Genomic DNA, 57671 nt, shown 5'->3' on the forward strand with positions numbered 1-57671 from the left:
GCCACCAGCCGGTTCCGTGAGGTGACGGCACTCGAGCACGAGGTGGCCGATCTGTCCGGCCGGCTCGAGGCGCGCAAGCTGGTCGAACGCGCGAAAGGCGTTCTCATGGAACGCCAGGCGATGACCGAGCCCGAGGCGTTCCGCTGGATCCAGCGCGCGGCGATGGACCGCCGGTCGACGATGAAGGCCGTCGCCGAGATCGTGATCGAGACTCTGGCGGACCCGCCCGGCGAGTGAGCGCGCGCAACCGCCGCGGCAGGCAATTGCTAAGGCCGCGTTAACAATCGCGCCCGTCAGGTCACAGTACCGTCACGACGCCCTTCTGAGAAGTCGCGACGGCGTATATAGCGCTACCGTTCTCTCCCACAGTGGAAGTCGGTGGTCAGGGGAGCCCGTGACGGTTTCCTTCGCCTCCCGGCCTTCGCACCCGTCGAACAAGGAGAGTTGGATGGCAAGAAGGTCCCTCGTGCGCGGTGCCGCGGTCCTCGCCGCCGCATCGCTCGCGCTCGCAGGCTGCAGTTCCGACGACAGCGACGATGCCGCGGCCCCGGGTGGTGGCGACTCGTCGGCCGCCGCCGAGAGCACGGTCGACACCGACTGCACGCCCGAAGAGGCGACCGCGGGCGCCACGCCCGTCACCACGCCGCTCAAGATCGGCACGCTGCTGCCCGAGACCGGAAGCCTCGCCTTCCTCGGCCCGCCGGAGATCGCGGCGGTGCGACTGGCAGCGGAGGACGTCAACAGCGCGGGGGGTGTGCTCGGCCAGCCGATCGAGATCGTGCCCGGCGACTCGGGCGACACCACCACCGACACCGCCAACGCCACCGTCGACCGCGAACTCGCGGCAGGAGTCCAGGCGATCGTCGGCGCCGCGTCGTCGTCGGTGTCGCTCAAGGTCATCGACAAGATCACCAGCGCGGGCGTCGTGATGTTCTCGCCGGCCAACACCTCCGACCAGTTCATCTGCTATCCCGACAAGGGGCAGTACTTCCGGACGGCGCCCACCGACGTGCTGCAGGCGCAGGCGCTCGCGCAACTCATCTCGAACGACGGTGGCCAGCGCGTGTCGATCCTGGCGATGAACGACCCCTACGGCACGGGCCTCGCGCAGAACCTGCAGAACAATCTCGTCGACGCGGGTCTCGCGGAAGACCAGGTGCAGAAGATCGTGTACGACCCCAACGCGCAGTCGTACAACGCCGAGATCGATCAGGTGAAGAACTTCGGCCCGGACGCCGTCGCCGTCATCGGCTTCGACGAGTCGTCGCGCATCATCACCCGCATGCACGAGGTCGGCATCGGCCCGTCCGACGGCACCGCCGTGTACGGCGTCGACGGCAACATGGGCAACGCGCTCGGCGACGCCGTCGCTCCCGGCCTGCTCGACGGCATGCAGGGCACCACGCCACTCACCGACGTCGGCCCCGAGTTCCAGGCCCGGGTCAAGGCGGTCGACCCCAATCTCGTCGACTTCAACTACTCGGGCGAGTCCTACGATGCGACGGTCGTGCTCGCGCTTGCTGCCGAACAGGCGAAATCGACTGCGGGCGTGGACATCGCGGCGAACATCAACAGTGTCACGAAGGACGGGACGACGTGCACGTCCTATGCCGAGTGCCTTCCGCTCGTGCAGGCAGGCACCGACATCGACTACGACGGCATCACCGGCAAACTCGACTTCGCAGACGCGGGGGAGCCGTCGATCGGGTCCTACGGGCATCTGAAGTTCGACGCGCAGAACACGCTGGGCACCGAGGACTACATCGTCGTCGGCGAGTGAGCGCGCACCGAGAATGCGGGGCGCCCCGGCTGGTGCCGGGGCGCCCCGCCTCCTGTGGAGCCGCTTCTCGCGGCTACTTCTTCTCGCGGCTGCCGGCGAGCGTGCCGAGGTAGAGTTCGATCACCTTGGGGTCGTTCATGAGCCGTGGTCCGGTGTCGGTGTAGGCATTGCGGCCCTGGTCGAGGACGTAGCCGCGATCGCAGATCTGCAGGCAGCGTCGCGCATTCTGCTCGACCATGATGACCGAGACGCCTGCCGCGTTGATCGCCTTGCAGCGGATGAACACCTCGTCCTGGAACATCGGCGAGAGCCCGGCCGACGGCTCGTCGAGCAGCAGCACCGACGGATCCATCATCAGCGCGCGGCCCATCGCGACCATCTGCCGTTCGCCACCAGAGAGTGATCCCGCTTTGACCTTGCGGCGTTCGGCGAGCAGGGGGAACAGCTCGCTCACGAAGGCGAATCGTTCGGCGAACTTTTTGGGCCGCAGATAGATTCCCATCTCGAGGTTCTCCTCGATGGTGAGCGCAGGGAACACGTTGTTCGTCTGCGGCACGTAGCCGAGGCCCTTCTGCACGAGCACGTGCGCGGGCTTGGACGTGATGTCGTCGCCGCGGAGGGTGACCGTGCCCGAGCGCACCGGGATGAGCCCGAACAGTGTCTTGAGCAGGGTGGACTTGCCGGCACCGTTGGGCCCGATGATGCCGACGATCTCGCCGTCGCGCAGAAAGAAGTTGCAGTCCTCCAGGATGTTCACGCCCGGCAGGTAGCCCGCGACGAGATCGTCGGCCCGCACCAAGGCGTCCTCGGCGAGTTCCCGGTGCGCATCGCGGGTGGCGGCGCGCTCGGCAGGCGTCGGGCCCGGCCCCGCGGAGTCGGCGGGCGTGGAATCGGCGGGTGTCGCTTCGGAGTCGGTCATGACTTCCTGCTCTCCTCGTCGGACTCGGGCGGCGTACGGCCGAGTGCGGAATCGACGGTGACCTCGGGCTCGGCGAGGTCGCCACCGGCTTCGAGGGTGGCGATCTCGGCCTGCTCCAACCGTTCCGCGAGCACGGCCGTCGCGCCCACCGGATTGCCCTGCTCGTCGAACTCGAGTGCCTGATCGTGGTGGCTGCCCAGGTAGGCGTCGACGACGGCCTGGTTGTCGCCGAGTGCCTCGGGCGGAGATTCGGCGATGACCGTGCCCTGCGCCATGACGACGACCCAGTCGCTGATGTCGCGGATGACGTCCATGTCGTGCTCGACGAACACGACGGTCATGCCGTCGTCGCGCAGCGACTTGATGTGCTCGAGCAGATTCTGGGTGAGCGCCGGGTTGACGCCTGCCATCGGCTCGTCGAGCATCACGACGGTCGGTTCGGTCATCAGCGCACGCGCCATCTCGAGCAGCTTGCGCTGACCGCCCGACAGCGACCCGGCGAGGTCGTCGGCCTTGGCGTCGAGCTGGAACCGTGCCAGCACTTCCCGTGCGCGCGCCGTGATCTCGCGCTCCTGAGCGCGCCACGTCCACGGCATGAGCGCGCGTGCCATGTGCTCGCCGCGCTGCGCACGGGCACCGAGGCGCACGTTGTCGAGGACGGTGAGCTTCGAGAGCGCCCGCGTCAACTGGAAGGTGCGCACGACGCCGCGCCGTGCCACCTGGTGCGGATACAGCTTGCCCAGCGCTGTGCCGTCCATCGACCATGTGCCGCTGTCCGGGCGGTCGAAGCCGGTGAGCAGGTTGAACAGCGTGGTCTTGCCCGCGCCGTTCGGGCCGATGAGGCCGGTGATGCCGCCGCGCTGGATCTCGAGGTGTGCGACGTCGACGGCCGTCAGGCCGCCGAATGTGCGCGTCAGGTTCGACGCGACCAGCACCGGATCGGGTTTGGCGGCGCCGGGTTCGGGTGGGACCGTCGCGAACAGTTCGGCGCGTTCGTGTGCGCTCAGGGTCACGCGTCCGCCGCTCGACGCGGGCCCGGTATCGGTGTGGGACTCAGGCATTGAGTTGCACCTCCCGCTTGTTGCCGAGTATGCCCTGTGGGCGGAAGACCATGAGGACCGCGATGAGGATGCCGAGGAGTACGTAGCGCACGGCACCCACCTGCTGCTCGGTGAGATTCAGCAGCGGATCGGGGCCGGCGATGGCCTGGCGCAGCAATGCGTCCGGGATCGCGAGCAGGAACCAGAACAGCATCGCACCGACGACCGGACCGAACACCGTTGCGGCGCCGCCCAGAATGAGAGCGCCGAACGCGAAGAAGGTCTGGGCCGTCGAATAGAAGTCGGGGTTGATCGACTTCGTCTGCAGCGCGTTGAACACGCCGCCGAGGCCGCCGATCATGCCGCCCAGCACGAGCGCCTGCAGCTTGTAGACGAAGACGTTCTTGCCGAGCGACCGCGCCGCGTCCTCGTCCTCGCGTACCGCTTTGAGTACCCGGCCCCACGGACTGCGGCTGAGCAGGTACACGAACCCGCACAACACCAGCACGAGCGTCCATCCCACGACCATCGACCACAGGTCGTCGCCGTAGAACTTCACGCCGAGGAAGGAGTACTGCTTGCCCGAGTCGAACGGGCTGAGGTCGGTGAACGGGCCCGCGAAACCGAACAGGCCGTTCGTCGAGCCGGTCACCGAGTCCGACGCGGTGGACCGGAAGATCAACCGCAGGATCTCCGACGCGGCGATCGTGGCGATCGCCAGATAGTCGGCGCGCAACCGCAGAGTCGGTATGCCGAGCACGACGGCGAGCAGGCCGGACGCCGCGAGCCCGACGAGGATGCCGAGCCACAGCGGCTGCTGATAGGTGACGGTCATGATGCCGACCCCGTAGCCGCCGAGCAGCGCGAAGCCGATCTGGCCGAAGTTGAGCAGACCCGCGTACCCGAAGTGCAGGTTCAGTCCGATCGCGAGCAGCGCGTAGAACACGGCGGACGGGCCGATCAACTGTGCGAACGACACCTGGAGTGCCGAAACGATGTCCATGGCCGATCACCCGATCCTTTGCCGCGAGCCGAGGATGCCCTGTGGGCGGACGATGAGGATGAGGATCAAGATCAGCAGGCCTCCGATGTACTTGAGGTCCGGGTCGAGGACGAGCGTCGACAGCTGCACGACGACACCGACGATGACGCAGCCCAGCAGGGCGCCGTACGCGGTGCCCAGGCCGCCGAGGGTGATGCCGGCGAACATCAGCAGCAGCAGCTTGAAGCCCATCTCCCACTGCACGCGCCCCCCGAGTTCGGACAACCCGAACAGCACCCCGCCGAGTGCCGCCAGGCCGCCACCGAGCCCCCACACCACGAGAATGACCCGCTCGACGTCGATTCCCGAGGATGCGGCGAGATCCCGGTTGTCCGCGACCGCACGCATCGCCTTGCCGATGCGCGTCTTCTGCAGCAGCAGTGCGACGCCCACCAGGACGACGATGCTCACGACGATCGTCGCGATGTTGACGTTCGTGATCGCGAACGGGCCCCATTCGTGCTGCACCTGCGCCTGGTAGTCGTCGAAGGGCTCCGAGCGGTCCGAGAAGAAGATCAGGATGAGGTAGCGGACGGCGATCGCGAGGCCGATCGAGACGACCAGCTGCGGTATCAGCCCGGTTTTGCGTCTTCGCAACGGTTTCCAGATACCGAGGTTCGCGATCAGGCCGATCGCGATGCCGGTGAGTACGGCGAGGACCGTTGCCGGGATCAGTTGGATGCCGACGGTGACGTTGAAGACCCATGCTGCGACGGCGCCGAGCGTGACGAGCTCACCGTGCGCGAAGTTGGTGAGCCCGGTGGTGCCGAAGATCAGGCTCAGCCCCACGCCGGCGATCGCGATCACGAGACCGAACCGGAGGCCGTCGACGAGGAGCCGGATCACCTTCTCCCACATCGGAACAGCGTTGCCGGTGCGCGCCTCGCCGAAGGAGAACACCACCGCGTTGATCTTGCCCGCAGCGACAGTGCGTTCGACGGCGCCCTGCACGCTGACGCCGTCGGGCAGGGTGTCCTCGGCGACCTCGAAGGTGTAACTGCCGGGAGGAACGGACAGCTCCCACTTGCCGGCTGCCACCGATTCGGTGGACGCGATCTCCGTGCCGGTGTCGTCGAGCGCCCGCACCGTGACACCTTCGAGCCGCTCGCCGCCGTTGTTGAGGCTGCCGCTCACCGGCACGCCGCCTTCGGTGGGCGAGGGCGGAGCCGATGGCGGTGGCTCGATCGGCTGTGCCGATGCTGTGGGAGGCCCCGAACCCGGCACGGTCGAACCGAGCAGCACCGGCGCCGACACGAGTGCGGCGAGGATGCCGAGCAGAGCGATGACGAATGCCGCGCCGATGCGGCGGGTGTGCGGTTCCGTGCGGGTCCGCTCCGGTGGTGACGCCACGCAGGTCCTCCGGGATAGGGGTTCAGTTGTGACACGTGACGAGCGGCACCACCGCCGTGCACGAGGTGAACGGACTCTAAACCGATCGCGACGACTTTTCGCGCTGGACGGAATGCCTGAAATGTTGCGGTTGCGTATCCGTCCACGTCGGCGCGCGGAAGAGTGCACGCATCCATGGGTGTGTGTCGTGTCGCCGTGCGTCCCTAGACTGTGGGTGTGAGCCCTGCATCCCGATCCGCCGTGTCCGCGCCCGCTCCGTCGACCTCGGGTGAGGTGACCAGCGAGGACGAGCAGCAACCCACCCTGATGCTGCTCGACGGGCACTCGCTCGCGTTCCGTGCGTTCTACGCGTTGCCCGCCGAGAACTTCAAGACGCACAGCGGCCAGACCACCAATGCGGTCTACGGGTTCACCTCGATGCTGATCAACCTGCTGCGTGACGAGAAGCCGTCCCACGTCGCGGCGGCGTTCGACGTGTCGCGCAAGACCTTCCGGGCCGAGATGTACGCAGGCTACAAGGCCAACCGCAGCGCCGCGCCGGACGAATTCAAGGGGCAGGTCGAGGTCACGAAGGAAGTGCTGGGGGCGCTCGGCATTCCGGTCATGGCCGAAGAGGGCTACGAGGCCGACGACATCATCGCGACCCTCGCGACCCAGGCGAAAGCGAGTGGCTTCCGCATTCTCGTCGTCACGGGCGATCGCGACTCGCTCCAGCTCGTCAGCGACGACCTCACGGTGTTGTACCCGCGCAAGGGCGTGTCCGAACTCACCCGCTTCACACCCGAGGCCGTCGAGGAGAAGTACGGTCTCACGCCGGAGCAGTACCCCGACTACGCGGCGCTGCGCGGCGACCCGAGCGACAATCTGCCGGGCATCCCGGGCGTCGGCGAGAAGACCGCAAGCAAGTGGATCCGCGAGTACGGATCGCTGTCGGCTCTGGTCGACAACGTCGACAAGGTCAAGGGCAAGGTGGGCGACGCGCTGCGCGAGAACCTCTCGAGTGTGCTGCTCAACCGCGAGCTCACCGAGATGGTGCGCGACGTCGCGCTGCCGTACACCCCCGACCAGCTCGTGCTGGGACAGTGGGATCGCGAACGCATCCACACCTTGTTCGACGACCTCGAGTTCAAGGTGCTGCGCGATCGGCTGTTCGACACGCTCGCGCCGCAGGAGCCCGAAGCGGAGGAGGGTTTCGAGGTCCGCGGTGGCAGGCTCGAGCCCGGCGCGGTCGCGGCCTGGCTCGAGGCACACGTGTCGTCCGGCGAGCGGGCAGGCGTCTCGGTCGTCGGATCGCGCACGCCGTACGGCGGCGACACCACGGCGCTCGCGCTCGCCGCGTCCGACGGCGAGGGCGCCTACGTCGTCACCGCCGACCTGACGCCGGACGACGAGGCCGCGCTCGGTGCGTGGCTCGCCGATGCGTCGAAGCCGAAGGCTCTGCACGAGGCGAAGTGGGCGATCCACGCGCTGCGCGGCCGTGGCTGGACGCTGCGTGGTCTGTCGAGTGACACCGCACTCGCGGCGTACCTCGTGCGGCCGGGCCAGCGCACGTTCACACTCGACGACCTGTCGTTGCGCTACCTGCACCGGGAGCTGCGCATCGAAGACGACGGCGACACGCAACTGTCCCTGCTCGACGAGGACGACAGCGACGTCAAGGCGGCGCAGACCCAGATCCTCGCGTCGCGCGCGGTCCTCGATCTCGCGGCGGCGCTGGACGCCGAACTCGAGGCCATCGAGTCGCTGTCCCTGCTCGACGACATGGAACTTCCGCTCCTCGCCGTGCTCGCCGACATGGAGGCGACGGGCATCGCGGTCGGCTCCGAGCACCTGCACGACCTGCAGAGCACGTTCGCGGGCCTGGTCAACGACGCGGCCCAAGCCGCATACGCCGTGATCGACAAGCAGATCAATCTCGGCTCGCCCAAACAGCTTCAAGTCGTCCTGTTCGACGAACTGGGCATGCCGAAGACGAAGAAGACCAAGACCGGGTACACCACCGACGCCGACGCGCTGCAGGGGTTGTTCGACAAGACCGGGCACCCGTTCCTCGAACACCTCCTCGCGCACCGCGACGCGTCGCGGCTCAAGGTCACGGTCGACGGCCTGCTCAAGACGGTGGCCGACGACGGCCGCATCCACACGACGTTCAACCAGACGATCGCGGCGACCGGCCGCCTGTCGTCCACCGAACCGAACCTGCAGAACATCCCGGTCCGCACCGACGCGGGCAGGCAGATCCGGGACGGTTTCGTCGTCGGCGAGGGCTTCGAGACGCTCCTCACCGCCGACTACAGCCAGATCGAGATGCGCATCATGGCGCACGTGTCCGGCGACGAGGGGCTGATCGAAGCGTTCAACACGGGGGAGGACCTGCACAGTTTCGTCGGCTCGCGCGCGTTCGGTGTGCCGATCGAGGAGGTCACACCCGAGTTGCGCCGCCGCGTCAAGGCGATGTCGTACGGCCTCGCGTACGGGCTCAGCGCATACGGTCTCGCGGCACAACTCAAGATCTCCACCGAGGAAGCCCGCGAGCAGATGGACGCCTACTTCGCGCGGTTCGGCGGCGTCCGCGACTACCTGCGCGAGGTGGTCGAGCAGGCGCGACGCGACGGTTACACGTCCACGTTGTACGGGCGCAGGCGTTACCTTCCCGACCTCAACAGCGACAATCGCATGCGCCGCGAGAACGCCGAACGTGCGGCGCTCAACGCGCCGATCCAGGGCACTGCTGCCGACATCATCAAGGTCGCGATGATCGACGTGCACCGCTCACTGCAGGATGCGGGCCTCCGTTCGCGCATTCTGCTCCAAGTACACGACGAGCTGGTCCTCGAGGTGGCTCCGGGCGAGTGCGGCGACGTCGAAGCGCTCGTGCGACGTGAGATGGCCGGTGCGATCGACCTCTCGGTCCCCCTCGAGGTGTCCGTCGGCACCGGGCGCAGTTGGGATGCCGCCGCCCATTAGGCCTCTGCGCACCGTGCGCACTGTGCGAGTCCGGGCACTCGCTTTTCGCGCACGGCGCCGACGCACAGTTCAGGCTACTCCCTCGGGTAGACGGCAGCCCGTATCGACGCTGATCACGGTGTTGCCCCCGTCGCCGAGCGTGGGCGACGTCGATCGGCTGTCACAGCTGGTCCCGCCGCCCGAGCGGGTCCTGCTGAATCCGGTCCCAGGCCTCCTCCTCCTGGTCGATCGCGTGGTGCTCGGGGCCCGGTTCGCGGCGGCCGCGGCTATCGGTGAAGGTCGAGAGCTGCGAGACGCGGGCGTCTTGCAGTACGTCGCGCATCGCGGCCTCGACGCGAGGCTCCTTGTCGCGCAGAGCGATTCGGTACGCCTCGAGGACAGTCTCCGGCTTGACGGATGCCGGCCCGTCGATCGAAATAATCGTGTTGTCGGCGCTCACCTGCACAGTGACACCGTCCACGGTGCCCACGCCGCGGATCTGCTCCACCGCCAGTTGCGCACGCCGGACCTTCGCGCCCAGTTCTTCATGATTGCCGTGTGTCACGACGTCGGAGGCGGTGGGGGCGCCGAGTTGGCAACGGCTTCGGGCAGGCGGCAGCCGGTGTCGATGCCGATGAGCGTGTTGCCCATGTCGCCGAAACGGATTGCGGTGCCTTCTTTGCTGTAGAAGCGCACGTCTCTGTTGCCTGGTTCGTTGTGGAAGGTTTCGACTTCGGTGGCGCCCAGTTCGGAGGCAAGCTCGCGGGCGCGCTGCAGCGCTTGTGGCCATATGCTGTCGGGGATGGACCCCTTTGCGACGTAGTTCGGTATCGCCACCAGCTTGCCGTCGGTCTGGTCGTAGGGCCGGTGACATCCGGATTGGCTTCTGCTGTCCATCCATTCCCACTGCAAGTGGGGGGCAAGGCTGGTGATGTAGGCGCCGAGTTCTTCGGCGACGCGCTGTGCGTGGGCTTCGGTGGCTTCGAGGGTGGGGAGTTCGGTGAGGCGTTGTGCGGCTGCCGCGGTGTCTTGTTCGCCGGTGGCTTCGTAGGGGTTCTTGGTCACGTCTCCACATCCTGTCAACGCTGCGGCAACTGCGAGGCCTGCCGCGACGGCGCGGATCGGTACGTGGACAGGTCGCCGCCGTCTCCGTCGGGCACCGGACCCGTATTGGATGCTGGTCACGGCGTCGGGGGCGGTGGCGTCGAGTTGGCATCGGCTTCGGGCAGGCGGCAGCCGGTATTCATGCCGATCACAGTGTTGGTGCCACTGAGCAGTGTGAGCGCGGTGCCTTCTTTGCTGTAGAAGCGAATATCTCGATTTCCGGGCTCATCGTGGAACGTTTCGACTTCGGTGGCGCCCAGCTCTGCGGAAAGTTCGCGGGCGCGCTGCAGCGCCTGAGGCCACACGTGATCTGGAATGAGGCCAGGTGCCATGAAATTCTGCAGCTTGACCTCTTTGCCGTTCGTCTGGTCGTACGGACTGGTGCAACTGGATTGGCTGCGAGTGCGCGTCCGCTCCCACTGCAGTTCAGGGGCGAGGCTGGTGATGTAGGCGCCGAGTTCTTCGGCGACGCGGTGTGCGTGGGCTTCGGTGGCTTCGAGGGTGGGGAGTTCGGTGAGGCGTTGTGCGGCTGCCGCGGTGTCTTGTTCGCCGGTGGCTGCGTAGGGGTTCTTGGTCACGTCTCCACATCCTGTCAACGCTGCGGCAACTACGAGACCTGCCGCGACGGCCCGGATCGGTACGTGGACAGGTCGCGGCTTCGGGCGTCGGAGTGGTCTGGCGAGCTCGCAATTGATGTGTGTCATGGCGTCGGAGGCGGTAAGGGGGTTCTGTTGGCAACGGCCTCGGGTAGACGGCATCCGGTATCGGCGCTGATTACCGCATTATCCAGGTTGAGGAACCGGACTGCTGTCCCTTCTCGGCTGTAGTACCGCAGATCTCGATTTCCCGGTTCGTCGTGGAAAGTCTCGAGCTCGGTGGCGCCCAGGGTTTCGGCGAGTGCGCGCGCTCGCTCCACAACTCGAGGCCACACACTTTCTGGTATCGGATCCTGGGCCACATAGGCTGGCAGCGCAACCAACTTGCCCTCGGTTTGGTCGTATGGCCGGTGGCAACCTGACTGAGTGCGACTGCGCTTCCATTCCCACTGCAAGTGAGGCGCGAGGGTCGTTATGTAGGCGCCGAGCTCTTCCGCAATGCGCTGTGCGTGGGATTCGGTGGCTTCGAGGGTGGGGAGTTCGGTGAGGCGTTGCGCGGCTGCCGCGGTGTCTTGTTCGCCGGTGGCTTCGTAGGGGTTCTTGGTCACGTCTCCACATCCTGTCAACGCTGCGGCAACTGCGAGGCCTGCCGCGACGGCGCGGGGCAGGGAGTACTTCATGCTGGGGCCAGTCCTTTCACGAGGTCGAGGAACCCGGTGGCAGGACCTGCCGATCCCACGACCGCCTTATCCGGCATGCCGCCCACGATCATCGCCGTGTTGTAGCCCGTCGTGCGGAGTTGGCCGTTGTCGCCGAGCCGCGGGTACTCGCTGTGCCCTGTGGCTCCCTCTCGAACGTCACCGCCTGGCAGTGTGATGGACTCGGTCTCGAGGTTGGTGAACCCGGGAATGTACCCGGGGCTGAGGCCGAAGCGGTTCAGGTGCGCTACCGGGTCGTCGTGCGCCGTCATCACGTATGCGTGGCCGGGTTCGACATTCAGTTTGCCGACGGCATCGTTGAATGGGCTGTGGCCGGTGTCCAGCCCCGGCGATCCGTACACCACCATGTCGTCGACGACGCCGGGCTCGGTCTGCTGGAGTGCCATGCCGGTGACCACGGAGCCGTACGAATGGCCCAGCGCGGTGAGATGAGGATCCTCGGCGTTCGAGACGTCGAGGCCCTTGTAGAAGCTGGACAGAGCCGGGGCACCGGCTTTCGCGTTCCCCTCGGTAGCCACCTGCAGCGCGCCGGCGGCCTTGTCGTCGAGATCGCCGCTCAACTGCGGCGCGTCGTACCCGATCCAGGCCACAGAGGCAACCGACTCGGATGCGCGGCCATCCTTGTCGAGTCGCAACTCCGCTTCGTCCTTGAGCCTCGACGCCTCGCCCACCATCGAATCCAACGAACCACCGACAGTGGTGTTCAGCCCCGGTGCCGCGACCGAGACGTGGTCGGATTCGTCGGGATTGCCGACGGCCACGGCGGCATGGGTCTGGGCGCCGCTCTCGGTGTCCAGAACCAACAGCATCCGGTTCGAGTCTTCGTCGAGCGTCTGTTTGATCGCATTCAGATCGTCGAGCTTGCCTGCCTTGTCGCCGCCGTGCGCGGCGCGTGCGAGTTCGTCGTCGAGCTTCATCTGGTTGTAGTGGTCGCGGTCGATCGCAGGCAGCCCGTCACGATTTCCGATGTACTGATCGTGCTCGTACAGCGCATCCTTCTCGGCAGGTGACAGCGTCTCCCACAGGTCGTGAAGCTGCTGCGGATCGGTGGGCAACTCGGCGTTCCCGTCCAGAATGCGCTGTACCGGACCACTGATCGTCCCCTCGGGACTGCTCTCGAGATCGGTCAGGTCGGTCCGCGCGTCCTGGATCGCTCGGGCTGCCTCGTTCTCGGCGGCGGCGAAGTCGGCCAGTTGCTGTTTGATGCGACTTTCGAGCCCCGCAGCCTGATCGTTGAGCTGCTGCTGCGTCATCGCCGCCAGGATCGAGACGTCGCTGCCCGGCATCGTGGGCGCCGTCACCGAGCCGTCGTCGGTCACCGACATGCCCGCGGCAGCCGCCTCGAGGTCCACGATCGCGAGCAGGGCGGTCCGGATGTCGCCGAGGCGGGCGCCGAAACTCGAGTACTGTTCGGCGAGCGCAACGACGGCGGTGTCGATATGTGTGCCGGCCAACTTCTCCGACAGCGCCCGCGCCGACGCAGCCGCCGCGGCGTCACCCTGCCAACCGCTCGCGACGCCGTCAACGGCGCGTTCCATCCGGCCCACCTGGTCGGCGAAGTCCGAATTCTTCGCGAGCAACTCTCGGCCGAACGAGACCATGGTGTCGGGCCTGCAGCCGCGCACATGCGCGATCCCGGGCATCAGAGTCCGCTCTCGTAGCTGTGCAACTGACCGGCGAAGGCGCTGTCCACCGACTCGTAGCTGCTCGCCGTCGCGTCGCACGCCGTCGACATCTGCCGGATACTCGCCCCGATATGCCGGTACGCATCCAGCACCGCGGTGGTGGACTGTTCGGTGGCGGGCGCGATCGGTGAGCCAGGCATCGTGACCGTCGCGGTGACCGCGATGCCCTCGATCGTGTCCGAAACGCCCGACAGTGTCCCTGCGAGTGTGCGAAGCGCATCCGCGTCGGCTTTCAGAAGATCCCCCACCGTGCCCCCCATTCGAGTCCCCGGGTGCCCCCACTCGGGTGTCGCCCAGGCAGACTACCAGGGCATCCGCCACGTCGGCGCCCGAAAAGGGGCCGAGCTCGGTGAGCTCGGCCCCTGTGGTGCCGGAACGCCGGGGCGTCAGAACGCAGGCGTCACTCGGCGCCGCTGCTCTGCTCCGCGATCTGCTTGCGCACCTCGTCCATGTCGAGCGCCTTGACCTGCGTGACGAGGTCCTCGAGCGCGGCGGGCGGAAGGGCGCCCGCCTGGTTGAACACGAGAACGCCCTCGCGGAAGGCCATGATCGTGGGGATCGAGCGGATGTTCGCGGCCTGCGCGATGCCCTGCTCGGCCTCCGTGTCGACCTTGCCGTGCACGACGTCGGGATGCTCCTCCGACGACGCCTCGTAGGTCGGGGCGAAGGAGCGGCACGGGCCGCACCACGACGCCCAGAAGTCGACGAGCACGACGTCGTTGCCGGTCACGATGTCGTCGAAGTTCTGCTGCGTGAGTGTCTGGGTTGCCACGGGGTTCCTTTCGTCGTGCGGACATCTCCGCGTCAGGTCGGTGGCGGACACGGCTCGGAGGTGGCACACCTCATGCCGTACGCCTGCCTCTCGACCGACTCAACACCGTCTGCGGCGTGATTGTTCCGATTGTCCCCGACACGGCGGTGCCGTGCCGGAAGACCACGAACGTCGGCTCAGGCCGGCTGCTCGAGCTCGCTCGCGCGGAAGGTGCGACGGTAGGCCTGCGGGCTGGTGTGTCGCAACCGGGCGAAGTGCTGGCGGAGCACCGCGGCGCCGCCGAAGCCGACTCGATCGGCGATGGTCTCGACGGGCAGATCGGTGTTCTCCAGGAGGTCCTGTGCCGCGTACACGCGCTGGTCTGCGATCCATCGAGCGGGAGTGGTCCCCGTCTCGGCCTGGAAGCGACGAGCGAACGTCCGCGGCGACATCGCCGCCTTGGCGGCGAGAGCGGCAACGCTCGTGGTGGTGGCGAGATTCGCCGTGATCCAGTCCAGCAGCGGCGACAACGAATCGTCGGAGCATTCGGGCAACGGCATCGCGACGTACTGTGCCTGGCCGCCGTCGCGGTGCGGCGGCACGACCATGCGCCGCGCGATGGTGTTCGCCACCCGCGCACCGTCCTCCTTGCGGACGATGTGGAGCAGCAGGTCGATGCCTGCCGCGGTGCCCGCGCTGGTGAGCACCGGATCGTCGTCGACGTAGAGGACGTCGGGGTCGACATGTGCGGACGGGAATCTGGCAGCGAGTGCGGCCGCGTGCATCCAGTGCGTGGTGCACCGCCTACCGTCCAGCAGGCCCGCCGCGCCGAGGACGAAGGCACCGGTACACAGGCTCGCAACGCGGGCGCCGCGGTCCACGGCCTCACGCAATTTCGCGTGCAGCGGTGCGAGGCACGAGTCCGGTGCGTGGTCGCTCGGCGCACAGATCATGGTCCCTCCCGGGTCGATCTCCTCGCCGCCTGCGGGGACGACGACCAGATCGGCCTCGTCGAGGAGATCGAGATCGTGTGGGACGTCGATCGCGTACCCGTAACGCGTGCGGACGGGCTCCGGGGACGCCGCGACGAGAGAGAAGTCGTAGACGGGAAGGCCCTGATCGGACCGGTCGAAGCCGAACACCTCGCACACGACGCCGAGTTCGAACATCTCGACGCGCGGAGGCAGGGGTACCACGACCTTCTGCACCATGTACCCGAGTATGGCGGAACACCGGCATCTGTGGCAGGAAAACGACGGGGAATGTCGTTTGTGCCACTTTCCGGCGCGTGCCGCCGAGTCGAAGCTGGGGGCATGATCATTCTCGCGCTGGTCACAGCACTTTTCGTGGCCCTCGACCTCGCGGTTCTGCTCGACGGGCGGGGCCGCCGAGGCGTACTTCCCGACACCCACCTCGACTCGTCACCGCACGGCGATCTCCGGTTCTGACCGGTCCGTCACGGCGGCGGTGTGAGCAGCCACTCGCGTTTCGCGTCGCCGTCCCACCGGCGCAGTGCCACGCCGTGGCCGTCGAGGTCGTCGCCGCCGACGGTCGTGACCACCTCGCCGAGCCGATCCGCCCGCACGCGCCGCGACAGCGTCACATGCGGTGTCCAGTGCCCCGGTGCGATGTGCGGCGGTATCCGCGGCTTTTCTCCCGTGCCGACGGCGACGTCGAACACACTGCGCTGCAAGGACAACAAGCTCGCGGTCGGGACCACCTGGCGCGCGACCGTGACGTGCCTGCTGCCGAAACAGATCAGGCCGCCGAGACGGATGGGCAGCGACTGCGGCGAGAACGCTCGCCGCAGCGCTTCTTCGGCCTCGTCGGGAATCGCGTGCGCCACGAACAGCGTGACGTGCGGCCGGTTCGACTCGGCCTGCACCCGATGCAGGCTCGCGATGCCGCGGTCCCACAACGCAGCCCACTGCGCGCGCACGGCCGCGTCCGTATCGGGATCGAGGAGTAGTTCCACCGACTGAACCATGGTGCGTAATCATGGCTCCCATGACGCGCGAGGTGGGAGTGAATCGCAGCAGCGGCGGCAACGACATCGGAGGCGGCGAGAAGGCGACCCGGGTACGCATCGGCCGCATCGACGGCGACGGCATCGGGCACGAGGTCGTGCCCGCCGCGGTGGCAGTCGTCGAATCCGCGGCCGCGGCGATCGGTGGCGTCGAGATCGACTGGGTGCCACTCGTGATCGGACACGACGCGATCGAGCGGTTCGACACGCCGCTGCCGGACGCGACGCTCGACGCGCTGACCGAGCTCGACGCGTGGATCCTCGGCCCCCACGACAACGTGTCCTATCCCGAGCGCTTCCGGGACACTCCGGCGCCCGGAGGCGCCATCCGGAAACGGTTCGGGCTGTACGCGAATGTGCGGCCGGCGCGCGCGTTCGAGCACGTGCGGGCGACGGTCCCCGGCATGGACCTCGTGATCGTCCGGGAGAACAGCGAAGGCCTCTATGCCGACCGGAACATGGCGCGCGGCAGCGGTGAGTTCATGCCGACCGCCGACGTCGCGCTCGCGGTCGGTGTCGTCACGAGGGCCGCGACCGAGCGCATCGCGCGTGTCGCGTTCGCACTCGCGCGGAAAAGGCGCAGACGCGTCACGATCGTCCACAAGGCGAACGTCCTGGCGATGACCACGGGGCTGTTCCTGCACGTGTGCCGTGAGGTCGCCGCCGACTATCCCGACGTGCAGGTCGACGACGAGCACGTCGACGCGATGGCCGCACTGCTCGTGCGCCGTGGCGGCGATTTCGACGTCGTGGTCACCGAAAACCTGTTCGGCGACATCCTGTCGGATCTCGCGGGGGAGTTGTCGGGCTCGCTCGGCACCGCGCCGTCGATCAACGCGTCCGGCACGCAGGTGATGGCGCAGGCGGCGCACGGCGCGGCGCCGGATATCGCAGGACACAATCGGGCCAATCCCACCGCGATCATGCTGTCCGCGGCGATGATGCTCGACCACCTCGCACTCGCGCGCGGCGACCGACGGCTCGCGGAGGTCGCCGCGCGCGTCGAGCGTGCGGTGCGCGAGACGATCTCGTCCGGTGTCGCCACCGCGGACCTCGGTGGCGGCGCGTCGACCGGCGAGTTCACCGAGACCGTGTGTGCACGCGCCCGCCGGTGGTGAACTGGACACGGTGACCATCCCGGTGCGGGCGGCCCGACGCTGCTGGTTTCCGCCGTCCCCGGACGGGCCGATACGATCTGCGAGTCGTCAGGAGGAAAGTTCAGTGATCCGCATGTCTTCGTCGCGTCCACACGCACGTCGTGCGTGGGCCGCGCTCGTGGGCATCGCGATCCTCGCGACGGCCGCGTGCGTCGACAACACCGCCGCCGAGATGCCGGGCGTCGACGCGGCGCCCGTCGAGGTCGAGGCGGTTCCGGACATCGCGTCCCGGCTGCCGGCGCCGGTGGCATCGTCGGGAGTCCTGCGGGTGGGCGTCAACGTCCCGTATGCGCCCAACGAGTTCAAGGACCCCAACGGCGAGATCGTGGGCTTCGACGTCGACCTCATGAATGCGCTTGCGTCCGTCCTCGGTCTCACCGCGCAGTTCAACGAGGCGGACTTCGACCGCATCATCCCCGCGGTCGAGGCCGGTACTTACGACCTCGGGATGTCGTCGTTCACCGACACGAAGGAACGCGAGGAGACCGTAGACTTCGTGACCTACTACCACGCGGGCAGTCAGTGGGTACAGCCCCCGGGCGGCGACGTCGACCCGGAGAACGCGTGCGGTCTGCGGGTCGCGGTGCAGACGGCGACGAGCCAGGATCTCGAAGAGCTGCCCGCACGCAACCAGGAGTGCCTCGACGCGGGGCGGCCCGCCATCGACATCCTCAAGTACGACAGCCAGGACGACGCCGCGCAGGCGGTCGCGCTCGGACGTGTCGATGCGATGTCGGCCGATTCGCCGGTCGCCGCGTACGCGGTCGAGCGTGGCGACGGACAGCTCGAACTGACCGGCGGTGTCTTCGACGCCGCCCCGTACGGGTGGGCGGTGGCGAAAGGGTCGCCGCTCGCACCGGTGCTGCGCGACGCGATGCAGCACCTGATCGACGACGGCGCCTATCGCACGATCGCGGAGAACTGGGGAGTCGAGAACGGGCTCGTCGAAACCTCCGTCGTCAACGGCGCCACCAGCTGACCCCCGACCGTGAGTGACGTGCCGTGACTGAATCCTCCCGACCAGACAACTCCGCCGGTGCAGTGCCCGCTTCGGCGACCATCGAAGCGGTGCCGCTGCGGCGCCCCGGCAGGTGGGTCGCGGCCGTCGTCGTGGTGGCGCTGCTCGCGCTGTTCGTCTACGGGGCCGCCACCAACCCTGCCTACCGGTGGGACACCTACGCGCAGTACCTGTTCGACGCGCGGGTGTCCGAGGCCGCGCTCGTCACGATCGAGCTGACCGTCCTCGCGATGGTGATCGCGGTCGTCCTCGGCGTGATCATCGCGGTCATGCGGCTGTCGCCGAACCCCGTGCTGCGCGGCGCCGCGTGGGGCTATCTGTGGGTCTTCCGCGGTACGCCGGTGTACGTCCAACTCGTGTTCTGGGGCCTGTTCCCGTCGATCTACAAGCAGATCGACCTCGGCGTGCCGTTCGGGCCGACCTTCGCGAGCTTCGACATCCAGTCGCTCAACCAGGCGTTCCTGTTCGCGGTGATCGGCCTCGGTCTCAACGAGGCCGCGTACATGGCCGAGATCGTCCGCGCGGGTATCAACTCGGTGCCGGAGGGACAGACCGAGGCGTCCGTGGCGCTCGGCATGTCGTGGCCCCAGACGATGCGCCGCACGGTCCTGCCGCAGGCGATGCGGGTGATCATCCCGCCGACGGGCAACGAGCTGATCGGCATGCTCAAGACGACATCCCTGGTCGCGGCCATCCCGTTCACGCTCGACCTCTACGGCCGCGTGCGCGACATCTCGGGCGCGAACTTCCAGCCGATTCCGCTGCTCCTCGTCGCCGCGACGTGGTATCTCGCGATCACGAGCGTGCTGATGGTCGGCCAGCACTATCTCGAGCGGTACTACTCGAAGGGCATGTCGCGTCAGTTGACGGCACGCCAGCAGCGGGCGGCAGACAACCTCCGCGCCAAGCCCATGGGAGACGAGCCGAAGTGAGCCAGACGAACCCGAACGAGGCATCCCCGAACCCGGCGCGGCCGATGGTGCGAGCCGAAGGCGTCCGGAAGAACTTCGGCACCCTCGAGGTGCTCAAGGGCATCTCGCTCGAGGTGCAGCGCGGCCAGGTGCTGTGCATCATCGGGCCGTCCGGTTCCGGCAAGTCGACCTTCCTGCGCTGCATCAACCACCTCGAGAAGATCAACGCGGGCCGCCTGTACGTCGACGGCGAACTCGTCGGCTACCGCGAGAAGAACGACAAGCTCTACGAGTTGCACCCGCGGGAGGCCGCGCGCCAGCGCCGCGACATCGGGATGGTCTTCCAGCACTTCAATCTGTTTCCGCATCGCACCGTGCTCGAGAACGTGATCGAAGCGCCGATCCAGGTGAAGAAGGTCGCCAAGCGCGACGCCGAGGCCACGGCGCAGGATCTGCTCGCGCGGGTCGGGTTGAGCGACAAGGCGGGCGTGTACCCGGCGCAACTGTCCGGTGGACAACAGCAGCGTGTCGCGATCGCGCGCGCCCTCGCGATGGATCCCAAGCTGATGCTGTTCGACGAGCCGACCTCGGCGCTCGACCCCGAACTGGTCGGCGAGGTGCTGGGTGCGATGAAGCGGCTCGCGTCGGACGGCATGACGATGGTCGTCGTCACGCACGAGATGGGCTTCGCCCGCGAGGTCGCCGACCAACTCGTGTTCATGGACGGGGGAGTGGTCGTGGAAGCGGGCCCGCCACGCGAGGTGCTCGAGAACCCGCAGCACGAGCGCACGAAGACCTTCCTGTCGCGGCTGCTCTGACCGTCCCGGTCGCGTGTGCTCTGACCCGCCCCGGTCGCGTGTGCTCGAGGTCCCCCGGTGTGTCAGGCAGGTTTGCGGCAGCTGAAGATCGCGGTGCCGGGGAACAGCTGACCGCGCAGCGGGCTCCACTGGCCCCACTCGCGATCGAGCCACTCGGGCCATTCCGGCTCCACGATGTCGCGGAGCTCGAGCCCGGCCGCGACGATCTCCCGCACCCGATCGCCGATCGTGCGGTGGTGCTCGACGTACACCGGGACGCCCGCGTCGTCGACCTCGACGTACGGCGACCGGTCGAAGTAGGGGAGTGCCGCGGTCAGACCCGCCGGACCGGGGTCGTCGGGGAAGATCCACCGGATCGGGTGGTTGACGGAGAACACCCACAGTCCGCCAGGTCGCAGGACCCGCACGACCTCCCTCATCAGTGCAGAAGAATCCGCGACGAACGGAACTGCACCAAAAGCCGAACATGCCAGATCGAAACTCTCGTCCGCGAACGGGAGGACTTCCGCGTTCGCCTGCACGAGCGGCACCGACGGGCCGCCGCGCCGCATCGCCTCGACGCCGCGCGCGAGCATGCCCATCGACAGATCGAGGCCGACGGGGCGCGCACCCTGACGCGCGAGCCACCGCGAACACGGCGCCGAGCCGCAGCCGACCTCGAGCACGTCGCGCCCCTCGACGTCGCCGAGCAGGTGGTAGTCGCCTTCGTGCGTGCCCTCCGGGCACCACACGAACTCGCCGCCGGGCGAATCGACGCCGAGGAACTCGCCGTGCGTCGCGTGGTAGTCGGCTGCGTCGGCGTCCCACCACGCGCGGCTCGCGTGTGCGCTGGCCGCCGAGTCGGCGTCGACGCGTCGCACATGGGTTTCGCCGAGCAGCTCGGCCGCGCCGGCGTGGCGGTCGCCGGGCCGTGTGGATGCGTCGGTGAGGGAGTCCGCGGCGGAGGAGTCGGGCCGCGGGCTGGAAGAATCGGCCACGCGGCCAGCCTATCGGCGCGTGCTGTGGGGTGGTTTGCCCTGCTCCGTGCGCGCCGCGTAGTCTGTTGAACGCGAGTGTCGGCAGTCCTGCATCGCGTGCGGTGCGGTCCGGTGCATTCGCTGCATTCTCGATTCGGTGGGAATCAATTCGTCGCCCGATCGGTTTGCCTTGCCTGTGGTGCGGATCCCGTCCGTACTGCGGGTTCGTCCGACAGAACTCCATCAACCGACCTCAACCCGTCCGGAGCAACTCAACACATGCCCTCCACCACCGTGACCTCGCCGCAGGTAGCCGTCAACGACATCGGCTCCGCCGAGGACTTCCTCGCCGCCATCGACGCCACGATCAAGTACTTCAACGACGGCGACATCGTCGAAGGAACCATCGTCAAGGTCGATCGCGACGAGGTTCTGCTCGACATCGGTTACAAGACCGAAGGCGTCATCCCTTCCCGTGAGCTCTCGATCAAGCACGACGTCGACCCCAACGAGGTCGTTGCCGTGGGCGACGAGGTCGAAGCTCTGGTCCTCACCAAGGAGGACAAGGAAGGCCGCCTGATCCTGTCGAAGAAGCGTGCTCAGTACGAGCGCGCCTGGGGCACGATCGAGGAGCTCAAGGAGCGGGACGAGGCCGTCAAGGGCACCGTCATCGAGGTCGTCAAGGGCGGCCTCATCCTCGACATCGGCCTGCGTGGCTTCCTCCCTGCCTCGCTCGTCGAGATGCGTCGTGTCCGCGACCTCCAGCCGTACGTCGGCAAGGAGATCGAGGCCAAGATCATCGAGCTCGACAAGAACCGCAACAACGTGGTCCTGTCGCGTCGCGCATGGCTCGAGCAGACCCAGTCCGAGGTCCGCAGCGAGTTCCTGCACCAGCTGCAGAAGGGCCAGGTCCGCAAGGGCGTCGTGTCCTCCATCGTCAACTTCGGCGCGTTCGTCGATCTCGGCGGTGTCGACGGCCTGGTGCACGTCTCCGAGCTGTCCTGGAAGCACATCGACCACCCGTCCGAGGTCGTCGAGGTCGGCAACGAGGTCACCGTCGAGGTTCTCGACGTCGACCTGGACCGCGAGCGCGTCTCCCTGTCGCTCAAGGCCACCCAGGAAGACCCGTGGCGTCAGTTCGCCCGCACGCACGCTATCGGCCAGATCGTGCCGGGCAAGGTCACCAAGCTCGTCCCGTTCGGCGCGTTCGTCCGCGTCGAAGAGGGCATCGAGGGCCTGGTGCACATCTCCGAGCTCGCCGAGCGCCACGTCGAGGTGCCGGACCAGGTCGTTTCGGTCGGCGACGACGCGCTCGTCAAGGTCATCGACATCGACCTCGAGCGTCGCCGCATCTCGCTGTCGCTCAAGCAGGCCAACGAGGACTACAGCGCCGAGTTCGATCCGTCGAAGTACGGCATGGCCGACAGCTACGACGAGCAGGGCAACTACATCTTCCCCGAGGGCTTCGATCCCGAGACCAACGAATGGCTCGAGGGCTTCGACAAGCAGCGCGAGGAGTGGGAGAACCGCTACGCCGAGGCGGAGCGTCGTCACCGCATGCACACCGCGCAGATCGAGAAGATGGCTGCCGACGAGGCTGCCGAGGCTGCCAACGCGGCTGCCGGCTACTCCTCGGAGTCCGGCGCGAGCGAGCGTGCGTCGTCGACGTCGAGCGAGTCGACGACGGGTGGTTCGCTGGCCAGCGACGCGCAGCTTGCAGCGCTGCGCGAGAAGCTGTCGGGCAACGCCTGATCCTGCTCGACCACACACGCCGAAGGCCCCGATCCGAATGGATCGGGGCCTTCGGGCGTCGGAGGGGTGACTGTGCAGCGGTTGCGGGTGCGCGCCCGCGGCACCTCATGCAGCGGTCGCGGGCGTCCAGACCGGAGTGGCGGCAGGCGTGGCGGCCGTGGTGCGACTGGAGGCGAGGCTGTGCCGTCCGGAGGTGAACAGGCGCACGAACCACGGGCTGCGGTCGGAGAGGACACGCGCCACGAAGGGAAAGTTCCGGCAGGGGATGCTGCCGGGCAGGCCGAGCCGGTGGCGGCCCGGCGGAACGGGGGAGCGTGCCATCGTGGTCCTTCCGTCGTGTGCGGATCGGGCTCGAAGATAGCCGCTACCCACCCGGCCGCAGGGCATTCGTGCACGCGCGTCGCGTCACGGTCCGATATCGGAGTACAGGCGTCTCGGAGTACGGGGCTCGGTGCAGGTGCGCCGCTACGGCCGCGGGTGCGGGATGCCACACTGGGCGGGTGTTGAGAATCGGCCTCACGGGAGGCATCGGAGCCGGTAAGTCCACAGTGTCCGCGGCACTCGAAGCGAAGGGCGCGGTGCTCGTCGACGCGGACCGTGTCGCTCGTGAAGTCGTCGAGCCCGGCACCCCGGGGCTCGCGGCGCTCGTCGAGCGTTTCGGCGACGGGATTCTTCGTGCCGACGGCGCGCTGGACCGTCCGGCTCTCGCCGCGGTCGCCTTCGCGAACGACGAATCGCGTGCCGCTCTCAACGCGATCACCCATCCGCTCGTCGGTGCCCGCACCCAGGAGATCGTCGACGCGGCACCGTCGGATGCGATCGTCGTGCAGGACATTCCCCTGTTGGTGGAGGGCGCGATGGCGCCGCTCTTCCACGTGGTGGTGGTGGTGTTCACCGACGAGGCCGAACGGGTGCGCCGACTCGTCGAACTGCGCGGCATGCCCGAGGCGGACGCGCGCGCGAGGATCGCGGCGCAGGCCACGGACGAACAGCGTCGCGCGGTTGCCGACGTATGGCTCGACAACAGCGGCGCGCCCGGAGCACTCGACGACACGATCTCCGCGTTGTGGGCCGAGCGGCTCGTGCCGTTCGCCGAGAACGTCCGGGACGGGGTCGTCGTGCGTCCACGCGTGGAACTCGTCGGCGCCGATCCGTCGTGGCCCGCGCAGGCCGAGCGGCTGATCGCGCGGCTGCGCGTGCTGAGCGGAGCGGCCGCCCTGCGTATCGATCACATCGGGTCGACCGCGGTACCCGGCCTGGATGCGAAAGACGTGCTCGACATCCAGATCACCGTGGCCGATCTCGATGCGGCCGACGCGCTCGCCGCACCGCTCGCCGCCGGAGGTTTCCCGCGCGTCGATACAGTGAATGCGGACGATCCCAAGCCCGCCTACCAGGGCGGCGAGACCGATCCTGCGCTGTGGGCGAAGCGGTTGCACGGCAACGCCGACCCGGGGCGCCCCGCGAACGTCCACATCCGGGTGGACGGCTGGCCGGCGCAGCAGTTCGCTCTCGTCATGCGCGACTGGCTCCGCAGCGACGACGCCGCGCGCGACGAGTACCTACAGGTCAAGAGACGGGCCGCGGCCGCGGCCGCCGAGTACGGCTCGTACGACGCGGCGATTGCCGCCTATCTCGACGTGAAGGAACCGTGGTTCGATCGGGCTTTCCACCGGGCACACGAGTGGGCGCGCGAGACCGGGTGGACGGCTACCTCCAGCTGAGCGGCATGCCGAGCGAGCCGAGCCATGCGTCGAGATCGTGATCGTGGGCCGCGATGCCGTCGATCGCGGCGGCGGCCACGGTGATCGCCTCCTCGGCGGTCGCGGCGTCGACGAGATTCTCGGCCGTGGCCTGCAGCAGTTCGTCGACGTCGAGCAGTCGTGTGTCGCGACCGGTGCGCACGACGAGGTCGAGGTACAGGTCGCGTGACGTCCACCTGGAGGGTCCCGGGTCGAACTGCCCGATGTCGACGTAGCGGTCCTGGTCGCGCTCGTGCCCCGGCGTGAAGTGGAAGATCGTGGCGCGGATGCCCATCGACGGCACCAGCCACGATTCGAGGTAGTGGAACTGGGGATGGTCGGCGGGCCGCGCCATGTACAGCCCCCACGGCTCGACGCGGTACGTGTCGACCGGACGGTGGAAACCCTTGGGGTCGGTGTTCACCGATGCTGCGAGATCGAACGTCTCGACCTTCGGCGGGTGCATCGCGGGCGCTCGTGACATCAGCACAACGTACCGAGCGTCGGCGCCGCCCGCCGAGCGAAACCCGGCAGGCTCGGCCGGGAGTTCGCGTTCGTGCAGGATGTCGGTGCACGCGCCTACCCTGGACGTATGGCTTTCGCATCCGAACACCCGGTGGTCGCGCACTCCGAGTTCCGTCCGGTCGGCGAGATCGAGCGCACCGACGCCGCGTTCGAGGTGGTCAGCGAGCACAAGCCGGCGGGCGATCAACCCACCGCGATCGACGAGCTCGAACGGCGCATCACCGCGGGCGAGAAGGACATCGTCCTGATGGGTGCCACCGGCACCGGCAAGTCGGCCACCACGGCATGGATGATCGAACGGGTCCAGCGGCCCACGCTCGTGATGGCTCCCAACAAGACCCTCGCCGCCCAGTTGGCCAACGAGCTGCGCGAGATGCTGCCGCACAACGCGGTCGAGTACTTCGTGTCGTACTACGACTACTACCAGCCCGAGGCGTACATCGCGCAGACGGACACCTACATCGAGAAGGACTCCTCGATCAACGACGACGTCGAGAGGCTTCGACACTCGGCTACGTCGGCGTTGCTGTCGAGGCGCGACGTCGTGGTGGTCGCGTCGGTGTCGTGCATCTACGGCCTCGGCACGCCCCAGTCGTACCTCGACCGCTCGGTGCACCTCGAGGTCGGTGTCGAGGTGCCGCGCGATGCTTTGCTGCGGCTGCTGGTCGACGTGCAGTACACGCGCAACGACATGGCGTTCACCCGCGGCTCGTTCCGCGTGCGCGGCGACACGGTCGAGATCATCCCTTCCTACGAGGAGCTCGCGGTGCGCATCGAGTTCTTCGGCGACGAGATCGAGGCGTTGTACTACCTGCACCCGCTCACCGGCGATGTCGTCCGGCAGGTCGATTCGCTGCGCATCTTCCCGGCGACGCACTATGTCGCGGGTCCCGAACGCATGGAACGCGCGGTGCGCGACATCGAGTCGGAACTCGAGGAACGGCTCTCGAATCTCGAGAACCAGGGCAAGCTGCTCGAGGCGCAGCGCCTGCGCATGCGCACCCAGTACGACCTCGAGATGATCAAGCAGGTCGGCTTCTGTTCGGGCATCGAGAACTACTCGCGGCACATCGACGGCCGCCCGGCGGGCTCGGCACCCGCCACCCTCATCGACTATTTCCCCGAGGACTTCCTGCTCGTCATCGACGAGTCGCACGTCACCGTGCCGCAGATCGGAGCGATGTACGAGGGCGACATGTCCCGCAAGCGCAATCTCGTCGAGTTCGGTTTCCGGCTCCCCTCTGCGACCGACAACCGGCCGCTCACATGGGAGGAATTCGCGGGACGCATCGGCCAGACGGTCTACCTGTCCGCGACTCCTGGCAAATACGAACTCGGCCGCACCGGCGGCGAATTCGTCGAACAGGTCATCCGGCCCACCGGTCTGGTCGATCCCAAGGTCGTCGTCAAACCCACCAAGGGGCAGATCGACGATCTCGTGCACGAGATCCGCGAGCGCTCGGAACGCGACGAGCGCGTGCTCGTCACCACGCTCACCAAGAAGATGGCCGAGGATCTCACGGACTATCTGCTCGAGCTCGGTATCCGGGTGCGGTATCTGCATTCCGACATCGACACCCTGCGCCGCGTCGAGTTGCTGCGGCAGCTGCGGCTGGGCGAGTACGACGTCCTCATCGGTATCAACCTGCTGCGCGAGGGTCTGGACCTGCCCGAGGTGTCGCTGGTGGCGATCCTCGACGCAGACAAGGAAGGGTTCCTGCGCAGCTCGACGAGCCTCATCCAGACGATCGGGCGCGCGGCGCGCAACGTATCCGGCGAGGTGCACATGTACGCCGACACGATCACCGACTCGATGCAGCTCGCGATCGAGGAGACCGAACGCCGGCGCGAGAAGCAGATCGCCTACAACGAGGAGATGGGGGTCGACCCGCAGCCGTTGCGCAAGAAGATCGCCGACATCCTCGACCAGGTGTACCAGGAGGCGGACGACACCGAATCCGTCGGCGTCGGCGGGTCCGGACGCAACGCGTCGCGTGGCCGCCGCGCACAGGGCGAGCCGGGCCGGGCCGTCAGCGCAGGCATCTACGAGGGCCGCGATACCAAGTCGATGCCACGCGCCGAGCTGGCCGACCTCGTCCAGGATCTCACCGATCAGATGATGGCAGCGGCGCGCGACCTGCAGTTCGAGCTCGCCGGTCGGCTACGCGACGAGATCGCCGATCTGAAGAAGGAGCTGCGCGGTATGGATGCGGCGGGCCTGAAGTAGCGTCTGCAGGCATGAACCCCGAGGATTCCGGTCTGATCGCGCGCCGACTCGAGCCGCTGCACTCGTTCACGTATTTCGCACCCGAAGTCGACGCCGCGCTCGTCGATGCGGGGCTCGAGGGCGGCCCCATGACGTACTTCGCGGGGCGCGCGGCGCCGCTCGGGGCGGTCGGTCCGGCGATCGTCACGTCCACCTTCTTCAACTTCGCTCCCGTCGCGGCCGAGGCGTCGATCCCGCGGGCATGGTCGCTCGCGTCGCCCGCCGCAGTCGTCGCGGCCCGGGTGCGCGGTGTCGACGCCGCGTACCGCCGGGTGCTCGGTGACGACGCTCTGCGCTCGCCCGAGTTCGCCGAGGCCGCCGAACTGGCGTCGATTGCGGCGCACGCGATTCCCGGTACCGAAGGGCGTCCGCTGGCCGCCGCCTATCGCGCGCTGGACTGGCCGGAGCAGCCGCATCTCGTGCTGTGGCACGCGCTCACCCTGCTGCGCGAGTACCGCGGCGACGGACACATCAGTGCGCTGGTCACGGCAGGACTGTCGGGGCTCGACGCACTCGTCACGCACACCGCGTCGGGTTACGGGTTCAGCGAGAAGTTCGCTCGACGCAGCCGGGGTTGGACCGAACAGCAGTGGGCGGCAGGGGTGTCCGCGCTCCGCGACCGCGAGCTGCTCGACGACGCAGGCGCGCTCACCGAGATGGGACGTGAGATCCGCACCGTGGTCGAGGATCTCACCGACGACCTCGCGACGGCGCCGTGGAGTGCGCTCGGTGAGGACGGCGCGCGCAGGCTCGGCGAACTCGCGCAACCCTGGATCGACGAGGTGCGTGCCGCGAAGATCTTCCCGCCGGGCACGTTCGGGCCGCGGCACGGCAGCGCGCGGTAGATTCGCGCGTCGGAAAGCGCACTGTGACACGTCACGGAAACCGGTGTGTCACCTCACCGACAAGGCTGTGCGCAACACGGGTAGCCGGGCAAAAGGTTCTCCGCGCGAGCGGATACCGCTAGGGTCAGCCCGAACGGCCGTCGCGTGCGGCGGTCGCACGACGAACGCACGCTCCGTCAGCATGCCGGGGGAGCATCAGTAGCTATGGAGGAATGAATGACGTCGTATCAGACCGTCGTCGTCGGCACCGACGGCTCGGAGTCGTCCTACCGGGCCGTCGAGAAGGCTGCACGCCTCGCATCCGACGCCGGGGCGAAGCTCGTTCTCGCGTGCGCCTACTATCCCGCCGATCCGAAGGAGACCCAGCAGGCGGCGGACATCCTGCGCGACGAGGCATACCAGGTCACCGGATCGACGCCCACGTACGAGATCCTGCGCACCGCCCGGGAGCGAGCGGTGGACGCGGGCGCCACCGACATCACGGAGCGGGCCGTCGTCGGTGCGCCGGTGGAGTCGCTGCTCGCGCTCGTCGACGAGGTGAGCGCTGATCTGCTCGTGATCGGCAACCGTGGGCTCAACACGATCACCGGGCGTCTGCTCGGGTCCGTGCCGTCGGACGCCGCACGCAAGTCGACGTGCGACGTGCTGATCGTGCACACCGTGCGCTGACCGGTCGATCCGGTCCCGTCGGCTCCGCGCCCACGCCGGTCGCCGTCAGCAGTACACGTCGCCCGCCGCGTCCACGTACACCGTGCGAATCGCGGCGGGCGACAGTGCGCTTCCGTCCGACCCCCACTCGCCCCACGAGCCGAGTGCATCCGCGACCGCCGCGGGATCGGCTCCGTCCGCCAGCTGGGCGCAGATGCCCGCGGCCATCGCCGTGAGGGTGCCGTCCGGTGGCGCCGATCCGACACCCGCCTGTTCGAGCGCGTGGCGGTAGTCGGCGAGTCGGGGATCGGCCGGTGCCTGCGCAGCCGACGTGACCGGCGGAGTGGATGCCGCGGCACCGGCGTCCGACGGCAGCTCGTCGCCGCACCCGGCGACTCCCGCCGCCGCGAACGCCGCGACCGCCACCCCGAGTACGACGCGTCCGCTGGCCTGCACTTCCCTCCCTCTCCTTCGTCGATCGCTGTGCGGGTCGACGCGAAAGCTACCCGCCGGACGTCACGAGCGCATCACTGCCGTGCGTCCCCTTGTGCGCGCGGCGCGAGTGCGCCCAGCACCTCCGGGAGTTCGGAGGTGTGCAACACACCGAGACGCTGGGTGGCGCGCGTGAGCGCGACGTAGAGGTCGTTCAGTCCCCGCGGCGAATCGCTCACGATGATGCCCGGTTCGACGACGAACACCGCGTCGAATTCGAGTCCCTTCGCGTCGTGCACCGTGAGTACGCCGACGTCGTCGGTCGCGAGATCGGAGAACTCGTCCACCAGCGCGGCGGGGACGAGGACGGCGACCGTGCCGGGACCGGTCTCGTCGGCGACCGCGGCCGCGGTCGCCGCGTGCAATCCGGCGGGTTCGACGCGCATCGACCACGGTGGGAATCCGGACTCGCGCACCGAGCGTGGCAACGCCTGCGACGAATCGATCGCGGCGAGGACATCGTGTGCGACGGCCATGATCTCGGACGGCGTTCGGTAGTTGACGGTCAGCTCGGTGCGTTTCCAACGCTGCGCGACGTACGGCTCGAGGATCTCGCTCCACGACGTCGTGCCCGCGGGATCGCCGGTCTGTGCCGTGTCGCCGACGAGAGTCATCCACCGATTCGGGATGCGTCGCATCAGCATCCGCCACGCCATCGCGGACAGTTCCTGCGCTTCGTCGACGATCACGTGCCCGTAGGTCCAGGTACGGTCGCCCGCGGCGCGCTCGGCGGTCGTGAGTGCGCGGCCGACGTTCTGCCGCTCGGCGAGCTGCTCGGCGTCGATGACGTCGTACGCGGCCAGGATCTCGGAGTCGAGCTCGTCCTCGAATTCCTGTGACGCCGAGCCGGTCAGGATGTCGAGCGCGCCTCGTGCGTCCTCGATCTGCTGGTGCCAGCGCCGTCGGCGCGCCTCTTCCTCCGCCGAGTCGTCGATGCCCAGCAACTCGGCGAGTTCGTCGAGCAGCGGGGCGTCGGCCGGGCCGAAGCCCTGGCCGTCCCGGCCCAGCGCCGCACGCTGCTCGTCGGTGAGGTCGGGTGCTGCCGACGCGAGCCGTTCGGGACTCGACCACAGGTCGGCGAGTACTTGCTGCGGCGTCAGCTCGGGCCACAACTCCTCGGTCGCGCGGATGATCTCGGGGTCCTCGCGCATCTCGTCGCGGATATCGGCGATGTCCTGGCGGCTCAACAGGTTTCCCTCGCCGACCACGTTGGCGCCGATGATGCCCGCGAGTTGGTCGGCGAGCGCGTCGACCACGGCGGTCACGAAGATCGGCCGCGCGAGATTGTGTGGGCGGCGCGACGACCGGGCACGCCCGCGGGCCTTCGACACGGTCTTGCGGTCGAGCGTGAGGTCGTACGTGTCGAAGGTGAGAGTGACGGGCTCGGACGGCAGTTCCTGGCGGTCGCGGACGGCCTTCTTCACGACGTCGAGCATCGAGAGTGAGCCTTTGAGCTCCCCGCCCTCGAGCGAATCCGTGCGGGTAGCACGCACCCCCGGGTACAGGTCGCCGATGGTGGACAGCAGCACGCCGGTCTCGCCGAGCGAGGGCAGCACCTGACCGATGTAGTCGAGGAAGGTCGAATTCGGGCCGATGATGAGCACGCCTGCGCGGTCGAGCTGCTTGCGGTAGGTGTACAGCAGGTACGCGGCACGGTGCAGCGCGACGGCCGTCTTGCCGGTGCCCGGCCCGCCCTGCACCACGAGGACGCTCTTGTGTTCGGAACGGATGATCGCGTCCTGTTCGGACTGGATCGTCTCGACGATGTCGTTCATGTGTCCGGTGCGCGCAGCGTTGAGTGCCGACAGCAATGCGCTCTCGCCTGCCACACCGTCGGAGGCGGCGACGACGCCCGCGGCCTCGGCGGCGGCGAGATCCAGGTACTCGTCGTTGACCGCGGTGACGGTGCGTGAACGGCTGCGGATGTGCCGCCTGCGCGTGACCCCGTCGGGCTGTGCCGTCGTCGCGAGGTAGAACGGGCGAGCGAGGGGAGCGCGCCAGTCGAGCAGCAGCGTCTCGTAGTCGCCGGTCTCGTCGAGGATGCCGATGCGCCCGATGTGACGTGTCGCGTCCGCGTCCGTCTCGGTCGATCCGTCGGACTCGTCCGGTGCGACGTCGATGCGGCCGAAGCACAGGCCGTTCTCGGCGGCGTCGTACTTCGTGAGATCGTCGCTGTAGAGCTGGCTGAACGACTCGCGCTCGCTGCGCGCCTGAGGGGTGCCGCCGGATTCGAGAAGTACGCGCCGCAGACGGTCGGCCGCGTACGCGCGGAGTTCGTCGAGGCGGCCGTAGAGCATCGTCACGTACTCCTGCTCGGCCTCGAGGTCGGCATTCGAGGTTGCAGGACGCGACGAGTCCGCTGAGGGCACGGGTACTCCTAGTTGCAGGTGCGGGAAAAGTGCCCGACGAGTCTAGTCCGTAGAAAGGCCCGCGGCAGACGCGCTGGTGACGCGTGTGCCGCGGGCCTCGGGGTGCCCCGCCGCGTGCTCAGCGACGCAACTCGGCGCGTGACTTCTCCGCCTTCTTCGCGTTCTTGCGGGCCTTCTTCTCGAGCTCCTCACGCTGCGCGGCGGCGCGTGCGGCGAAATCGGCGGTGCGGCCGCGCACCGTGTCCGCGAGCTCGGGGGCCCGGTCCTTCGCGACGTCGCTCAGTTCGCTGCCTCGCTCGCGGGCGAGCTCGCCCCATTCGGCACCACGGTCGCGGGCGAGCTCGCCCCATTCGGCACCACGGTCGCGGGCGACTTCGCCGAGTTCGGCACCACGCTCGCGCGCGAGTTCCGCGATCTCGGCACCCCGGCCACGGGCGGTCTTCGCGAGTTCGGTGCCTCGCTCGCGGGCGACCTCCAGGAAGGCGCCACCCTTGTCCGATGCAACCTCGCCGAGCGCCTGTGCGCGCTCGGCGGCTGCGTCGAGGGTCGCGCTCTGGCCCGACTTCTGCCCTGACGACGGCAGCGCCGACGTCACGGCTTCCTGTGCGCGCCGTGCGGCACGGCGCCCACGCCAGCCGAGGGACGGCTTGCCCTCGGTGTCGACGGCGGCCAAGAGCAGTCCGCCGAGCAACCCGAGGTTCTTGAGGAATTGCGTGCGCTGCATCGACCGCTCGGCCGGATCGTCCTTCGCCCAGAAGTCGTGTGCTGCGAGCGTCGTCGGCACGAGGCTGCCGGCGAGCACCGTCGACGACAGGCGCGGGAACTTGCCGAGCGACAGCATGACGCCACCGGCGACCTGGACCGCGCCGTTGACGCGCACGAGAGTCTCCGCGTCGGTCGGCACCGGGTCGGTCACGGAATCGGGGAGCGCGCCCGTCGTCTTGTCGATCCAGGGCGATGCGACCGATGCGCGCCCTGCCGGATCACGGAGTGCGTCGACACCGCTGAACACGAAGATCGAGCCGAGTAGGGGACGGGCGATACGTCGTACGAGCATGAAGCCTCCCAAGGTGTTCGGTGCGTGATCTCAGCCTATCCAGACTCGCCGCCGTCTTGGGTTGGATGGAATCACCAGCCGCGTGCGCGCCATTCGCCGAGATGCGGACGCTCCGCGCCGAGTGTGGTGTCGTCGCCGTGGCCGGGGTAGACGACGGTGTCGTCGCCGTAGCGGTCGAAGAGTTTGCGCTCGACGTCGCCCAGCAATGACGTGAACTCGGCCGGACCTGCGGTCTTGCCGACGCCGCCCGGGAACAGCGAATCGCCTGTGAAGAGGTGTGTGCGCCCCGCCGGGTCGGTGAGCGCGAGTGCGATCGAGCCAGGCGTGTGGCCGCTGAGATGGATGACCTCGAACCGCAGGTCGCCGATCTCGAGGACGTCGCCGTCCTCGAGGAGGCTGTCGGGCCGGACCGGAAGGGCGGGCGCGTCCAGCGGATGTGCCGACGTGCGCACGCCGGTGGCCGACGTCACGGCGTCGAGTGCGAGCCAGTGGTCCCCGTGCTGATGCGTCGTGACGACCCGGTCGAGTTCGGGGACGTGCTCGTCGACGAGGGCCAGGATCCGTTCGGCATCGTTCGCGGCGTCGATCAGGACCGACTTGCCGGTCGCGGAACACACGACCACGTACACGTTGTTGTCCATGGGGCCGACCGACATCTTCACGATGCTCGCGTCGTCGAGGGTGCGGCGCGTTGCGTCGCCGCCCGAGGTCACGTGGCCGGTGTAGGAGTCGTCGATCACGACGGGCTGCTGGGTCATGGTGCGCAGGTTACCGCCGGTTTCCGGTCATGTCGCTCGTCACTCTCGAGCCGAGCATGTCGGTGCGGCGGAATAGCATGGACTGTGAGTGCGCCGGCTGCTGGACGGTCCGGGTGCTCGAGTCCGGGCATCCCCGTGGCCGAAGCCGGGGGCACGAGAACACGGCCCGGGGACAGAGAACATGAAGGGACACGGAGTGGCCGATCGTCTGATCGTGCGAGGTGCTCGCGAGCACAACCTGCGAGGGGTCGACGTCGATCTGCCCCGCGACAGCCTGATCGTCTTCACGGGGCTGTCCGGTTCGGGCAAGTCGAGCCTCGCGTTCGACACGATCTTCGCCGAAGGGCAACGTCGTTACGTCGAATCGCTGTCGGCGTACGCGCGTCAGTTCCTGGGCCAGATGGACAAGCCCGACGTCGACTTCATCGAAGGTCTGTCTCCCGCGGTGTCGATCGACCAGAAGTCCACCAACCGCAATCCGCGCTCCACGGTGGGCACGATCACCGAGGTGTACGACTACCTGCGTCTGCTGTTCGCACGCGCGGGCACCCCGCACTGTCCGGTGTGCGGCGAGAAGATCGCCCGGCAGACACCGCAGCAGATCGTCGACCAGGTGCTCGAGATGGAAGAGCGCACGCGTTTCCAGGTGCTCGCGCCCGTGGTCCGCACTCGCAAGGGCGAATTCGTCGACCTGTTCGAACAGCTCAACACCCAGGGCTACTCGCGTGTGCGTGTCGACGGCGTCGTGTATCCGCTCACCGAACCGCCGACGCTCAAGAAGCAGGAGAAGCACGACATCGAGGTGGTCGTCGACCGCCTCACCGTCAAGGCCGGAGCGAAGCAACGGCTCACCGATTCGATCGAAACGGCGCTGCGCCTCGCGGAAGGCATCGTCGTGCTCGATTTCGTCGATCGCGACGAGAACGCGCCCGACCGCGAGCGCCGCTTCTCCGAGCGTCTCGCATGTCCCAACGGGCACCCGTTGTCCGTGGACGAGCTCGAGCCGCGCTCGTTCTCGTTCAACTCGCCCTACGGCGCATGCCCCGAGTGCGCGGGCCTGGGTATCCGCAAGGAGGTCGACCCCGATCTCGTCGTCCCCGATCCCGACAAGACACTCGCCGAAGGAGCCATCGCACCGTGGTCGATGGGGCAGAGCTCCGAGTACTTCGGCCGCCTGCTGTCCGGCCTCGGCGACATCCTCGGCTTCGACATGGACACGCCGTTCGCGAAGCTCCCGGCGAAGGCGCGCAAGGCGATCTTGAACGGCAGCACCGACCAGGTCCACGTGCGCTACAAGAATCGGTACGGCCGTACCCGCTCGTACTACGCCGACTTCGAAGGCGTCATGCCGTTTCTCCACCGGCGGCTCGAACAGACCGAGTCCGACCAGATGAAGGACCGGTACGAGGGGTACATGCGCGACGTCCCGTGCCCGGCATGCGGCGGTGCCCGGTTGCGCCCCGAGATCCTCGCCGTCACGGTCGACAGCACCGGGATGGGTGCCAAGTCGATCGCCGAGGTCGCCGACCTCTCGATCGCCGAATGTGCCGACTTCCTGGGCACGCTCGTGCTCGGCTCGCGCGAGCAGGCCATCGCGGGGCAGGTGCTCAAGGAGGTGCAGGCACGGCTCGGGTTCCTGCTCGACGGGGGCTTGGACTACCTGTCGCTCGCGCGTGCCGCGGGCACGCTCTCCGGCGGTGAGGCGCAGCGCATCCGACTCGCGACGCAGATCGGGTCGGGTCTGGTCGGCGTCCTGTACGTGCTCGACGAGCCGTCGATCGGTCTGCATCAGCGCGACAACCGTCGGCTCATCGAAACCCTCACGCGGCTCAGGGATCTCGGCAACACACTCATCGTCGTCGAACACGACGAGGACACCATCCGGGCTGCCGACTGGATCGTCGACATCGGCCCGTTCGCCGGCGAGCACGGCGGCAAGGTCGTGCACAGCGGCTCGTACGACGGGCTGTTGGCGAACGAAGAGTCGCTCACCGGTGCGTACCTCGCGGGTCGATCGGTCATCGAGACACCGATGGTGCGTCGCCCGAACGATCCCAAGCGCCAGGTCACCGTGGTGGGTGCGCGCGAGAACAATCTGCGCGGCATCGACGTGAGCTTCCCGCTCGGCGTCCTCACCGCGGTCACCGGCGTTTCCGGCTCGGGCAAGTCGACCCTCGTCAACGAGATCCTCGCGACCGTCATGGCCAACAAGCTCAACGGCGCCCGGCAGGTGCCGGGCCGGCACACACGCGTCAACGGTCTCGACCAGCTCGACAAGCTTGTGCAGGTCGACCAGTCGCCCATCGGTCGCACGCCGCGCTCGAATCCGGCGACGTACACGGGCGTGTTCGACAAGATCCGCACGCTGTTCGCGGCCACCACCGAAGCGAAGGTGCGTGGCTACCAGCCGGGCAGGTTCTCGTTCAACGTCAAGGGCGGTCGATGCGAGGCGTGCTCGGGCGACGGCACGCTCAAGATCGAGATGAACTTTCTCCCCGACGTGTACGTGCCGTGCGAGGTCTGTCAGGGCGCGCGCTACAACCGCGAAACGCTCGAGGTGCACTACAAGGGCAAAACCATTGCCGAGGTGCTCGACATGCCGATCGACGAGGCCGCAGAGTTCTTCGAGCCGGTGCAGTCGATCCACCGCTACCTCAAGACCCTCGTGGAGGTCGGTCTCGGCTACGTGCGCCTGGGGCAGCCGGCCACCACGCTGTCGGGGGGCGAGGCGCAGCGCGTCAAGCTGGCCGCCGAACTGCAGAAGCGCACCAACGGGCGCTCGGTCTACATCCTCGACGAGCCCACGACGGGCCTGCACTTCGAGGACATCCGCAAGCTGCTCGGGGTTCTCAACGGACTCGTCGACAAGGGCAACACGGTCATCGTGATCGAGCACAACCTCGACGTCGTCAAGACCGCCGACTGGATCGTCGACATGGGGCCCGAAGGTGGCGCGGGCGGCGGCACCGTAGTCGCGCAGGGCACCCCGGAGGACGTCGCGGCAGTGCCGGAAAGCTACACCGGCAAGTTCCTACGGGAGATCCTCGCGTCCGACGCGACACCGGCGAAGACGTCCACGGCGGCGTCCGGCTCGACCCGCCCACGGGCTACCGCGAAGAAGACGGCAGCCGGCGCCAAGACTGCAGCGGGCACCAAGACCGCAGCGGGCGCAAAGACCGCAGCGGGCGCAAAGACCGCAGCGGGCGCAAAGGCAACCGCGGCGAAGAAGGCCGCCGCCAAGAAGGCGTCGCGCAAGGCAGCCGCACTGAAATAGCCGGGGCTTCCCTGGGGAGGGGCCGGCCACGGCTGCGGCCGTGCTCCGGCCCGTCGGCCCCGGAATTATCATGACTCGATGCGCGCGGGCACCGGGCGTCCGCGCCGATCGTCACACACGGAGATCGGGAGTAATGAGCACGAAGGTCGAACACCGCGAATTCCAGGCCGAGACGCGTCAGCTTCTGGACCTGATGATCCACTCGATCTACTCGAACAAGGACACGTTCCTGCGCGAGCTCGTGTCGAATGCGTCCGACGCGCTCGACAAACTCAAGCTCGAGGCGTTCCGCGACAAGGATCTCGACGTCGACACGTCGGACCTGCACATCGAACTCGACACCGATGCCGACGCCCGCACGCTCACCGTGCGCGACAACGGCATCGGCATGACCCGCGACGAAGTCGTCGACCTGATCGGCACGCTCGCGAAGTCGGGCACTGCGCAGCTGCGCGGTGCGCTCAGTGCCGCGCAGAACGCCGAGAGTGCCGCTGCCGCAGAGGAACTGATCGGACAGTTCGGTATCGGCTTCTACTCGAGTTTCATGGTCGCGGACACCGTCACCCTGCTCACTCGCAAGGCAGGGGAGAAGACGGCCACCCGCTGGGAGTCGAGCGGCGAGGACACGTACACCATCGAGGAGGTCGACGACGCTCCGCAGGGGACGTCCGTCACCCTGCATCTGAAGCCGAACGACGAGGACGATCACGTCCGCGACTACACGTCCGAGTGGACGCTCGAGGACATCGTCAAGAAGTATTCGGACTTCATCGCGTGGCCCATCCGTATGCAGGTCGAGCGCACCACCACGGTCGGTGAGGGCGAGGACGCGAAGGACGAGACGACCGTCGAGGTCAAGACGCTCAACTCGATGAAGGCGCTGTGGACCCGTCCGCGGGACGAGGTGTCCGACGACGAGTACCACGAGTTCTACAAGCATGTCGCGCACGCGTGGGACGAGCCGCTCGAGATCATTCCGATGAAGGCCGAGGGCACGTTCGAGTACCAGGCGCTGCTGTTCCTGCCGTCGGTCGCGCCGTTCGACCTGTTCATGCGGGACGCGAAGGTGGGCGTCCAGCTGTACGTGCGCCGCGTGTTCATCATGGACGACTGCGAAGAGCTGATCCCGCCGTACCTGCGGTTCGTCAAGGGCGTCGTGGATGCGCAGGACCTGTCGCTCAATGTGTCCCGCGAGATCCTCCAGCAGGACCGTCAGATCCGCGCGATCCGGCGTCGTCTCACCAAGAAGGTTCTCGCGACGATCAAGGACCTGCGCACCGAGCAGCCGGAGAAGTACCGGACGTTGTGGACGCAGTTCGGCCGGGCGCTCAAGGAGGGCCTGCTGTCGGACACCGACAATCGCGATCTGATCCTGTCGATCTCGGCTTTCGAGTCGACTGCGACTGATCGAGGCGACGACGCCGACGAGTCGGCACGGTGGACGAGTCTTGCCGAGTACGTCGAGCGTATGAAGCCGGGGCAGGATGTCGTCTACTACATGACCGGCGAGTCGCGTCAGCAGATCGAGAACTCGCCGCACATGGAGGCGTTCGCGGCCAAGGGGCTCGAGGTGCTGCTGCTCACCGACCCGGTCGACGAGATGTGGGTCGACGCGGTGCCGGAGTTCGAGGGCAAGCGGCTGCAGTCGATCGCGAAGGGCGAGTTCGACCTCGACGACTCGGAGGACGAGGACTCGGAGGCGAAGCGCGACGAGCGCGAGAAGCAGTTCGCGGACCTGCTCGCGTGGCTCGGGGATGCTCTCGGCGATCACGTGCGGGACGTGAAGATCTCGTCGCGGCTCACCACGTCGCCCGCCGTGCTCGTCGGCGACGCGTTCAGCATGTCGCCCACCCTCGAGCGCCTCTACCGGGCGTCGGGGCAGCCGGTGCCGGTCACCAAACGCACGCTCGAGCTCAACCCCGACCACGAACTGGTCAAGGCGCTCGAATCGGCGCACAGCGCGTCGACCGACGATGCGGAGCTGCGCGACACCGCCGAACTCCTGTACGGAATGGCCCTCATCGCGGAGGGCGGTGAGCTCGACGACCCCGCGGCGTTCACGCGCAAGCTCGCGCAGCAACTCACGCGTTCGCTCGGCTGACGCCCGGGCGGCGGGTCGGCAGGCAACGAGCCCGGCCGGCCCGCCGCCCGCGGTCGATCAGTAGACCGGGCCGGTGTACTTCTCGCCAGGGCCTTGCCCGGGTTCGTCCGGGTACGCCGAGGACTCGCGAAATGCTCGCTGCAAGGCCTGCAGGCCTTCGCGGATCGGGCCGGCGTGCGGGCCGAGGTACTCGACCGACGCGGTGACCAGGCCCGCGAGGGCGGTGATGAGGCGTCGCGCCTCGTCGAGGTCGAAGTGCGGGCTCGCGAGCGGATCGTCCGCGGCGAGTCCGAGCTTCTCGGCTGCCGAACTCATCAGCATGACGGCGGACCGGCTGATGACCTCGATCGCCGGGATCTCGGAAAGCTCGCGCACGTCGACCTCGCCGGGGAGAGTGCCCTGCGGTTGCTCGTCGGAGCCGTGCGCGTGCTCGCCGGGTACGGCGTCCTGCTTGTCTGTCATGGTCTCCAGAATGGCATCCCCACCTGGGGGCGTGGCGCCCGGTGGCCGTGCCGCGGGCACTCGGCGGCCTCGATTGGCAGCAACTCCGAATCCGGTGGTATCGTCGTGTCACGACCGTCTTCGTGGTCGCTGTGTTGTGTCCACCCTGTGTGGACGCGATGTGATCTGCGAAGGCAGCAAGTGGAGTCCGACTCCCACCCCTCGTCGCGCCGGACATTCCGTTCCCCTGGAGCGGAACAACAGTCCTCAGTGACGTGGTGGTCCGGTCGCCCGGCTCGACAGGGCCGGGTTCTTCCCCGAGGGAGTCCTCGGGGAGGGCGTGAGTTTCCGGCATTCGTTCCGGTGTCACGCCGACCGGTCGGCAATCGGGCCCCGTGGGTGAGTTCCTCGCCACGGGGCTTTCTTGTCGGGAACCGGGCAGTGCGGGCTGCAGGCGGTCACCATGCACCGCTCTACCGAGGAGGCCCCATCAGCACTGAGACTCGCATCAACGAGCGCATCCGCGTCCCCGAGGTCCGCCTGGTGGGCCCCGGAGGCGAACAGGTTGGCATCGTGCGTGTTGAGGATGCTCTCCGCTTGGCCAACGAGGCCGATCTCGACCTGGTCGAGGTCGCGCCCGACGCCCGTCCGCCGGTCGCCAAGATCATGGACTACGGCAAGTTCAAGTACGAGGCAGCGCAGAAGGCGCGCGAATCGCGCCGCAACCAGCAGCAGACCGTCATCAAGGAGCAGAAGCTCCGGCCGAAGATCGACGACCACGACTACGAGACCAAGAAGCGCAATGTCGTGCGTTTCCTCGAGGCCGGGTCGAAGGTCAAGGTGACGATCATGTTCCGTGGCCGTGAGCAGTCACGCCCCGAGTTGGGCTTCCGGCTGCTGCAGCGTCTCGGCGCGGACGTCGCCGACCTCGGCTTCATCGAGACCGCTCCCAAGCAGGACGGCCGCAACATGACCATGGTCCTGGCGCCGCACAAGGGTGCCAAGACCCGTGCGAAGGCTCAGGAGGGTGCTGCCGCGGCAGCATCTGCACGGCGCCCGTCGCCGACGGCGCAGCAGCCGGCGTCCGGCGAGGCACCGACCCGCTGACGCCCGACCGAATGCACAACCCGGACCCAGTCCGGTACGACAGAGAACCGAGGATTCATGCCCAAGTCGAAGACCCACAGCGGCACCGCGAAGCGATTCAAGGTGTCCGGTAGCGGAAAGATCCTGCGCCAGAAGGCCGGTCGCCGCCACCTGCTCGAGCACAAGCCCACCAAGGTCACGCGTCGTCTCGACGGCAAGACCGAGGTCGCGAAGGCGGACGTTCCCCGCATCAAGCGCCTGCTCGACATCTGACGACCGTTCCCCGACCATCGACCGGGTCGTGGCCCACGCGCACGAGCGTTCGGCCCCCCGATCACAGAGACTGACAGGATTTACCAGTGGCACGCGTAAAGAGGGCGGTCAACGCCCAGAAGAAGCGCCGTTCGACTCTCGAGGCATCGAAGGGCTACCGCGGACAGCGGTCGCGCCTGTACCGCAAGGCGAAGGAGCAGCAGCTCCACTCGCTCACCTACGCCTACCGCGACCGCCGCGCGCGCAAGGGTGACTTCCGCAAGCTGTGGATCACGCGCATCAACGCCGCCGCGCGGGCGAACGACATCACGTACAACCGCCTCGTCCAGGGCCTCAAGCTCGCGGGCGTCGAGGTCGACCGCAAGAACCTCGCAGAGCTCGCGGTCAACGACGCCGCGGCGTTCGCCGGTCTCGTCGCAGTCGCGAAGGCAGCTCTGCCTGCCGACGTGAACGCTCCGGCCGGAGAAGCGGCCTGAGTTCGTCGTCGCCCCGGCGATCGACAGCCGATCCCGAACTCGTGGATCCCGAACGGCCCGTGGAGGCGCTCACCGAGCGCACTCCACGGGTCGTTTCCGCTGTCAAGCTCCATCGCGGGGCCGAGCGCCGCAAGACCGGCCGCTTCCTCGTCGAGGGGGAGAACGCCGTCGCCGAGGCGTTGCACGATGCCCGCGTCCACGACGTGTTCGTCACCGCCGACGCGGCGCAGCGATATGCCGCCGTCGTCGCCGCGGCCCGGAAGCGTGGCGTGCGGGTGTCGACGGTCACCGACAAGGCCGCGCGGGCGCTCAGTGACACGGTCACACCCCCCGGGGTCGTCGCAGTCGCCGACGTCGTCGACGTCCCCGTCGAGGATGCGCTCACGCGCGGCGCCCGGCTCGTCGCGGTCCCCGTCGGGGTCGGCGAGCCCGGCAACGCCGGCACCCTCGTCCGCGTCTCCGACGCGGTCGGAGCTGATGGGATCGTCTTCGCGGGCGACAGTGTCGACCCTCACAACGGCAAGGCCGTGCGCTCGTCCGCGGGCAGCCTGTTCCACCTTCCGGTGGTGCGCGAACGCGACGTCGACGCCGTGCTCGACGCTCTGCACGGATCAGGGTTCACCGTGCTGGCGACGACCGTCGACGGCGAGATCGAACTCGACGACGCGGACGAATTGCTCGCGCAGCCGACCGCGTGGCTGTTCGGCAGCGAAGCGCACGGATTGCCGCCCGACCTCGCCGCACGTGCCGACCACCGCGTGCGCATCCCCATCCGCGGCCGCGCCGAGAGCCTGAACCTCGCGACCGCCGCGTCGATCTGCCTGTACTCGAGTGCGCGCGTGCAGGCCCGCGCCGCCCGCGCGGAAAACGGGTCCTGACTGCCGATAACATGGACCTTCGGGGCGCCGACCTCACCGGCCCGTGCGGCCGGCACACGAAGAACGTGAAGGAGTGGCACGGCACGTGGCTGACAGCAACACGGCAGCGGACCACGCTGGCAACACGGCAGCGGACCACGCTGGCAACACGGCAGCGCAGAGCGCCGACGACACCGCAGGCGGCGCCGAGGCGCTCACCGATGCGGCACTGACGGCGGCCGCCGAGTCGGCCGAGAAGGCATTCGACGGCGCCGCCGACCTCGACGCGCTCGCGCAGGCCAAGATCGCCCACATCGGCGACAAGTCGCCCATCGCCCTGGCCCGCCGCGCGCTCGGCACGCTCCCGAAGTCGGAGAAGGCGGACGCGGGCAAGCGGGTCAACGTCGCGCGCACCCGCGTCGCCGACGCATACGACGCGCGTCGCGCGGTGCTCACCGCCGAACGCGACGCCGCAGTCCTCGTGTCCGAGGCGATCGACGTCACACTGCCCGCGCAGCGTCAGCCCGTCGGCGCGCGGCACCCGATCACGATCATCGCGGAACAGGTGTCCGACGTGTTCGTCTCGATGGGCTGGGAGGTCGCCGAAGGCCCCGAGGTCGAGACCGAGCACTTCAACTTCGACGCACTGAACTTCCTGCCCGATCATCCGGCGCGCACGATGCAGGACACCTTCCACATCGCGCCCGAGGATTCGCGTCAGGTGCTGCGCACCCACACCTCGCCGGTGCAGGTCCGCACGATGCTCGAGCGCAAGCCCCCGATCTACATCGTGTGCCCCGGGCGCACCTTCCGCACGGACGAACTCGACGCGACCCACACGCCGGTGTTCTCGCAGGTCGAGGGGCTCGCCGTCGACAAGGGCCTCACCATGGCCCACCTGCGCGGCACGCTCGACGCGTTCGCGCGGGCGTTGTTCGGGCCCGAGACACGCACCCGCATGCGCCCGAACTACTTCCCGTTCACCGAACCGTCGGCGGAGGTCGACGTCTGGTTCCCGCGCAAGAAGGGTGGCGCGGGGTGGGTCGAATGGGGTGGTTGCGGCATGGTCAACCCCAAGGTCCTCGTCGCGTGCGGCGTCGACCCCGACGAGTACTCGGGCTTCGCATTCGGCATGGGCCTCGAACGCACCCTCCAGTTCCGCAACGGCATCCCGGACATGCGCGACATCGTCGAGGGCGATGTGCGTTTCACCCTGCCGTTCGGCGTGCAGGGCTGACCCGCGCCGTCACCGACACCACGCATCCGGACGAGACGAAAGAGCTGAACAGACGTGCGAGTAGCGCAATCCTGGCTGACCGAAGTCCTGCAGCGGGCCAATCCCGACTGGGAGACCACCGCGGCCGAACTGGACGAGGGTTTCGTCCGGGTGGGGCTCGAGGTCGAAGAGGTCGATCCGCTCCCCGCCGTCGACGGGCCGCTCGTGATCGGCAAGGTCGTCTCGATCGAGGAGCTCACCGGCTTCAAGAAGCCCATCCGCTTCTGTCAGGTCGACGTCGGCAATCCGGAACCGCAGGAAATCGTCTGCGGCGCACGTAACTTCGCGGAGGGCGATCTGGTCGTCGTCGCCCTGCCGGGTACGACGCTGCCGGGCGGCTTCGAGATCGCCGAACGCAAGACCTACGGCAAGTACTCCCGCGGCATGATCTGCTCGGTGTCGGAACTCGGTCTCGGCTCCGATCACTCCGGGATCCTCGTGCTCGCACCGGGTTCGAGCCTGCCCGGCGCCGACGCGCGCGAGTTCCTCGGCCTCGACGACACGGTGATCGAGCTCAACATCACGCCCGACCGCGGGTACTGCTTCTCGGTGCGCGGGCTCACGCGCGAACTCGCCAACGGTTTCGACCTCGAGTTCGCCGACCCCGCATTCGTACCCGCACTGCCCGCCGAGGGCGACGCGTGGCCGGTGCGGGTCGAGCCGGAGTCGGGTGCGACGCGCTTCGCGATGAGACGAGTGACCGGTATCGACCCGGCGGCCACGACGCCGTGGTGGATGCAGCGCCGCCTGCTGTTGTCGGGGGTGCGGCCCATCTCGCCCGCTGTCGACGTCACCAACTACGTGCTGCTCGAACTGGGGCAGCCGCTGCACGCGTTCGACGCGGCCAAGGTGTCCGGGGAACTCGTCATCCGCCGCGCACAGCGGGGGGAGACCCTCGTCACTCTCGACGACACCGAACGCACCCTCGATCCCGAGGACGTCGTGATCGCCGACGACACGGGAGCCGTGTCGCTCGCCGGTGTGATGGGCGGTGCGAGTACCGAGGTCGCGACCGACACCACCGACGTCCTGCTCGAGGCCGCCGCGTGGAGCCCGCTCGCGGTGTTCCGTACCGCGCGCAGACACAAGCTCGGCAGCGAGGCGAGCAAGCGGTTCGAGCGCACGGTCGATCCCGCGCTCGCCGCACACGCGCTCGACCGCGCCGCGTCGCTGCTCGTCGACATCGCGGGCGGCCGTGTCGAGCCTCTGCTCACCGACGTCGGCGACGTACCCGCGCGGCCCGCCGTCCACATGGACATCGATCTTCCCGACCGGGTCGCGGGCGTCGAGTACCCGAACGGCACGGCGGCGCGCAGACTCACCCAGATCGGGTGCGCCGTCGAGGTCGGCGTCAGCGCCTCCGGGCACGGCGAGATCGTCGCGACGCCGCCGTCGTGGCGCCCCGATCTCGAGCAGCCGGCCGACCTCGTCGAGGAGGTGCTACGGCTCGAGGGGCTCGAGCGCATCCCGTCGGTGCTGCCACCCGCCCCGCCCGGGCGGGGGCTCACTCCCCGGCAGAAGCGCACCCGCGCGGTGGGTCGCGCGCTCGCCTACAGCGGATACGTCGAGGTGCTGCCGCCGGAGTTCCTGCCCGCCGACGTGTTCGACGTGTGGGGACTGCCGGCAGACGATCCACGCCGGAACACCACCAAGGTGCTCAACCCGCTCGAAGCGGACCGTCCGGACCTGCCGACCACGCTGCTGCCCGGCATGCTGGAGATCCTGCAGCGCAATGTGTCCCGCGGCCAGCGCGACCTGTCGCTGTTCGGCATCGCGCAGGTCGTTCTGCCCGGTCCCGACACCAAGCCGGTTCCCGCGCTTCCGGTCGACCGCAGGCCCACCGACGAACAGATCGCGCAACTCGAGGCGTCGCTGCCCGCACAGCCGCAACGCGTCGCGGGTGTGCTCACGGGGCTGCGTGAGCCGAGTGGACCGTGGGGCCCCGGCCGCGACGCGGACGCGACCGACGCATTCGCCGCCGTCCGCACCGTTGCCGACGCGGCGGGAGTTGGCGTCGCACTGCGCGCGGTCGATCATCTGCCGTTCCATCCGGGCCGCGGTGCGGAGGTTCTGCAGGGAGATCGGGTCGTCGGCTACGCGGGTGAACTGCATCCCGCGGTGCTCGAGCGGGCCGGACTGCCTCCGCGCACGTGCGCGTTCGAGATCGACCTCACCGCACTGCCGCTCGTCGAGAACTATCCGGCGCCGCAGGTGTCGCCTTTCCCGGCGGTGCTGCAGGACGTCGCTGTCGTGGTGGCACGCGAGGTTGCGGCCGAGACGGTGCGCGATGCGCTCGTGTCGGGCGGTGGCGCACTGCTCGAGGACGTCCGATTGTTCGACGTCTTCGAAGGCGATCAGGTGGGCGAGGGCAACAAGTCGCTCGCTTTCGCGCTCCGCTTCCGTGCCAGCGACCGTACGCTCACCGAGGACGAGGCGAGCGCCGCGCGCGACGCCGCCGTCGACGCGGCGGCGCGTGCCGTGGGAGCCCGCCTGCGCGCGTGACGGCGCGTCAGTCCTCCTCGGGTGATGCCGGGTCCGGCTCGGACACTACCGCCGGGTCCGGCGGTATACCCTGATCGGTCCACACGTCGGGGACGACCGTCTCCACACGTCGGCCGTGTTCGTCGAGCACGGTGCCGAACAACTTGTGCAGGCGCAGGTTGATCGCACGGTCGACGATCGTGAGGCCCGGCACGTCGGCGGCCAGTCGAGCTTCGACGCCCGGCAGTTCGCCCGGACTGTGCAGCCACACCTGCACCACCAGGTTCGCGCTCGCGACGACCGCGAAAGCGTTGCGCACCTCCGGCATCCGCGCCGCCGCACGACCCGCGTCGTCCAGTCGGGCGGGCGGCACCGAGCACCACAGTGTGGCGAGGACGTTGAATCCCGCTGCGGGGCGCGCGAACTCGCATCGAAAACCGACCAGCCGGGCGCTCAGGAGACGGTCGAGGCGACGCTTGGTGGCTTGCGGCCCGGTGCCGGCGATGCGGGCGAGATCGCGCATCGGGGTGCGGCCGTCGGCGGCGAGCGCTGCGAGTACGCGTCGATCGTCCGGGGTGATCCGGGTGGGGGTGAGGGGGCGACCCGAGCGGGGGTGCGGCGCGGAGGCGTCCGGTTCCTCGCCGGGGGCCAGTGCGTCCAGCCGCCACGCGCCGCCCTGCGCGAACCATCGCGTGACGACATGGGTGCGGATCGCCTCGACGCCGGGTAGCCGCGTGAGTGTGTCGCGGACGAGTTCGACGCTGCGAGAGAAGGAGTCGGTGCCGGTCGTGACGAGTAGGCTGGCCGGCTCGGAGATCTCCTCGATCGTCGCGGCGTGGGGCAGCGCGGCCAACGCGCGCACGGTGTCGGCGGTGCGGTGCGGCGCGCATGTGAGTTCGACGAGCGTCGTACTCACCTCCTCCAGCACGCGCGCCCCCGGTGTCAGAGTGACCCAGGCGAGGTTCGCGTCGGTGAGCCTCGTCCACCGGCGTGCGAGCGTCGCGGCGTCGAGGCCGAGCGAGTCCGACAGGGCGAGCCATGTGGAGCGCGGCGACCATTGCAGGGCATTGATTATCCTCAGGTCGATTTCGTCTATCCCGCGGAACTTCTCCGGCGCGTGCGCACTCATGGCGCAATTATCCTGCATTTGCGGGGCCCGATTCGTGCTTCCTGCGACGCTGACGTTCATGCAGGAAAACACGCGGGAACGATACGCGCTCATCGGTGCCGGGCCGTCCGGACTCGCGGGTGCCCGGAACCTCGACCGGTACGGAGTGCCGTTCGACGGGTTCGAATCCCACAGCGACGTCGGGGGGCTGTGGGACATCGACAACCCGCGCAGCACGGTGTACCGCTCGGCGCACCTGATCTCGTCGAAGACGACGACCCAGTTCACCGAGTTCCCGATGGCCGAGTCGGTGCCGGACTATCCGGGGCACGCCGCGCTTGCCGACTACTTCCGTGCGTACGCGGACGAGTTCGGCCTGCGTGAGCGCTTCCGGTTCGGCACCGACGTCGTGCGCGCCGAGCCGGCCGACGACGGGTGGGTGGTCACGACGCGCGACCACGCGGGCACCGAGACCACGTCGCTGTACGCCGGCGTGATCGCGGCGAACGGCACGCTCGCAACACCGCACGTGCCGGACTTCGCGGGCGAGTTCACGGGCGAATTCCTGCACACCGCGCGGTACAAGGACCCGACTCTCTTCGCGGGCAAACGGGTCCTCGTGATCGGTGCGGGGAACTCGGGTTGCGACATCGCCGTCGACGCCGTGCATCACGCGGCATCGGTCGACCTCAGCGTGCGCCGCGGCTACCACTTCGTGCCCAAATACATGTTCGGGCGTCCCGCGGACACCCTGACACGGGGACGACCGCTGCCGCCGCGCATCAAACAGCGGGTCGACGCGCTGCTGCTCGCGCAGTTCACCGGCGATCCGACTCGTTTCGGTCTGCCCGCGCCCGACCACCGGTTGTACGAGTCCCATCCCGTCGTCAACTCGCTGATCCTGCACCATCTCGGGCACGGCGATGTCCGGGTGCGTGCCGACATCGAGCGGTTCGAAGGGGCCGAGGTCCGCTTCGTCGACGGCGCGGTCGCCGAGTACGACATCGTCGTGAGCGCGACGGGTTACCGCCTCGACTATCCCTTCCTCGACCGCGCGCATCTGTCGTGGACCGGCGACGCGCCTCCGTTGTTCCTCAACCTCGCGAGCCCACGCCACCGGAATCTGTTCGTTCTGGGGATGGTCGAGGCGTCCGGACTCGGCTGGCAGGGGAGATTCGAGCAGGCCGAGCTCGTTGCGAAGGTGATCGCCGCGCAGACCCGTGCTCCCGGTGCGGCGAAGGAATTCGCTCGTGCCGCAGCGGGTCCGCCGCCCGATCTGTCCGGCGGCTACCGGTACGTGACGCTGCGGCGCATGGCGTACTACGTCGAGAAGAATGCCTACCGGCGCGCGGTGCGTGCGTGGTCCGAGCGCATCCCGGTGGGGCCCGCGTGAGCGGCGACGTCGACTCGGTCACGCTGAACTTCTCGCCGGGTTCGCTGATCGCACTCGACATCGTGCTCGCGGCGATCATGCTCGGCATCGCGCTCGACACGTCGGTCGCCGACTTCCGTCGCGCGCTGCGCAGGCCCAAGGCGATGGCCGTGGGCGTCGCGGCCCAGTTTCTGCTGTTGCCCGCGATCACGTTCGCGCTCACGGTGATACTCGATCCTGCGCCGTCGGTCGCGCTCGGCATGATCCTCGTGGCGTGTTGTCCGCCGGGCAACATCTCGAACGTGCTGACCCACCGCGCGGGCGGCGACGTCGCCCTGTCGGTGTCGATGACCGCGGTGTCGAACGTGTTGTCGATCTTCCTGCTGCCGCTCAACTTCGCGTTCTGGGGCAGCAGACGCGACGAGACTCATGCGCTGCTGCGCTCGGTGGATCTCGACGCTGCGCAGATGGTCGTCGAGATCGCGCTGATCATCGGGCTGCCGTTCGTGCTCGGCATCTGGACTGCACGCCGCGCACCGGGATTGGCGGCCAAGGCCCAACCGTGGGTCAAGAACGGCGCGCTCGTCGCGCTCCTCGTGTTCATCGTCGCCGCGCTCGCAGGCAATGCGTCGTACTTCGCCGGATACATCGGCGTCGTGTTGCTCGCGGTGTTCGTGCACGACGCGCTGGCGTTGGGTCTCGGCTACGTGTGCGGGTGGGCGACCGGTCTGCCCGAGTTCAGCAGGCGGGCCGTGTCGTTCGAGGTCGGCGTGCGCAATGCGGGTCTCGGTCTCGGGCTCGTGGTCACATTCTTCGACGGTCTCGGCGGCATGGCGATCGTCGCGGGCTGGTGGGGCATCTGGGACATCGTCGCGGGGCTCGTCCTTGCGACGGCATGGTCCCGTCGTCGGATCCGAACGGAGGCAACGGCATGACAGGTCGAGCATTGGTGACGGGCGCGAACGGGTTCCTGGGGCGTGCGGTGGTCGACGCGCTCGTGCGGCGTGGGGTGGACGTCGTCGGCGTCGATCTCGCGGTTCCGGATGCCGCAGCACCCGGTGTGACACACGTCGTGGGGGACGTGCGGGACGCGGACGGAATCGACGCGCTGTTCGCGGAGCACCGCCCCGACGTCGTCGTGCACCTCGCATCGATCGTCACACCCGGCCGCGGGACGACCCCCGAGCAGGAGTACGCCGTCGACGTCGACGGCGCGCGCACCGTGCTCGAGGCGTGTGCCGCGCACGGCACGCGCCGCATCGTGGTGTCGTCGTCCGGCGCGGCGTACGGCTATCACGAGGACAATCCGGACCCGATCACCGAGTGCGCCGAGGTGCGCGGCAACGACGAGTTCACCTACAGCAAGCACAAGCGTCTCGTCGAGGAGATGCTCGCGGAGTACCGCAACCACTCGCCGCAACTCGAGCAGGTGGTTTTCCGTATCGGCACGATCCTCGGCGAGCGCGTCGACAACCAGATCACCGCGCTGTTCGACAAGCCGCGACTGCTTGTCGTGAAGGGCAGCGCGAGCCCGTTCGTGTTCGTGTGGGACACCGACGTCGCCGAGGTGTTCGCGCTCGCGGTCACCGGCGATCGCGTCGGCGTGTTCAATGTCGCGGGCGACGGCACGATGACCGTGCCGGAGATCGCCGCCGCGATGGGCAAGTCGACGCTCACACTGCCCGCGTGGGTACTGGCCGCGGCGCTGCGGATCGGCCGGGCCCTCGGCGTCACCGAGCACGGCCCCGAAAGGGTCGGATTCCTGCAGTACCGGCCGGTCCTGTCGAACCAGCGGCTCAAGGACGTCTTCGGCTACACGCCGCGGTACACGACGCGTGAGGCGTTCGACGCGTATCTCGCGGCCCGAACGCAGCGTGCCGACCCCGCGAAGGCGGGATCGGCACGCAACGACTGACGGGTCGTGTTCGCGTCAGTCGTCCTCCGGATCGGGATGCTTGCGCAGATGCACGATGCTGGCGGCCAGCCCACCCCATACGAAGACGAGGGCGACGAGCATCATGACGACGGCGGTGGCGCTCATCGGGTGGCTCCTTCGGTCGGCGCGGCGAGGGCGTCGGGCGCGAGATCCGGTGGTGGGGTGAGCGCGGTGCCCCGCGGCCACGGCAGGAACGACACCGCGAGCGCGAGGACGACGATCGCGATCTGGACGGCCCAGCCGAAGCCGACGACGAGCGAGTCGGGCAGCCCGCCGTAGCCTTCGCGGACCCGCTCGACCACCTGGTCGGCGAGCATCCAGATCAGCACCGCGGGAGTGAGGACGCCGGCGAGGAATCGCCACACCATGCCCACCTTGAACGACGAGACGGCGTTGAGGTGCGCTTCGAGCTCGGGCAGGCGGCGCAAGCCCCACGTGATGACGACGAGCGTCACGAGCGCGACGGTCACGATGCCGATGTTGTTCGCGAAGTTGTCGACGACATCGAGCGTGTTGAGGCCGGTGGACGTCGGGAAGAGGACGAGTGACGTGGCGGCCGACAAGACGCCGACGATGAGGACCGCGGGAACGCGGCCGATCCCCGCCTTCTCCTGCACGGCCGCGACACACACCTGCACGATGCTGATCAGCGACGTGAAGCCCGCGAGCATCAGCGAGACGAAGAACAAGACGCCCAGCACCGGGCCGCCGGGCATCGTCGAGATGATGGTGGGGAATGCGATGAACGCGAGCCCGATTCCGCTCTCCACGACCTCGCCGACGGCGACGCCGCTGGCCTGGGCCATGTAGCCGAGCACCGCGAACACGCCGATACCCGCGAGGATCTCGAAGCTCGAGTTCGAGAAGCCGACGACCAGGCCCGAGCCCGTGAGATTGGTGCGGCGTTTGAGGTACGACGCGTACGTGATCATGATGCCGAAGCCGACCGAGAGCGAGAAGAAGATCTGTCCGTACGCGGCGATCCACACCCCACTGTCGGTGAGCGCGGACCAGTTAGGGGTGAAGAACGCGTCGAGCCCCTCGGCGGCGCCGTCGAGGAAGAGAGCGCGCACCACGAACACGGCGAACAGCACCACCAGGACCGGGATGAACACGATCGCCGAACCGCCGATGCCCTTCTGCACACCCAGCGCGAGGATGACGATCGTCGCGAGCCACACGAGCGCGAGCGGCCACACGACGGCGGGCACGTAGTCGAAGGCGAAGGTGGCCTCCGAGTCCTGCTGCAGGAAGTCGGACGCGAAGAATCCGGCGGGATCGTCCCCCCAGGACTCGCTGATCGAGAAGAACGTGTAACGCAGTGCCCACGCGATGATCACGGCGTAGTACACGGCGATGACGAAGCAGATGCCGACCTGCCACCAGCCGATGGCCTCGGTGGGCCTGCTGAGGCGGCGGAACGCGAGCGGCGGCGACCCGCGGAAACGGTGCCCGATCGCGTAGTCGACGAACAGAAGTGTCAGGCCCGCGGTGAGCAGGGCGATGAGGTAGGGGACGATGAACGCGCCACCGCCGCCTTCGTAGGCCACATAGGGAAATCTCCAGATGTTCCCGAGGCCGACTGCCGAGCCGATGGCGGCAAGGATGAACACCGTCCGTCCCGACCACACCTCGCGTTTCTGCTCCACTGGGGCCACCTTCCGAGTTGTCCGATACGGTCGAAGAGTGTGGCACACGCCGCAGACGGTTCGGGCTGGATACCGAGGACCGCACGGCGTGGCGGTCCTGCTAACGGGTGCGGTCCGGCAGCCGAACTCAATGGTTATGCATCGGCATGCACGATGATGCATAATGGTGTCCATGACCGACCACGCACGTTCCCCCATCCGGGTCGCGGTAGCGGGAGCCAGCGGCTACGCCGGTGGCGAGGTGCTCCGTCTTCTCCTCGGGCATCCCGCATACCTTGACGGCACGCTCACCATCGGCGCCCTCACCGCGGGCGGCAATGCGGGCACCACGCTCGCCGAACACCACCCCAACCTGGTGCCGCTCGCCGACCGGGTGCTGGAGGAGACCACTCTCGACACGCTGTCCGGCCACGACGTCGTGTTCCTCGCGCTGCCGCACGGCAACTCGGCCCGTTATGCGCGGGAGTTGCCCGACTCCACCGTCATCCTCGACTGCGGCGCCGACTTCCGGTTGCAGGATGCGGACGCGTGGGAGCGGTACTACGGCTCCGAGCACGCGGGTACGTGGCCCTACGGCCTGCCCGAACTGCCCGGTGGACGCGACGCATTGCGCGAGGCGACGCGTATCGCGGTACCCGGGTGCTATCCCACGGCGGCGTCGCTCGCGCTCGCACCCGCCGTCGCGGCCGGCATCGTCTCGCCGTCGGTCAACATCGTCGCGGTCAGCGGCGCATCGGGCGCGGGCCGGTCACCGAAGGTCGCCCTGCTCGCGGCCGAGGTCATCGGCTCGGCCCGCGCGTACGGCGTGGGCGGCGCGCACCGGCACACGCCCGAGATCGCGCAGAACCTGTCGGCCGCAGCCGGCGCGCCGGTGTCCGTGTCCTTCACGCCCGTGCTGGTACCGATGGCGCGGGGCATCCTCGCGACGTGCACCGCACCCACCACCGTCGACTCCGCGACGGCGCGCGCGGCATACGAGAAGGCCTACCACGACGAACCGTTCGTGCACCTGCTGCCCGAAGGTGCACTGCCCGAGACCGGTTCGGTGCTCGGGTCGAACGCGGTGCATCTCGCGGTGACGGTCGACGCCGACGCCGGGCAACTCGTCGTCGTCGCCGCGATCGACAACCTGACGAAGGGCACGGGCGGCGGCGCAGTGCAGTCGATGAATCTCGCGCTCGGGTTGCCCGAGACCGCGGGCCTGTCCACCGTGGGGGTCGCGCCATGACCGACACGTCGATCGGAACGCCCGTCGCGGGCGGCCTCCTCACCCGAACCCAGGGCGTCACCGCGCCCGCCGGTTTCCGTGCGGCCGGCATCGCCGCGGGGATCAAGGCGAACGGCAAGCCGGACCTCGCACTCGTCGTCAACGAGGGCCCCGAACTCTCCGCCGCGGGCGTATTCACCGCCAACAAGGTCAAGGCCGCGCCGGTGCTGTGGTCCCAGCAGGTCCTCACCACGGGCACCCTGCGGGCCGTCGTGCTCAACTCGGGAGGTGCCAACGCCTGCACCGGCGCACCCGGCTTCCAGGACAGCCACCGCACCGCCGAAGAGGTCGCCGCCGCGCTCAGCAACTGGGGTACCGACACCGGTGCGATCGAGGTCGCGGTGTGCTCGACCGGCCTGATCGGCGACCGGCTGCCGATGGACAAGGTCAGCGCAGGCGTCACCGAGATCGTGCACGAACTCGCGGGCGGACTCTCCGGCGGCACCGATGCGGCGCACGCGATCATGACCACCGACACCGTGCCCAAACAGGCAGCACTGCACCACGACGGCAAGTGGAATGTCGGCGGCATGGCGAAGGGCGCGGGCATGCTCGCCCCGTCGCTCGCCACAATGCTGTGCGTCGTCACCACCGATGCGGTCGCGACGCCCGAACAGCTCGACACCGCACTGCGCGCCGCTACGCGCGTCACCTTCGACCGTCTCGACGTCGACGGCGCCACCTCCACCAACGACACCGTTCTGCTGCTGGCGTCGGGCGCGAGCAATGTCGCACCCACCCAGGACGAGCTGAACGCCGCCGTCACGGCCGTGTGCGACGACCTCGCCGACCAGATGATGGCCGACGCGGAGGGAGTCACGAAGCGTGTGCGGATCACTGTGCGCGGCGCGGTCGACGAGAACGACGCGCTCGTGGGGGCGCGCACGATCGCGCGCGACAGCCTCGTGAAGACGGCGCTCTTCGGCTCCGATCCGAACTGGGGGCGCGTGCTCGCCGCGATCGGCATCGCACCGATCGCGCTGGATCCCGACACGATCGCGGTGTACTTCGACGGTCGTCCGGTGTGCCTGGACGGTGTCGGCGCGCCCGGCGCCCGAGAAGTAGACCTGACCGGTGCCGACATCGACCTCGTCGTCGATCTCGGCATGGGCGACGCGTCGGTCACGATCCGCACGACGGACTTGTCGCACGCGTACGTCGAAGAGAACTCGGCGTACTCGTCATGACTCTCGCAGGCGTGACCGAACACCAGAAGGCACTCGTCCTCGCCGAGACGCTGCCGTGGCTGCAGTCCTTCCGCGACAAGATCGTGGTGGTCAAGTACGGCGGCAATGCGATGGTCGACAGCGAACTCAAGACGGCATTCGCGGCCGACATGGCACTGCTGCGTACGGTCGGCATCCACCCGGTCGTCGTGCACGGCGGCGGCCCGCAGATCAACGCGATGCTCGCGCGGCTCGGCATGAGCGGCGAATTCCGCGGCGGCTTCCGCGTCACCACACCCGAAGTCATGGACGTGGTGCGGATGGTCCTGTTCGGGCAGGTCGGTCGTGAACTCGTCGGCTTGATCAACGCACACGGCCCCTATGCCGTCGGCATCTCGGGCGAGGACGCGCACCTGTTCACCGCGAGCAGGCGCACCGTCACCGTCGACGGTGTCGCGACCGACATCGGCCTCGTCGGCGACGTCACCTCCGTTGACCCCGCCGCGGTGCTCGATCTTGTTGCGGCAGGCCGTATTCCGGTCGTGTCGTCGATCGCCCCCGATGTCGACGGCGTGGTGCACAACATCAACGCCGACACCGCGGCCGCGGCACTCGCCGAAGCCGTCGGGGCCGAGAAGCTCGTGGTACTCACCGACGTCGAGGGCCTCTACACCGACTGGCCGGACCGCTCGTCCCTCGCGAGCGAGATCGACACCGACGCCCTCGCCGCGCTGCTGCCGAGCCTCGACTCGGGCATGGTCCCGAAGATGGAAGCGTGCCTGCGCGCCGTGCGTGGGGGAGTGCCGTCGGCACACGTCATCGACGGTCGCATCGCGCACTCGGTCCTGCTCGAGCTGCTCACCCGCGAAGGCATCGGCACCATGGTCGTCCCGGCGGGATCGGACGGCACCGGCACGAAACAGGAACAAGCGGCCTCGAATCAGGAAGGGGGAGCGTGATGACCGGCACGTTCGACATCCAGCGGCGGTGGGAAGAGTCGCTCATGGACAACTACGGCGTACCGAAGCTCGCGTTCGTGCGCGGCGACGGGGCCGTGCTCACCGACGCCGACGGCAGACGGTACGTCGACTTCCTCGGTGGCATCGCGGTCAACATCCTCGGGCACGCACATCCCGCGATCGTCGACGCCGTCACGAAGCAACTCTCGACGCTCGGCCACGTGTCGAATCTGTACGCGAGCGAGCCCGTCGTCACCCTCGCCGAGCGTCTGCTCGGGCTGTTCGGTCATCCGGGGCGAGCGTTCTTCTGCAACTCGGGCACCGAGGCCAACGAGGCCGCGTTCAAGCTGGCGCGACTGACGGGCCGCACCAAGATCGTCGCGGCGCGCAATGCATTCCACGGCCGCACGATGGGTGCGCTCGCGCTCACCGGCCAGGAGGACAAGCGGGCGCCGTTCGAGCCGCTGCCGGCGGGAGTCGTGCACGTCGACTACGGCGACGTCGCGGCACTCGAGGCCGCGGTCGACGACGACACCGCGGCAGTCGTGCTCGAACCGATCATGGGCGAGTACGGCGTCGTGGTTCCGCCCGAGGGGTACCTGCAGGCGGCCCGCGCGATCACCGAGCGGCACGGCGCACTGTTGATGCTCGACGAGGTGCAGACCGGAGTCGCGCGCACCGGCTGGTTCTTCGCGCACCAGGCGGCGGGCATCGTCCCCGACGTCGTCACCCTCGCCAAGGGCCTCGGCGGCGGCCTGCCGATCGGTGCGGTGCTCGCCACCGGCCGCGCCGCCGCGCTGTTCGGCCCCGGCAAGCACGGCACGACCTTCGGTGGCAATCCGGTGTGCGCGGCCGCGGCGCTCGCGGTGCTCGACACCGTCGCGTCGGAAGACCTCGTGTCGCGCGCCGACGCGCTCGGCAAGACCCTCGTCGCCGACATCGAAGGACTGGGACACCCGCTCGTCGACCACGTGCGCGGCGCGGGCCTGCTGCTCGGCATCGTCCTCACCGCACCCGCCGCGAAAGCGGTCGAGGACGCGGCCCGCGAGGCGGGTTTCCTGGTCAACGCGGCGCGGCCGGACACCGTCCGACTCGCACCGCCGCTCGTCGTCACCGACGAGCAGGTGCAGGCCCTGGTGGCGGCCCTGCCCGGGATCTTCGACACAGCAGCGTCGGCCGCCACGCCGGACGCACGATCGGCGACCACGCCGGGAGAGAAGTAGACGCACGATGGCCAGGAATTTCCTCCGGGACGACGACCTCACGCCCGCCGAGCAGGCAGAGGTGCTCGCTCTTGCGGCGGCACTGAAGAAGGCGCCGTTCTCCGAGCGCCCCCTCGAGGGGCCGCGTGGCGTCGGCGTCATCTTCGAGAAGAATTCGACGCGCACACGGTTCTCCTTCGAGATGGGTATCGCGCAGCTCGGCGGGCACGCCGTGGTCGTCGACGGCCAGAGCACCCAACTCGGCCGCGAGGAGACACTCGCCGACACGGGCCGAGTGCTGTCGCGGTACGTCGACGCGATCGTGTGGCGTACGTTCGGCCAGGAACGGCTCGAACAGATGGCCGAGGGGGCGACGATCCCGATCGTCAACGCCCTGTCCGACGAGTTCCACCCGTGCCAGGTGCTCGCCGACCTGCAGACGATCCGCGAACACAAGGGTGAACTGCAGGGCCTGCGTCTCGCGTACTTCGGTGACGGTGCCAACAACATGGCGCACTCGCTCATGCTGGGCGGTGTCACCGCAGGCATCGACGTCACGATCGCGGCGCCGACGGGCTTCGCGCCGCACGCCGAGTTCGTCGACGCCGCGCGCGCCCGGGCCGCCGAGACCGGGGCGACGGTCGCACTCACCGACGACCCCGTGGCCGCCGCGACGGACGCCGACGTCCTCGTCACCGACACGTGGACGTCGATGGGGCAGGAGAACGACGGTCTCGATCGCGTCGGGCCCTTCCGGCCGTTCCAGATCAACGAGTCGTTGCTCTCCCGCGCTGCCGACGACGCGATCGTGTTGCACTGCCTGCCCGCGCATCGCGGCGACGAGGTGACCGACCAGGTCCTCGACGGTCCCGCGAGCCGAGTGTGGGACGAGGCCGAGAATCGGCTGCACGCCCAGAAGGCGCTGTTGGTGTGGCTCCTCGCGCATCAGCCGGAGCAGCCGCGATGAGCACCGACACCGGTCCGCGCACCCAGCCGGGCACGGCGCGGACGCGCGCAGGCCGGCAGGCCCGCATCGTCGCGTTGCTCTCGGCCCATCCGGTGCGCTCGCAGACCGAACTCGCCGCATTGCTCGCGGCCGAGGGTATCGAGGCGACGCAGGCCACGCTGTCGCGGGATCTCGAAGAACTCGGTGCGGTCAAGCTCCGCGCGGCCGACGGCGGCGCAGGTGTCTACGTCGTCCCCGAGGACGGCAACCCGGTGCGCGGTGTCTCGGGTGGCACCGACCGGTTGTCGCGACTGTTGGGGGATCTGCTCGTGTCGACCGATGCGAGTGGCACGATGGCAGTACTGCGAACACCGCCCGGAGCAGCGCATTACCTTGCGAGCGCCCTCGACCGCGCCGCGCTGCCCGAGGTCGTCGGCACGATCGCCGGCGACGACACGATATTCGTCATGGCGCGGGAGCCGATGAGCGGAGCGGAACTGGCCGCGAAGATCGAATCCCTCGCCTGACA

54 protein-coding genes (1 of these 54 only partly in view) are annotated in these 57671 nt (G+C 68.5%); 30 read left to right on the forward strand and 24 right to left on the reverse strand.

Going from position 1 to position 57671, the window contains the following annotated elements:
- Positions 1-237 carry the final stretch of a response regulator gene (locus HCA44_RS09565; RefSeq protein WP_169648313.1) on the forward strand. It extends 387 nt beyond the left edge of the window, so the window shows 237 of its 624 coding nt (coding positions 388-624); its start codon lies beyond the left edge, outside the window; its stop codon occupies positions 235-237.
- A 211-nt stretch (positions 238-448) separates the two neighbouring features.
- The gene (locus HCA44_RS09570) at positions 449-1780 is read left to right on the forward strand and encodes an ABC transporter substrate-binding protein (protein WP_169648314.1); all 1332 of its coding nucleotides are present in this window, start codon (positions 449-451) and stop codon (positions 1778-1780) included.
- A 73-nt stretch (positions 1781-1853) separates the two neighbouring features.
- On the opposite strand, the gene HCA44_RS09575 is transcribed toward HCA44_RS09570, so the two are convergent.
- The 4 genes from HCA44_RS09575 to HCA44_RS09590 are packed head-to-tail and all read right to left on the reverse strand — an operon-like array spanning position 1854 to position 6131.
- Positions 1854-2699 (reverse strand): ABC transporter ATP-binding protein, encoded by an 846-nt coding sequence (locus HCA44_RS09575; RefSeq protein ID WP_240945403.1) that lies wholly within the window; start codon positions 2697-2699, stop codon positions 1854-1856.
- Positions 2696-3760 (reverse strand): ABC transporter ATP-binding protein, encoded by a 1065-nt coding sequence (locus HCA44_RS09580; protein ID WP_169648315.1) that lies wholly within the window; start codon positions 3758-3760, stop codon positions 2696-2698. Before HCA44_RS09580 ends, HCA44_RS09575 begins: the two co-directional genes overlap by 4 nt.
- The gene (locus tag HCA44_RS09585; RefSeq protein WP_169648316.1) at positions 3753-4742 is read right to left on the reverse strand and encodes a branched-chain amino acid ABC transporter permease; all 990 of its coding nucleotides are present in this window, start codon (positions 4740-4742) and stop codon (positions 3753-3755) included. Before HCA44_RS09585 ends, HCA44_RS09580 begins: the two co-directional genes overlap by 8 nt.
- A 6-nt stretch (positions 4743-4748) precedes the next feature.
- Positions 4749-6131: a branched-chain amino acid ABC transporter permease gene (locus HCA44_RS09590; protein ID WP_346764653.1), complete on the reverse strand. Its 1383-nt coding sequence runs from the start codon at positions 6129-6131 to the stop codon at positions 4749-4751.
- Between the two features lie 216 nt (positions 6132-6347).
- Here HCA44_RS09590 and polA point away from each other — a divergent pair, with 216 nt between their 5' ends.
- On the forward strand, positions 6348-9098 hold the full coding sequence (polA, locus tag HCA44_RS09595) for a DNA polymerase I (RefSeq protein WP_169648317.1): 2751 nt from the start codon (positions 6348-6350) through the stop codon (positions 9096-9098).
- 160 nt (positions 9099-9258) lie between these two features.
- On the opposite strand, the gene HCA44_RS09600 is transcribed toward polA, so the two are convergent.
- The 8 genes from HCA44_RS09600 to HCA44_RS09635 all read right to left on the reverse strand — a co-directional run bounded on the left by HCA44_RS09600 (position 9259) and on the right by HCA44_RS09635 (position 15143).
- Positions 9259-9642, reverse strand: coding sequence for a hypothetical protein (locus HCA44_RS09600; protein ID WP_169648318.1), 384 nt, complete (start codon positions 9640-9642; stop codon positions 9259-9261).
- Positions 9639-10142, reverse strand: a complete 504-nt coding sequence (locus tag HCA44_RS09605; RefSeq protein ID WP_346764654.1) for an LppA family lipoprotein — start codon at positions 10140-10142, stop codon at positions 9639-9641. The genes HCA44_RS09600 and HCA44_RS09605 overlap by 4 nt, the downstream gene beginning before the upstream one ends.
- 116 nt (positions 10143-10258) lie before the next feature.
- Positions 10259-10759 (reverse strand): LppA family lipoprotein, encoded by a 501-nt coding sequence (locus HCA44_RS09610; RefSeq protein WP_346764655.1) that lies wholly within the window; start codon positions 10757-10759, stop codon positions 10259-10261.
- A 122-nt stretch (positions 10760-10881) separates the two neighbouring features.
- Positions 10882-11385: an LppA family lipoprotein gene (locus tag HCA44_RS09615; protein ID WP_346764656.1), complete on the reverse strand. Its 504-nt coding sequence runs from the start codon at positions 11383-11385 to the stop codon at positions 10882-10884.
- Between the two features lie 68 nt (positions 11386-11453).
- Positions 11454-13139, reverse strand: a complete 1686-nt coding sequence (locus HCA44_RS09620; RefSeq protein ID WP_169648321.1) for an alpha/beta hydrolase — start codon at positions 13137-13139, stop codon at positions 11454-11456.
- Positions 13139-13429 carry a hypothetical protein gene (locus HCA44_RS09625; protein ID WP_169648322.1) on the reverse strand — a complete coding sequence of 97 codons (291 nt, stop codon included), beginning with the start codon at positions 13427-13429 and terminating at the stop codon, positions 13139-13141. Before HCA44_RS09625 ends, HCA44_RS09620 begins: the two co-directional genes overlap by 1 nt.
- Positions 13430-13581: 152 nt before the next feature.
- Positions 13582-13953 carry a thioredoxin gene (gene trxA / locus HCA44_RS09630; RefSeq protein ID WP_169648323.1) on the reverse strand — a complete coding sequence of 124 codons (372 nt, stop codon included), beginning with the start codon at positions 13951-13953 and terminating at the stop codon, positions 13582-13584.
- Positions 13954-14129: 176 nt separating this feature from the next.
- Positions 14130-15143: a helix-turn-helix domain-containing protein gene (locus tag HCA44_RS09635; RefSeq protein WP_169648324.1), complete on the reverse strand. Its 1014-nt coding sequence runs from the start codon at positions 15141-15143 to the stop codon at positions 14130-14132.
- 102 nt (positions 15144-15245) lie between these two features.
- On the opposite strand from HCA44_RS09635, the gene HCA44_RS21180 reads away from it, so the two are divergent.
- Positions 15246-15380 (forward strand): hypothetical protein, encoded by a 135-nt coding sequence (locus HCA44_RS21180; protein WP_277350789.1) that lies wholly within the window; start codon positions 15246-15248, stop codon positions 15378-15380.
- A gap of 8 nt (positions 15381-15388) precedes the next feature.
- Here HCA44_RS21180 and HCA44_RS09645 read toward each other — a convergent pair whose 3' ends face one another.
- Positions 15389-15919, reverse strand: a complete 531-nt coding sequence (locus HCA44_RS09645) for a 2'-5' RNA ligase family protein (RefSeq protein ID WP_169648326.1) — start codon at positions 15917-15919, stop codon at positions 15389-15391.
- 11 nt (positions 15920-15930) lie between these two features.
- On the opposite strand from HCA44_RS09645, the gene HCA44_RS09650 reads away from it, so the two are divergent.
- From HCA44_RS09650 to HCA44_RS09665, 4 genes are all read left to right on the forward strand, one after another.
- A complete protein-coding gene (locus HCA44_RS09650; RefSeq protein WP_240945404.1) occupies positions 15931-17076 on the forward strand; it encodes an isocitrate/isopropylmalate family dehydrogenase in 1146 nt (381 codons plus the stop codon).
- A 112-nt stretch (positions 17077-17188) separates the two neighbouring features.
- Positions 17189-18094: an ABC transporter substrate-binding protein gene (locus tag HCA44_RS09655; RefSeq protein WP_169648327.1), complete on the forward strand. Its 906-nt coding sequence runs from the start codon at positions 17189-17191 to the stop codon at positions 18092-18094.
- Positions 18095-18117: 23 nt separating this feature from the next.
- Entirely contained in the window at positions 18118-19065 is a 948-nt protein-coding gene (locus HCA44_RS09660) for an amino acid ABC transporter permease (RefSeq protein ID WP_169648328.1), read from the forward strand.
- 44 nt (positions 19066-19109) lie between these two features.
- Positions 19110-19862, forward strand: a complete 753-nt coding sequence (locus tag HCA44_RS09665; protein ID WP_169648383.1) for an amino acid ABC transporter ATP-binding protein — start codon at positions 19110-19112, stop codon at positions 19860-19862.
- A 62-nt stretch (positions 19863-19924) separates the two neighbouring features.
- Here HCA44_RS09665 and HCA44_RS09670 read toward each other — a convergent pair whose 3' ends face one another.
- Entirely contained in the window at positions 19925-20740 is an 816-nt protein-coding gene (locus tag HCA44_RS09670; RefSeq protein ID WP_169648384.1) for a class I SAM-dependent methyltransferase, read from the reverse strand.
- A 357-nt stretch (positions 20741-21097) separates the two neighbouring features.
- Here HCA44_RS09670 and rpsA point away from each other — a divergent pair, with 357 nt between their 5' ends.
- The gene (gene rpsA, locus HCA44_RS09675) at positions 21098-22570 is read left to right on the forward strand and encodes a 30S ribosomal protein S1 (protein WP_169648329.1); all 1473 of its coding nucleotides are present in this window, start codon (positions 21098-21100) and stop codon (positions 22568-22570) included.
- 105 nt (positions 22571-22675) lie between these two features.
- On the opposite strand, the gene HCA44_RS09680 is transcribed toward rpsA, so the two are convergent.
- Positions 22676-22891 carry a hypothetical protein gene (locus tag HCA44_RS09680; RefSeq protein ID WP_169648330.1) on the reverse strand — a complete coding sequence of 72 codons (216 nt, stop codon included), beginning with the start codon at positions 22889-22891 and terminating at the stop codon, positions 22676-22678.
- A gap of 179 nt (positions 22892-23070) precedes the next feature.
- On the opposite strand from HCA44_RS09680, the gene coaE reads away from it, so the two are divergent.
- Positions 23071-24294, forward strand: a complete 1224-nt coding sequence (coaE, locus tag HCA44_RS09685) for a dephospho-CoA kinase (protein WP_169648331.1) — start codon at positions 23071-23073, stop codon at positions 24292-24294.
- Here coaE and HCA44_RS09690 read toward each other — a convergent pair.
- Positions 24281-24796, reverse strand: coding sequence for a DUF402 domain-containing protein (locus HCA44_RS09690; protein WP_169648332.1), 516 nt, complete (start codon positions 24794-24796; stop codon positions 24281-24283). The genes coaE and HCA44_RS09690 overlap by 14 nt on opposite strands.
- A gap of 108 nt (positions 24797-24904) precedes the next feature.
- Between HCA44_RS09690 and uvrB the strand changes: the two genes are divergently transcribed.
- The 3 genes from uvrB (at position 24905) to HCA44_RS09705 (ending at position 28617) form a co-directional block, all read left to right on the forward strand.
- Positions 24905-27064, forward strand: coding sequence for an excinuclease ABC subunit UvrB (gene uvrB, locus HCA44_RS09695; protein ID WP_169648333.1), 2160 nt, complete (start codon positions 24905-24907; stop codon positions 27062-27064).
- An 11-nt stretch (positions 27065-27075) separates the two neighbouring features.
- Positions 27076-27948, forward strand: a complete 873-nt coding sequence (locus HCA44_RS09700) for a hypothetical protein (protein ID WP_169648334.1) — start codon at positions 27076-27078, stop codon at positions 27946-27948.
- Between the two features lie 216 nt (positions 27949-28164).
- On the forward strand, positions 28165-28617 hold the full coding sequence (locus HCA44_RS09705; protein WP_169648335.1) for a universal stress protein: 453 nt from the start codon (positions 28165-28167) through the stop codon (positions 28615-28617).
- A 45-nt stretch (positions 28618-28662) separates the two neighbouring features.
- On the opposite strand, the gene HCA44_RS09710 is transcribed toward HCA44_RS09705, so the two are convergent.
- The 4 genes from HCA44_RS09710 to HCA44_RS09725 form a co-directional block, all read right to left on the reverse strand.
- Entirely contained in the window at positions 28663-29052 is a 390-nt protein-coding gene (locus HCA44_RS09710; RefSeq protein WP_169648336.1) for a DUF732 domain-containing protein, read from the reverse strand.
- A 71-nt stretch (positions 29053-29123) separates the two neighbouring features.
- On the reverse strand, positions 29124-31385 hold the full coding sequence (locus HCA44_RS09715; protein WP_169648385.1) for an ATP-binding domain-containing protein: 2262 nt from the start codon (positions 31383-31385) through the stop codon (positions 29124-29126).
- Positions 31386-31575: 190 nt separating this feature from the next.
- Positions 31576-32514 (reverse strand): DoxX family protein, encoded by a 939-nt coding sequence (locus HCA44_RS09720; protein WP_169648337.1) that lies wholly within the window; start codon positions 32512-32514, stop codon positions 31576-31578.
- Between the two features lie 71 nt (positions 32515-32585).
- Positions 32586-33272, reverse strand: coding sequence for an MBL fold metallo-hydrolase (locus HCA44_RS09725; protein ID WP_169648338.1), 687 nt, complete (start codon positions 33270-33272; stop codon positions 32586-32588).
- Between the two features lie 196 nt (positions 33273-33468).
- On the opposite strand from HCA44_RS09725, the gene uvrA reads away from it, so the two are divergent.
- Positions 33469-36546, forward strand: a complete 3078-nt coding sequence (gene uvrA, locus HCA44_RS09730; RefSeq protein WP_346764657.1) for an excinuclease ABC subunit UvrA — start codon at positions 33469-33471, stop codon at positions 36544-36546.
- 133 nt (positions 36547-36679) lie between these two features.
- Positions 36680-38647 carry a molecular chaperone HtpG gene (htpG, locus tag HCA44_RS09735; RefSeq protein ID WP_169648340.1) on the forward strand — a complete coding sequence of 656 codons (1968 nt, stop codon included), beginning with the start codon at positions 36680-36682 and terminating at the stop codon, positions 38645-38647.
- 57 nt (positions 38648-38704) lie between these two features.
- Here htpG and HCA44_RS09740 read toward each other — a convergent pair whose 3' ends face one another.
- Positions 38705-39109 carry a DUF1844 domain-containing protein gene (locus tag HCA44_RS09740; RefSeq protein ID WP_240945405.1) on the reverse strand — a complete coding sequence of 135 codons (405 nt, stop codon included), beginning with the start codon at positions 39107-39109 and terminating at the stop codon, positions 38705-38707.
- A 420-nt stretch (positions 39110-39529) separates the two neighbouring features.
- On the opposite strand from HCA44_RS09740, the gene infC reads away from it, so the two are divergent.
- The 6 genes from infC (at position 39530) to pheT (ending at position 45558) form a co-directional block, all read left to right on the forward strand.
- The gene (gene infC, locus HCA44_RS09745; RefSeq protein ID WP_169648341.1) at positions 39530-40195 is read left to right on the forward strand and encodes a translation initiation factor IF-3; all 666 of its coding nucleotides are present in this window, start codon (positions 39530-39532) and stop codon (positions 40193-40195) included.
- A gap of 57 nt (positions 40196-40252) precedes the next feature.
- Positions 40253-40447: a 50S ribosomal protein L35 gene (rpmI, locus tag HCA44_RS09750; RefSeq protein ID WP_169648342.1), complete on the forward strand. Its 195-nt coding sequence runs from the start codon at positions 40253-40255 to the stop codon at positions 40445-40447.
- A gap of 86 nt (positions 40448-40533) precedes the next feature.
- Positions 40534-40923, forward strand: coding sequence for a 50S ribosomal protein L20 (rplT, locus tag HCA44_RS09755; RefSeq protein WP_169648343.1), 390 nt, complete (start codon positions 40534-40536; stop codon positions 40921-40923).
- 59 nt (positions 40924-40982) lie between these two features.
- Positions 40983-41801, forward strand: a complete 819-nt coding sequence (locus HCA44_RS09760; RefSeq protein ID WP_169648387.1) for an RNA methyltransferase — start codon at positions 40983-40985, stop codon at positions 41799-41801.
- A gap of 208 nt (positions 41802-42009) precedes the next feature.
- Complete coding sequence (gene pheS / locus HCA44_RS09765; RefSeq protein WP_206037972.1) at positions 42010-43017, forward strand: phenylalanine--tRNA ligase subunit alpha; 1008 nt, start codon at positions 42010-42012, stop codon at positions 43015-43017.
- 54 nt (positions 43018-43071) lie between these two features.
- A complete protein-coding gene (gene pheT / locus HCA44_RS09770; protein ID WP_169648345.1) occupies positions 43072-45558 on the forward strand; it encodes a phenylalanine--tRNA ligase subunit beta in 2487 nt (828 codons plus the stop codon).
- 7 nt (positions 45559-45565) lie between these two features.
- Here pheT and HCA44_RS09775 read toward each other — a convergent pair whose 3' ends face one another.
- Positions 45566-46666, reverse strand: coding sequence for an Lrp/AsnC family transcriptional regulator (locus HCA44_RS09775; protein WP_169648346.1), 1101 nt, complete (start codon positions 46664-46666; stop codon positions 45566-45568).
- A 58-nt stretch (positions 46667-46724) separates the two neighbouring features.
- Between HCA44_RS09775 and HCA44_RS09780 the strand changes: the two genes are divergently transcribed.
- The 3 genes from HCA44_RS09780 to HCA44_RS09790 are packed head-to-tail and all read left to right on the forward strand — an operon-like array spanning position 46725 to position 49932.
- On the forward strand, positions 46725-48038 hold the full coding sequence (locus HCA44_RS09780; protein WP_169648347.1) for an NAD(P)-binding domain-containing protein: 1314 nt from the start codon (positions 46725-46727) through the stop codon (positions 48036-48038).
- Positions 48035-48952, forward strand: a complete 918-nt coding sequence (locus HCA44_RS09785; RefSeq protein ID WP_169648348.1) for a bile acid:sodium symporter family protein — start codon at positions 48035-48037, stop codon at positions 48950-48952. The genes HCA44_RS09780 and HCA44_RS09785 overlap by 4 nt, the downstream gene beginning before the upstream one ends.
- Positions 48949-49932, forward strand: coding sequence for an NAD-dependent epimerase/dehydratase family protein (locus HCA44_RS09790; protein ID WP_169648349.1), 984 nt, complete (start codon positions 48949-48951; stop codon positions 49930-49932). The genes HCA44_RS09785 and HCA44_RS09790 overlap by 4 nt, the downstream gene beginning before the upstream one ends.
- A gap of 15 nt (positions 49933-49947) precedes the next feature.
- On the opposite strand, the gene HCA44_RS09795 is transcribed toward HCA44_RS09790, so the two are convergent.
- Both HCA44_RS09795 and HCA44_RS09800 read right to left on the reverse strand, forming a co-directional pair.
- Positions 49948-50058, reverse strand: coding sequence for a methionine/alanine import family NSS transporter small subunit (locus HCA44_RS09795; protein ID WP_169648350.1), 111 nt, complete (start codon positions 50056-50058; stop codon positions 49948-49950).
- Complete coding sequence (locus tag HCA44_RS09800) at positions 50055-51602, reverse strand: sodium-dependent transporter (protein WP_346764658.1); 1548 nt, start codon at positions 51600-51602, stop codon at positions 50055-50057. Before HCA44_RS09800 ends, HCA44_RS09795 begins: the two co-directional genes overlap by 4 nt.
- A 172-nt stretch (positions 51603-51774) precedes the next feature.
- Between HCA44_RS09800 and argC the strand changes: the two genes are divergently transcribed.
- The 6 genes from argC to HCA44_RS09830 are packed head-to-tail and all read left to right on the forward strand — an operon-like array spanning position 51775 to position 57669.
- Positions 51775-52830, forward strand: a complete 1056-nt coding sequence (gene argC / locus HCA44_RS09805; protein WP_169648352.1) for an N-acetyl-gamma-glutamyl-phosphate reductase — start codon at positions 51775-51777, stop codon at positions 52828-52830.
- Entirely contained in the window at positions 52827-54056 is a 1230-nt protein-coding gene (gene argJ, locus HCA44_RS09810) for a bifunctional glutamate N-acetyltransferase/amino-acid acetyltransferase ArgJ (RefSeq protein ID WP_169648353.1), read from the forward strand. The genes argC and argJ overlap by 4 nt, the downstream gene beginning before the upstream one ends.
- Complete coding sequence (gene argB, locus HCA44_RS09815; protein WP_169648354.1) at positions 54053-54994, forward strand: acetylglutamate kinase; 942 nt, start codon at positions 54053-54055, stop codon at positions 54992-54994. The genes argJ and argB overlap by 4 nt, the downstream gene beginning before the upstream one ends.
- The gene (locus HCA44_RS09820) at positions 54994-56217 is read left to right on the forward strand and encodes an acetylornithine transaminase (RefSeq protein WP_169648355.1); all 1224 of its coding nucleotides are present in this window, start codon (positions 54994-54996) and stop codon (positions 56215-56217) included. The genes argB and HCA44_RS09820 overlap by 1 nt, the downstream gene beginning before the upstream one ends.
- Positions 56218-56224: 7 nt before the next feature.
- Positions 56225-57163, forward strand: a complete 939-nt coding sequence (argF, locus tag HCA44_RS09825) for an ornithine carbamoyltransferase (RefSeq protein WP_169648356.1) — start codon at positions 56225-56227, stop codon at positions 57161-57163.
- The gene (locus tag HCA44_RS09830; RefSeq protein WP_206037913.1) at positions 57160-57669 is read left to right on the forward strand and encodes an arginine repressor; all 510 of its coding nucleotides are present in this window, start codon (positions 57160-57162) and stop codon (positions 57667-57669) included. Before argF ends, HCA44_RS09830 begins: the two co-directional genes overlap by 4 nt.
- Positions 57670-57671: the final 2 nt, after the last annotated feature.

Source organism: Rhodococcus sp. HNM0569 (assembly GCF_012726205.1).
In the GTDB taxonomy this organism is placed as follows: Bacteria; Actinomycetota; Actinomycetes; order Mycobacteriales; family Mycobacteriaceae; genus Rhodococcus_F.

Coding starts and splice junctions, on each gene's coding strand:
- HCA44_RS09570 (WP_169648314.1), top strand. CDS start 449: ATGGCAAGAAGGTCCCTCGTGCGCGGTGCCGCGGTCCTCGCCGCCGCA.
- HCA44_RS09575 (WP_240945403.1), bottom strand. CDS start 2,699: ATGACCGACTCCGAAGCGACACCCGCCGATTCCACGCCCGCCGACTCC.
- HCA44_RS09580 (WP_169648315.1), bottom strand. CDS start 3,760: ATGCCTGAGTCCCACACCGATACCGGGCCCGCGTCGAGCGGCGGACGC.
- HCA44_RS09585 (WP_169648316.1), bottom strand. CDS start 4,742: ATGGACATCGTTTCGGCACTCCAGGTGTCGTTCGCACAGTTGATCGGC.
- HCA44_RS09620 (WP_169648321.1), bottom strand. CDS start 13,139: ATGCCCGGGATCGCGCATGTGCGCGGCTGCAGGCCCGACACCATGGTC.
- HCA44_RS09635 (WP_169648324.1), bottom strand. CDS start 15,143: ATGGTGCAGAAGGTCGTGGTACCCCTGCCTCCGCGCGTCGAGATGTTC.
- HCA44_RS21180 (WP_277350789.1), top strand. CDS start 15,246: ATGATCATTCTCGCGCTGGTCACAGCACTTTTCGTGGCCCTCGACCTC.
- HCA44_RS09645 (WP_169648326.1), bottom strand. CDS start 15,919: ATGGTTCAGTCGGTGGAACTACTCCTCGATCCCGATACGGACGCGGCC.
- HCA44_RS09650 (WP_240945404.1), top strand. CDS start 15,931: ATGGCTCCCATGACGCGCGAGGTGGGAGTGAATCGCAGCAGCGGCGGC.
- HCA44_RS09655 (WP_169648327.1), top strand. CDS start 17,189: ATGTCTTCGTCGCGTCCACACGCACGTCGTGCGTGGGCCGCGCTCGTG.
- HCA44_RS09665 (WP_169648383.1), top strand. CDS start 19,110: ATGGTGCGAGCCGAAGGCGTCCGGAAGAACTTCGGCACCCTCGAGGTG.
- rpsA (WP_169648329.1), top strand. CDS start 21,098: ATGCCCTCCACCACCGTGACCTCGCCGCAGGTAGCCGTCAACGACATC.
- HCA44_RS09680 (WP_169648330.1), bottom strand. CDS start 22,891: ATGGCACGCTCCCCCGTTCCGCCGGGCCGCCACCGGCTCGGCCTGCCC.
- HCA44_RS09690 (WP_169648332.1), bottom strand. CDS start 24,796: ATGTCACGAGCGCCCGCGATGCACCCGCCGAAGGTCGAGACGTTCGAT.
- uvrB (WP_169648333.1), top strand. CDS start 24,905: ATGGCTTTCGCATCCGAACACCCGGTGGTCGCGCACTCCGAGTTCCGT.
- HCA44_RS09700 (WP_169648334.1), top strand. CDS start 27,076: ATGAACCCCGAGGATTCCGGTCTGATCGCGCGCCGACTCGAGCCGCTG.
- HCA44_RS09705 (WP_169648335.1), top strand. CDS start 28,165: ATGACGTCGTATCAGACCGTCGTCGTCGGCACCGACGGCTCGGAGTCG.
- HCA44_RS09715 (WP_169648385.1), bottom strand. CDS start 31,385: ATGCTCTACGGCCGCCTCGACGAACTCCGCGCGTACGCGGCCGACCGT.
- HCA44_RS09720 (WP_169648337.1), bottom strand. CDS start 32,514: ATGCTCGTACGACGTATCGCCCGTCCCCTACTCGGCTCGATCTTCGTG.
- HCA44_RS09725 (WP_169648338.1), bottom strand. CDS start 33,272: ATGACCCAGCAGCCCGTCGTGATCGACGACTCCTACACCGGCCACGTG.
- htpG (WP_169648340.1), top strand. CDS start 36,680: ATGAGCACGAAGGTCGAACACCGCGAATTCCAGGCCGAGACGCGTCAG.
- HCA44_RS09740 (WP_240945405.1), bottom strand. CDS start 39,109: ATGACAGACAAGCAGGACGCCGTACCCGGCGAGCACGCGCACGGCTCC.
- rpmI (WP_169648342.1), top strand. CDS start 40,253: ATGCCCAAGTCGAAGACCCACAGCGGCACCGCGAAGCGATTCAAGGTG.
- HCA44_RS09775 (WP_169648346.1), bottom strand. CDS start 46,666: ATGAGTGCGCACGCGCCGGAGAAGTTCCGCGGGATAGACGAAATCGAC.
- HCA44_RS09780 (WP_169648347.1), top strand. CDS start 46,725: ATGCAGGAAAACACGCGGGAACGATACGCGCTCATCGGTGCCGGGCCG.
- HCA44_RS09790 (WP_169648349.1), top strand. CDS start 48,949: ATGACAGGTCGAGCATTGGTGACGGGCGCGAACGGGTTCCTGGGGCGT.
- HCA44_RS09795 (WP_169648350.1), bottom strand. CDS start 50,058: ATGAGCGCCACCGCCGTCGTCATGATGCTCGTCGCCCTCGTCTTCGTA.
- argC (WP_169648352.1), top strand. CDS start 51,775: ATGACCGACCACGCACGTTCCCCCATCCGGGTCGCGGTAGCGGGAGCC.
- argJ (WP_169648353.1), top strand. CDS start 52,827: ATGACCGACACGTCGATCGGAACGCCCGTCGCGGGCGGCCTCCTCACC.
- argB (WP_169648354.1), top strand. CDS start 54,053: ATGACTCTCGCAGGCGTGACCGAACACCAGAAGGCACTCGTCCTCGCC.
- HCA44_RS09820 (WP_169648355.1), top strand. CDS start 54,994: ATGACCGGCACGTTCGACATCCAGCGGCGGTGGGAAGAGTCGCTCATG.
- argF (WP_169648356.1), top strand. CDS start 56,225: ATGGCCAGGAATTTCCTCCGGGACGACGACCTCACGCCCGCCGAGCAG.
- HCA44_RS09830 (WP_206037913.1), top strand. CDS start 57,160: ATGAGCACCGACACCGGTCCGCGCACCCAGCCGGGCACGGCGCGGACG.